The following is a 56,964-nucleotide window of genomic DNA, read 5'->3' as shown; positions in this document are numbered from 1 at the left end:
TTCCAGGCTTCGCCCAGATCGGCGCTCACCCCGAGGCCGCGGGCGTAGACCACGCCCAGATTGTACTGGCTGTCGCGATGGCCGAGCTCGGCGGCGGCACGGAACCAGCGCACTGCCCCTTCCCAGTCGGGCTTGCCGCCTGCGCCGGCGGTGCGGCCGTCGGACAAGAGCATGGCCAAGGCGTGCATGGCGCGGACGTTGCCCTGCTGCGCCGCCCATTCATAGAAGCGCCGGGCCTCGCCGATGTCGCGCCCGCCCGCCTCGTAGAGCACGCCGAGACGATGGGCCGCCGGCGCCGAGCCCTGCGCCATGGCGAAGGCGAGCCATTTGACGGCGCTGTCGAGCTCGCCGTCATCGGCGAAGCGGCCCGCCACCACGAAAGCGGCCGCCGGATCGCCGGCCCGCGCCGCGCTCTGCAAAGCGGGGGTGCCCATGGGGGCGGGAAGGTCGGTGCCCGAGACGCCGGTGACCGCCGGGGCGGCGAGGCGGCGCACGGCCGAGGTCACGCCGGAAATCAGCTCCGGGCCGTTGCGCCAGGCAAGGCCCACCGCAGTGCCGGCGAAGACGGTGGTGGCGCCGGCGATCAGCGCCACCATGGCCACGTGCCGGTGGCGGCGGAAGAAGTCGCCCCGCAGGATGCGGTGCTCCCGCTTGGAATCATGCCGCCGGGCTTCCGGCTTCTTGAGTTCCTGCCGCTTGGGAATCTTGCGCTCGCCCATGCGCGGGCGGGGGTCTGCTCCATCCGCGTGCTCGGCCTGCTCCCAGGGGGCCCGGCGCCCGGCGCGCGGCCAGGGCATCTCACCGACCCGCGGCGCCTCGCCCGGCCACGGCGTCTCGGTCGAAGCCGGTGGGGCCTCCGGCGAGGCCGGCGCAGGATGGGTCGGGGCCGCCGCCACGGGCTCGGGTTCCGGCTCGTGCATCTCGGGCGCGGCGGCGTGCGGCTGTTTTCCGGCGGCGCGCGGGGCATAGGCGCCGTTGGCGTCGCGATCCAGGGCGACGGCGATGTCGTTGAGCTCCAGCTCGAGGTCGTTCACGAGAATCTCGCTGGCCCGCCGCTCGATCTCGTCCTGCCGGGCCTCGAGCGCGGCGAGGCCGCGCTTCAGCCCGACCACCGCGACGCCATCCGGATCGGTCGAGACCTTCGCCGTGACGGCGCGGACCGCCTCGCTGGTGGCGCTGTGCGTCGTCTCGCGCACCTGACGCATCTCCTCGGCCATGCGCTGGATCGAGATCTCGATGGTATCGAGCCGGCCGAGCCGGGCATGGGCGTCGCGGAATTGCTCGGTCAGCGCGAGAAGATGGCGCTCCACCACGTCCGCCAGCGGCGCGATGGCGAGCTTGCCGGCTTCCTCGGCGGCGCTGATTCGCTGCAGTAGCAGATCGAGCCGCTGGGTCAGCTCCGCGCCGATGGCGGGCGAGAGGGCGACCACCTGCCGGCTCACCTGGTCCGAGACCTGGTCGAGGCGCCGGTGGACGGTCTCCAGAACGGCGAGAAGGGACAGCTTGAGGTCTTCGGCGGCCGCCGCGTCGCCGATCCGCGCCCGGGCCTGGAGGTTCTCCACCCGCTCCAGCAGGGCGACGGCGTTGCGCTCGAATCGGCTGGTGGCCTCGGCCAGGCGGCGGGCGGTGTCCTCGCCGGCGCGGGCGATGTCCTCGGCGCAGGTGGCGAGCCGCTCCGCCAGCTTGCTCAGTCCGCCGGGCACTGCGGCGGCGCTCACGGCGCGTCCCACGAGGTCCTTCAGCTCCGCCAGCTGACCGTGCAGGCGAGCCACTTCCACCGGGTCCACCGCCTTGGCGCCCATCAGGTCGATCTTGCGGGAGAGGGCGTCGAGGCCGGATTCCAGGGCCCGCACCCGTTCCGGGCGGGCGAGGGCGGCGACCCCGGCCTTCAGCTCGCCCAGCTCGCGCAGCAGGAGTTCCTCGCGGCCGTCGCGGCCTGCCGCGCCGGCTTCGCGAATGTCCTCTACCCGCCTGTTCAGCAGGCAGATGGCGCGATCCATCTCCACGATCGCCCGCCGCGGCGCGGTCTGGGCAAGGCGGGCGCGCAAGGCCTCCACCTCGCTCCGCAGCGCCTCGATCGTCGACGCCGGAACGTCCATCACATCCCAAACCGGCACGTCGGGCACGGTGTGGTCGTCCATGGACCGAATGCCCCGCGGCCGCATCGGGGTCACACGCGTCGCCGCACCTGTCTGGGCCGTGCGCACCATCCGCTCCATTCCGGCCTCCCCGTGGCGTGGATGGGTTTGGTGTCCCATTACCATGCCCGCACTCAGCTGATTCACTGAACAGAGAGTTTCCGAACTTGGTAAACGTCGCGTTAAAGTGCTGATTCCAGATGCCTCGTAACTGTTACTTTCCCCAACGGTAGCCCCCTGAACCTCGCGGCGAAGGCGGGAACGGCTTAGGCATGGGGTCATTGCGGCCCGCCGGGCATGACTCGGGCAGCGCCGCTCTCATCGACCACACACCGTTTGCCGTGTGCCCTCCGGGCCGCGGACTGCGAGGGGAAAACGGCACATGGACGCCAAGACGTTCGAAAATCCGACGTTCGGGAAGCCGCAGTTCGACCAGGGCTTCGGCTCCGCCATCGCGCGGCCGGTCCATGTCGCGTCCGAGCCGGTACGCGACGGGGCGCCCGTCTTTACCATCGGCGACCTCTCGCGCGAGTTCGCCATCACGCTGCGCGCGCTGCGGTTCTATGAGGACAAGGGCCTGCTCTCGCCGCGCCGCGACGGCATGACCCGGCTCTATTCGGAATCCGACCGCCGCCGCCTCGCGGTGATCCTCAAGGGCAAGCATCTCGGCTTCACCCTCGCCGAGATTCGGCTGCTCGTGGCGGCCCATGACGGCGAGGAGGGGAGCCTTTCGCTCACCCGCGACCGCTGCCTGTCGCAGCTCGCCCAGCTCGAACGCCAGCGCAGCGAGATCGATGCGGCGATCGAGGAGCTGAAGTCCATGGCGAACCAGCTCGCCGCCTGATCGCCCCGGAAGGTGCGCGACCGGACGTGAGACTGCGAGGAGGCGGCCCGGCTCGCCTCCTTTTTTATGCCCGGCGTCCGGGTACCGACATAGGCTCGCCCGGGCTCAGGCGCTCATCTTGGCGAGGAGCGCGTCGGACAGCTCGAAATTGGCGGTGACGCTCTGCACGTCGTCATTGTCCTCGAGGCTCTCCACGAGGCGCAGCAGCTTCTCGCCGGTTTCATCGTCCACAGCGATGGTGTTCTGCGGCCGCCAGACCAGCGCCGCCTTCTTCGGCTCGCCGAACTTCGCCTCCAGCACGTGCTGCACCTCGGCGAGATTTTCGGCCGCGCACACCACCTCGTGCCCATGCTCGGAGGAGGTCACGTCGTCGGCGCCGGCCTCGATGGCGGCTTCCATCATGGTATCGGCGTCCGCCTTCTCCGGCCCGTACTCGATGGCACCCACCCGGTCGAACATGAACGATACCGCGCCGGTCTCGGCGAGGTTGCCGCCGGACTTGGTGAAGTAGGAGCGCACCTCGGAAGCCGTGCGGTTGCGGTTGTCGGTCAGGGCTTCGACGATCACGGCGACACCGCCGGGGCCGTAGCCCTCGTAGCGGATCTCGTCGTAATTCTCACCGTCGGCGCCGGCCGCCTTCTTGATGGCGCGTTCGATATTGTCCTTGGGCATGTTTTCGGCGCGGGCCGCGAGGATGGCGGCGCGCAGGCGCGCGTTCATGTTGGGATCGGGCAGGCCCATCTTGGCCGAGACGGTGATCTCGCGCGCCAGCTTGGAGAACAGCTTGGAGCGCATCGCGTCCTGCCGGCCCTTGCGGTGCATGATGTTCTTGAATTGCGAATGCCCGGCCATGGCCGCCACCATTCCCTTTGAGCTTCGACCCCGCGCCCCGCTGATGCAGCGCCGCCCGGACCGATCCTGTTGACTGGAGCCGGCCTTATAGGTCCGAGCCGGGGAAAAGAGCAAGAAAGCGGGTGCAGCATGGCGTTCGCAGGCGCGCCAATTCCCCAGGGTCACTCCCAGAAGGCCGGTCGCGCCTCTTCCAGCCCGGCACCGAGGCGCACGGCGGCGACCCGCCGGGCGAGGCCGGTGCGGTCGTCGGTTTCCACCGCGACGCCCGAAAGCGTCGCCGGCCCCGCCGCCGGCTCGAAGCGGGCGGAGGCGAGCTTGCGGGTGAAGCGGCGCAGGGGCTCCTCCTTGTCCATGCCGATGACCCCGTCATAGGCGCCGCACATGCCGGCATCGGTCATGTAGGCGGTGCCACCGGCGAGGATGCGATAGTCGGCGGTCGGCACATGGGTGTGGGTCCCCACCACGAGGGTGGCGCGGCCGTCGCAATAGTGGCCGATGGCCTGCTTCTCGCTGGTGGTCTCGGCGTGCACGTCCACCACCACCGCATCCACCACATGGCCGAGCGCGGCCCCGTCCAGCGCCCGGTCCAGGGAGGCGAAGGGGTCGTCCAGCGGGTCCATGAACACGCGGCCCATCACGTTGAGCACCAGCACGCGGGCGCCGTTCTTCGCCTCGACGATGGCGGCGCCGCGCCCCGGCGTTCCGGGCGGATAGTTCATGGGCCGCACCAAAGCCGGGGCGCGCTCGATGAAGACGAGGGCCTCGCGCTGGTCGAAGGCGTGGTTGCCGAGGGTAATCGCGTCCGCGCCAGCGGCGAGCAGATCCTCATAGATGGCTTCGGTGATGCCGAACCCGCCGGCGGCATTCTCCCCGTTGACCACCACCAAATCGAGGGACCAGCGGGCGACGAGGCCGGGGAGGAGGGAGGTGACGCACTCCCGGCCGGGGCGGCCGACGACGTCGCCGAGAAAGAGGATACGCATCCGGACATCCGTTCGAGCTGCAAAACGGGGCATGCCCCGGCGGAGTGGACCCGGTCAGTGGGACTCAGTCTGACCGGAGCGCCCCCCGCGCGGTCGCGCGCAGGCGAGCGCCGCGCTTTCCGTTATCATCATGTCCACCGCCTCGTCATGGCTCTCGACGGGCACCGCCTCCACTTCCTGGCACGCGAAGGCGAAGCCAAGGGTAAGTATGGTATTATTTTGCCGCAAAAGATGCAGGGTGCGGTCGTAGAAGCCGGCGCCGTAGCCGATGCGGTAGCCGCGCCGGTCGAAGGCTGCGAGCGGTACCAGCACCACGTCCGGGATCACCTCGGGCGCCTCCGGCCCCGGTTCCGGGATGCCGTAGGCGCCGGCAGGGGTGAGGGACGCGGCCGCGTCCCAGAGGCGGAAGATGAGGGGGTGCCCGCGGCCGACGATCACCGGCAGGGCAAGGCGGGCTCCGGCCCGGCGCAGGGCGGTGGTCAGGGGAGCGGTGTCGATCTCGTCGCGGAAGGGGGCGAATGCCGCCACGGTGCGCCCGGCCACGGGTCCCAGCGCGGCGAGGGCATGGCCGGCGGCGACGCGGGAGGCCGCTTCGCGCACGCCAGCGCCCATGCCGGCACGGCGGCCCAGCGCCAAAGCGCGCAGGCGTTTCTTTTCGGCGGCAATGTCCATGGAAGGGCATAGAATGTGTGACGACGTGCGGAGCCACAGAAGTCGTCGGAGGTCGATCCCGGGAAACCTACAGCGTAGGTGGGCGCCATATGTCCAAGCCCGGAGGCAAGGTCAGGGACAGCTCCCTTAAGGATCGATAAGGCCCCGGGGAATTGTCTCCTAACGTGCCCCGCAGCCCCGCATCCCCAATGTAGGGACGATGCCCACCCGGCGCCAGCCCTTTCCTGTGGATGACTCCGGCTCCCTCAGCGGGCCTCCGCCTTGATCAGGTCGGCCGCCTTTTCGGCGATCATCATCACCGCCGCCGCCGTGTTGGCAGAGACGATGGTGGGCATCACCGAGGCGTCCACGACCCGGATGCCGTCGAGCCCGACCACGCGCAGCTTCGGATCCACCACCGCCTGTGGCCCGGTGCCCATGCTGCAGGTGCCCACGGGGTGGTAGATGGTCTGCCCGGTGCGGCGGGCGAATTCGAGCCAGTCGGCGTCGCTCTGCGTCTGCGGGCCGGGATTCATCTCGAACGCCCGGTAGGGGTCCATGGCCTTCTGGTCCACGATGCGGCGGGCGATCTTCATGCCCTCCACCAGACAATCCCGGTCCTCCGGCACGGCGAGGAAATTGGGGCGGATGGCCGGGGGCTCGAACGGGTCGGCCGACTTCACATGGATCGAGCCGATGGACTGCGGCCGGAGCTGGGCGACGCCGATGGTCATGCCCGGCAGATGGTCCAGCGCCCGGTCGGCAGCGTTGGCATAGCTCGCGTGCATGAAGAAATATTGCACGTCCGGACCCGCCAGCTCCGGCCGCGTCTTCACGAAGCCATGGGCGAGCCCGGTGCCCAGCGTGAGAATCCCCGTGCGTGTGAGGAAATACTGCGCCACGGCCTTGGCGAGGGCGAGGCCGCGCGTCTGCTCGTTGAGGGTGACGGGCTCCTTCACCCGCCAGTTCATGCGGGTGGCGAAGTGGTCGCGGTAATTGTTCCCCACCCCCGGCAAAGCGTGGACGAGGGGAATGCCGGCGGACTTCAGCGTCTGCGGATGGCCGATACCCGACAGCTCCAGAAGCTGCGGCGACTGCACCGCGCCGGCGGCCAGCAACACCTCGCCCCTGGCCGTCGCCAGGATGTCCTGCCCCCCCTTGCGGTAGGTGATGCCGGTCACGCGCCGGCCGTCGAGCGCGAGGCACAGGGCCTGGGCGTGCGTCACCACCTTGAGGTTGGGGCGCGACAAGGCCGGGCGCAGATAGCCGTCGACGACGGTCCAGCGGCGCCCGTTCTTCTGGTTCACCTGATAATAGCCGAAGCCTTCCTGATCCTTCCCGTTATAGTCGGGGTTGCGGGCGTAGCCCGCCTGCTCCGCCGCATCCAGGAACGCCTTCGACAATGCCGGGCGCTCGCCGACGCGGACGATGTTGATGGGACCGGAGGTGCCGCGCACCGAGGTGTCGGCGTCGGCGGCCTCGAAGGTCTCCAGCTTCCTGAAATAGGGCAATACGTCGTCCCACCCCCACCCGGTGGCGCCCATCTGGGCCCAGCCGTCGTAATCCTGGGACTGGCCGCGCACGAAGATCATGCCGTTGATGAGGGTGGAGCCGCCGAGCCCCTTGCCCCGCGGCACCACGATGGGCCGCTGATAGGTGCTTTCTTCCGGCTCGGTGTTGAACCGCCAGTTGAAGGCGCCGCCGGAGAGCAGCTTGGAGAAGCCGGCGGGAATGGGCACCCAGAAGCCCCTGTCCGTGCCGCCCGCCTCCAGCAGCAGCACCGTGCGGCGCGGATCCTCGCTGAGCCGGGCGGCGAGGATCGAGCCGGCGGTTCCGCCACCCACGACGATGTAGTCGAAACTGTCCATGGTCTTGTTCCTGCAAAGCATCCGGCCCCTGCGTCGCGGCCTCAGCCGGGCGCGGGCAGGACCTTTCCCGGGTTGAGGCGATTGTCGGGATCGAGCGCGTGCTTGAGCGCGAGGGCGAGGGCGATCTCGCCGGGCGCGCGCCGGCGCACCAGCTCGTCCACGCGATACTGGCCGATGCCGTGCTCGGCCGAGATGGAGCCGGAAAAGCGCGCCACCACATCGTGCACGAGGGCGTTGATGGCCGCCCCGTCATGGCCCGCGCCGAGGATGACGTTGTAGTGGATATTGCCGTCGCCGAGATGGCCGAAGGCATTCACCTTCGCCCCCGGCGCCCCCTGCGCGATGGCGATGTCGGCGGCGGCGAGGAAGGCGGGCACGTCGGCGATGGGCACGGAGACGTCGTGCTTCATGCTCTTGCCCTCCCGCGCCTCGCCGTCGGTGATGTGCTCGCGCAGGGCCCAGAGCTGGGCGGCCTGGGCCCCGGTCTCGGCGACGACGCCGTCCAGCGCCGTGCCGTTCTCCAGCGCCGCCGCCAGCGCCGTCTCCGCCGCCTCGCGCAGGCCCGACAGGCTGGCGCCGGCCTCCAACAGCACGAACCAGTCGCCCGCGGCGATGGGCGGGGTGAGGTCGAGGTGTCGCCGCAGCAGGTCGAAGGAATAGCCGCTCATCAGCTCGAAGGCGGAGAGGGTGTCGCCCAGTTCGTCCTGCGCCAGCGCCAGCAGGTCGAGCGCGGCCTTGGGGCTCGGCACGGAAAGCAGGGCCGTCACCGTGTGCCTCGGACGCGGCACGAGGCGCAGCACCGCGCCGGTGACGATGCCGAGCGTGCCTTCGGTGCCGATGAACAGCTGCTTGAGGTCGTAGCCCGCATTGTCCTTGCGCAGGCGGCGGTTGAGGTCGACCACCGTGCCGTCGGCCAGCACCACCTCCAGTCCCAGCACCAGCGCGCGGGCCATGCCGTAGCGCACCACGTTGACGCCGCCGGCATTGGTGGAGACGACGCCGCCCACCGTGGCGGAGCCTTCCGCCGCGAGGCTGATGGGCAGCAGGCGCCCCATGTCGGCGGCGGCGTCCTGCGCCACCTTGAGGATGCAGCCGGCATCGGCTGCGATCGTCAGCCCGACCGGGTCCACGTCGCGCACCTTGTTCATGCGCTGGAGCGACAGCACCACCTGCGCGCCCGAGGCGTCCGGCACCGCGCCGCCGGCTAGGCCGGTATTGCCGCCCTGCGGGACGATGGCGGCGCCGGCCGCGTGGCAGGCCTTCACGACCGCAACCACCTCGGCGGTGGAGGCGGGGCGGGCGATGCACAGCGGGCGGCCGGGAAAGAGGCGGCGCCAGTCGATGGCGTAGGCGGCCATGTCGGCCGCGTCGGTGACGAGGCCGGAGGGGCCGAGGATGGCGGCAAGGCGGGCGATGAGTTCGGCGGTCATGAGGTTGCCCTCGAACGATGGGAGGCGGGACAGGGACGGGCGAATCAACGCCCCGTCACAGATATCCGTACGCCGTCCAGCCGCCGTCCACCGCCACAACCTGCCCCGTCACCGCGCTCGCGGCGTCGGAGGCGAGGAAGACCGCCATGCGCGCCACCTCGTCCACCTCGATCAGCCGGCCCATGGGGGTGCGCTGCCTCAGGCGGTCGAGGTCCACCCGCCCGCGGGCGGCGAGGTCATCGAGGAGGGCGGTGCGCACATAGCCTGGCGCGATGGCGTTCACCCGTACCTTGTCGCGCGCCCATTCGCTCGACAGCGCCTTCGCCATCATGGAGACCGCGGCCTTGGAGGCGCAGTAGCCGATACGCTCGGGCGCGGCGACGATGCCGTACATGGAGGACATGAGCAGGAGAGAGCCGCCGCCCTGGGCGATCATGCGCCGCCCGGCCTCCTGCGCCGTCAGGAAGGTGCCGGTGAGGTTGATGGAGATGACGCGCTCCCACTCCTCCTCGGTCACCGAGAGGGTGGGCGCGTTCTGCGACACGCCGGCATTGGCAAGGCAGATGTCCACCGGCCCGAAGCGGGCCTCGGCGGCGTCGAAGGCGGCGACGATGTCGGCCTTCTTCGTTACCGAGCCCTTCACCGCGATGGCTTCGCCCAGCTCCTGCGCACGCGCCGCGGCGCCGGGATCGAGGTCGAGCAGGACGATGGATGCGCCTTCCGCCCGGAACGCCCGCGCCACCGCGAGGCCGAGGCCGGCGGCGCCGCCGGTGACGAGGGCGCAGCGGCCCGCGAGGGCTCCGGTCTTCTCGTCGCTCATCGGACCGCCTCCGGGAGGGCTCGCATGCCGAGGAAGTCGGCCATGAGGTCGAGCTGGCAGGCGAGCATGGGCTTGCCGGGATGGGTGCGGCAGCCCGCCGCCTTCGCCGCGGCGAGGATGGCGGTCTCCTCCGGCTGCATGATCACCTCGGCGACGATCTGCCCGGGGGACAGGCGGGAAGCGTCGAGGGGCAGGGGGTCCCCGTCCTTCAGGCCGAGGGAGGTGCCGTTGACCACGATGTCGTGGCCGGAGGGATCGCTGGTGCCGATCTCCACCGCCGCTGCCGGGTAGGCCTCCGCGAGGCGCTGGGCGAGGTCCTCCGCCTTGGCCCGGGTGCGGTTGGCGAGCGTGAGGCGGGACACGCCGCGCTCCACCAGCGCGAAAGCGATGGCGTTCGCCGCCCCACCGGCGCCGGCGAGATAGGCGCTCCTGCCCTTCGGATCGATGCCGGCGGCGACGAGGCCGCCGACGAAGCCCTTGCCGTCCAGCATCTCGCCCACCAGGCGCCCGTCCGCCTCGCGGCGCACGGTATTGACCGCTCCGATGCGCCGGGCGCTGTCGGAGACTTCGTCGCACAGGTCCACGATGGCGGTCTTGTGCGGCACGGTCACCACGAAGCCGCCGAGGCTCTTCATGCGCTTCAGGCCGGCGACCAGGGTGGGGAGATCCTCGGAGGAGACCTGGAAGGGAACCATCACCCCGTCGCGCCCCTCGCGCGCCATCAGCGCGTTGAGCATTTGCGGCGTCTTCACGTGATGGATGGGATCCGCGAGAATGCCGAAGACGCGGGTCAGGCCCGAGATCTCGCGGCCGGGGGGGAGGGCGTTCGAAACGTCGTTCATGGGGCGGGTCCGGATCGTTCAGATGCCGAGATAGGCGGTCTTGATGTGGGGATCGGCGAGCAGGCCGGCGCCGGTATTCTCGAGCGCGATCTGGCCGTTCTCGATCACATAGGCGCGGTCGGCGATCTTCAGGGCGTGGAACGCCTTCTGCTCCACCAGCAGCACCGTGGTGCCGCTCTTGCAGATGCGGTCGATGACATCGAACATCTGCTGCACGATGATGGGGGCGAGGCCCAGGGACGGCTCGTCCAGCATGAGCAGCTTGGGCTTTGCCATCAGTCCGCGGGCGATGGCCACCATCTGCTGCTCGCCGCCGGAGAGGGAGCCGGCGAGCTGGGTCAGGCGCTCGCGTACGCGGGGAAAGATGTCGAGCACCTCCTCGAAGCGCTCGGCCAGCCCCGCCCGGACCTTGGGGTGGTAGCCGCCCATCAGCACGTTGTCCTTCACGCTCATCACCGGGAAGAGCTGGCGCGCCTCCGGCACCATGATGAGGCCGGAACCGACGATCTCGTCCGGGCTCATGCGGTCGATGCGCGTACCGTCGAACTCGATGCTGCCGGCGGTGGGCTTCACCAGGCCGGAGATGGCGCGCAGCAGCGTGGTCTTGCCGGCGCCGTTGGAGCCGATGATGGTGACCACCTCGCCGCGACCCACGCGGAGGGAGATGTCCTGGAGGATGACGGTGCGGCCGTAGCCGGCGGTGACGTCACAGACCTTGAGCATGGACGAAATCCTCTCCGAGATAGGCCTCGATCACCCGGCGCTCGCGCACCACGGTGTCGGGCGCGCCTTCGGCGATCACCTTGCCAGAATCGATCACCACGATCCGGTCGGACAGGCTCATGATGGCCTGCATGTTGTGCTCGATGGCGATCACCGTGACGCCCGTGGCGCGGATGGCGCGGATGAGCTCCACCATCGTCTTCGTGTCCGACTGGCTCTGGCCCGCCATCACCTCGTCGAGCAGCAGGATGGTGGGCTCGGTGGCCAGCGTGCGGGCCACTTCGAGGCGTTTCAGGCCGCCGATGGGCAGCGTGCCCGCCTCCACGTCCTTGACGTCGTCGAGGCCGACGAGCCTTGCCACCCTGAGGGCGACGGCGCGGGCGTCATCCACGGAGCGGTGGCGCAGGAAGGCGCCGATCATGATGTTCTCCAGCACGGAGAGCTTGCCGAAGGGCTGCACGATCTGGAAGGTGCGGCCGATGCCGAGCCGGGCGAACGCGTCGGGGGCGCTGGGCCGGTGCCACTTTCCGTCCGGCCCGAGGATTTCGACGGTTCCGGCATTGGGGATGAGGAAGCCGGACAACTGGGCGAAGACGGTGGTCTTGCCGGCGCCGTTGGGGCCGATGACGCCGAGGATCTCGCCCCGCTTCAGGGTGAGGGAGACGTTGTCGGTGGCGGTGAGGCCGCCGAAGCGCTTCACCAGATTCTGCGCCTTCAGCACCTCTTCACCGGGGGTGCCGGTGATGGCCTTCACGGCGGGGGCCACCACCTCCTCGCGCCTGCGCCCGCCGCCGGGCAGCCTGTCGATGAGGCGCACCACGAAGGGACCGAACGTGCCGACGAGGCCGCCGGGCAGCGTCAGCGTGATGACCACCAGCACGGTGCCGTAGACGAAGCCGTGCAGGCCGTTGGCCGAGGCGCCGAGCCAGCCGCGGGCGAGTTCCGCCAGCGGCACCACGAGAACCGTCCCCAACAGCGGCCCAGCCACCGTCCCGAGGCCGCCGATCAGGGCAAACATGGCGATCTCGATGGCGGTGGCGAGAGAGAACAGCGTCGCGGGCTCCAGGAAGGTCATGTACATGGCGTGGAAGGTGCCCACCGTTGCGGTGAGCGCCGCCGAGATCGCCATGGCCCAGAGCTTGACGCCGTTGATGTTGATGCCCGCCGCCTGGGCGGCGCTGTCGCGCTCGCGCACGGCGGTGAGCGCGTAGCCGAGGCGGGAGTGGCGGATGGCATAGGACACCGCCAGCGACAGCAGCAACAGGCCGAAGGCGATGTAGAGATAGTTGATCTTGTCGCGGAAGATCATCCACGGCCAGCCGATCTGCAGCGGCACCACCAGGCCCGCCGAGCCGCCGGTGAGGCCGTTGAAGTGGATGGTGAGCAGGCGCACCACTTCCAGAAAGGCGATGGTGGCCAGCGAGAAGAACGGTCCGCGCAGGCGAAAGCAGGGATAGCCGATGCCGAAGCCGACCGCAGCCGCCAGCGCCGAGCCGACGATCATGCCGATCCACGGCGACAGGCCGAAATGCTGCAGCAGCAACGCCGCAGTATAGCCGCCGATGCCGTAGAACACGGTGTGGCCAAGGGACAGCTGCCCGGCATAGCCGCCGAGGATGTTCCACGCGGTGGCCAGCGCCCCGAACACGCAGATGGTGACGAAGACATGCACCATGAAGGTGGAGCCGGACCACGCCGGGATGATCACCAGCAGCGAGAGCGCGATCAGCGCGCAATAGACCCGCGGCTCGGTGAGGCGGGAGAGGAGGGAAAGCCGGCCCGTGGTGGCGGGGGTGGTCCGGGCATCCTCAAGCGAGGAGTCGTGAAGGCTCATCGGATCACTCCGTGCCGCGACCAAGGCCGAACAGGCCGGTCGGCTTGAAGATGAGGATCAGGAGGAAGAGCGCGAAATACACGACCTCTTTCAGGTCGGGCGCGATGTAGTAGCCGGAAAGACTGTCCACGAGGCCGATGATCATCGCACCGAAGAAGGCGCCGTACATGGAGCGCATGCCGCCCAGAACCACCACCACGAAGGCGGTGAGCACGAAATAGGTGCCGATGGTGGGCGTCACCGGATAGAGCGGCATGACCAGCGCGCTGGCAAGGCCCACGCAGGCCGCGCCCATGCCGAAGGCGATGACGTAGATCTTGTCCACCTTCACGCCCATCAGCAGCGCGGCGTTGCGGTTCTGCGCCGTGGCGCGGATGGCGCGGCCGAGCGCGGTGGACTGCATGAACAGGTGCAGGCCGGCCACCAGCGCGAGGGCGCAGACGAACATGACGATCTGCCCCTTCACCAGCGAGTAGCCGGCGACCATCACGGAGCCCTGCACCGTGGACGGGGGCACCGAATAAAGGTCGGCCCCGAACAGCAGCAGCGCGAGGTTCACGAGCGCGGTGGACAGGCCCACCGTGGCGAAGATCTGAATGTGCTCTTCGGCGCCAAGCAGCGGCTGGATGAGAAAGCGCTGGACCAGGGCCCCGAGGGCGAACAGCAGCAGCACGACCGGAATGGCGGACGCATAGGGATGCAGGCCGAACTTCGCGGCCAGGAGATAGGCCGCATACATGCCCACCATCAGGAACTCGCCATGGGCGAAGTTCACCACCCGGACGATGCCGAAGATGAGGGTGAGGCCGACGCTGATGATGGCATACATGCTGCCGAGCAGGATGCCGTTGAGCACCAGCTGAATAAGAACGTCCATCGCGCTTGGCTCCAGTGCGCAGGTGGTTTGAGGCGTGCCGTTCGGTTGGCAACCGGCAGGTTGTCGTTCTCTGTCTCGCGTGCGCGGAAACGGCGCGGAAAGGGCAGGACAAGGACCGCTCGTCATCCCCCGGCTTGTCCGGGGGATCCACCGTGCGCCCGGGCCGGTTTTCAGGCCTCATGCACCGCACGAGCGCCGGGGTGGATGCCCCGGACAAGCCGGGGCATGAGCGTTCCTGAGAAAGGCGCCGAGCCTTTCCCGCTCAGTTGGCGCCGATGCCGACCTTCATCTTGGCCACCGCGGCGGCCTCGGGGAACACGGTGACGAGGTTGCCGCCCTGCCACTGCATCAGGAAGGGGGTGGCTCGGGTGTTCTGGCCCTGCTCGGAGAACTTGGCGCCCCAGCCCGTGGCGGTCTGGCCGATCGGGATGTCCACCTTCATCACGGCGGCGCGGACCTTGTCGGCATCCGTGCTCTTGGCGGCCGCGATGGCGTCGAAGAACACCCGGGCGCCCATGTAGTTCGCCAGCGAGTGGCCGGAGCGCGGGTCGATGCCGTATTTCGCCTTGTACATCTTCACGAATTCTTCGATGCCGGGGGCGGCCTTGGGGTTCGTGTTGTACTGGGTGAAGTCCACGTCGAGGGCGCCTTCCATGTTCTCCGCGCCCACCGCCATCATGGTGTCGCGGGTGGAATAGCCGCCGCCGGCGCCCATCACCGCCTTGGGCTTGTAGCCCTGGTCCTTCATCTGGCGGAAGAACAGCACGGTGTCGTTCTGGTAGGAGGTCTGCAGCACCACGTCGGCGCCCGCCGACTTCAGGCGCAGGATGACCGGGGTGAGATCCACCGACTTGGCGGAATAGGGCAGCACCTCAACCACGTTGAGGCCCTTTTCCTTGGCGCGGGCCTTCTGGAAGCCGGAGACGGTCTGCCCGTAGAGGGAATCCTCGTGGATGATGCCGATCTTGAGGTCGCCGGGCTTGGCGCCGAGCGCCGGGGCGATGGCCTCGATCACCGAATCCACCATGCGGTTGGCGAAGTCGCGGGCCGTGGCATTGGTGCGGAACACGTATTTGAAGCCGCGCTCGGTGATGGGATCGGAAATGGCACCGAGCTCGAAATAGGGAATGTTCGCAAGCTCGGTCACCTGTGTCGCCGCCAGCGAGAGCGAGGAGGAATAGGTGCCGAAGATGGCCGAGACCTTGTCCACGGAGGTCAGGCGTCGGGCTTCGCCGACCGCCTGGTTCGGGTCCACCGCATCGCCCTTGATGAACTCGATCTTCTTGCCGTCGATGCCGCCGGCGGCGTTACGCTCCTCCACCGCCAGCTCGAAGCCGCGGAAGCTCTCGTCGCCGAGAAGGGCGAGGCCGCCGGAGAAGGGGTAGAGGGCGCCGAACTTGACGGTGCCCTGCGCCGCCGCGGGTCCCGCCAGGGGAGACGCGCCGATGAGCAATGCGGCAGCGAGCGCTGCCCGCGCGAAACCTTTCATTCTTTCCTCCCTCACCCGACACCGCGTTGGCGCCGGCGTTCATAACCCGTTGTCCAGGCAAGATTATTGTGTGCCCGTTCGGTCCGCCGCCGGCTTGGCCAGCCCACGAACGGGCGGGATAATGCAGGTAACCAAGTTGCCTGACAAGTGGGACTTATGTAGCCTTCCACGCATCAAATGTGCGCCGGCGGGACAGGGCATCGCAGAATGGGCGATGCTCGTCGTTCAACGCCGCGAGGGAGGATCAACGTGGCCGAAATTCCAAAGACGATGCGCCAGGTCCGTTTCCAGGGGGCCGGGGGCCCCGAGGTCGTGGCGGTCGAGACCGCCCCGGTGCCGGCGCCGGGTGCGGGGCAGGTTCTGGTGGAAGTGGCGGCCGCCGGCGTGAACCGGCCGGACTGCCTGCAGCGCGCCGGCAACTATCCCCCGCCGCCCGGCGCCACCGACGTGCCCGGCCTCGAGATCGCCGGCCGCGTGGTGGCGCTCGGCGCCGGGGTCGACACGCTGGCGATCGGCGACGAGGTCTGCGCCCTGGTGATTTCCGGGGGCTATGCCGAGTATTGCGTGGCCGAGGCGCCCCTCTGCCTGCCGATTCCCAATCCGTTGTCCCTGCTGGAAGCGGCCGGGCTGCCGGAGAATTACTACACCGTCTATGACAACGTCTTCACCCGGGGCCGGCTGAAGGCGGGGGAGACCATCCTCATCCATGGCGGATCGAGCGGCATCGGCTCCACCGCCATCCAGCTTGCCCATCACGCCGGGGCCCGTGTGATCGCCACCGCCGGCTCGCCGGAGAAATGCGACTTCTGCCTGAAGCTCGGCGCCGACGCCGCCATCGACTATCGCGCCAGTGATTTCGTCGAGGAAGTGAAGGCGCTCACGGGTGGCCGGGGCGTGGAGGAAATCCTCGACATGGTGGGCGGTCCCTACGTGGCGCGGAACCTCAAGGCGCTGGCGGTGGAGGGGCGGCTCGTGCAGATCGCCTTCCTCCAGCCGAGCGAGGTGACCATCGACCTCATGCCGGTGATGCTGAAGCGCCTGACCTTCACCGGCTCGACGCTGCGCGCGCGCCCGGTTGCGCTGAAGAAGGAGATCGCGGACGCCCTGCGGCGCGACGTGTGGCCGCTGCTGGACGCCGGGCTGGTGAAGCCCTTCATCCACGCCACCTTCCCGCTGGAGCAGGCGCGCGAAGCCCATGCGCTCATGGAATCGAGCGCGCATCTGGGCAAGATCATGCTGGAGACAGGACGGTGAGCGCCCCCCTTTCCCCCGTTGTTTTTGTCACCGGCGCCGGGCGTGGCATCGGCCGGGCCATGGCCGATGCCCATGCCGATGCCGGCGCAGCCGTCGCCTACGTGGACCATGACCCCCTCCTCGCCGAGGAGGCGGCCAACGCCGCGGCGTTGCGTGGCGTGAAGGCGGTGGGCCTCACCGCCGACGTCGCCGACTATGCCGCCGTGGAGGCCGCGGCCCGCGCTGCGGAGGCGGCGCTCGGCCCGGTCACCGTGCTCGTCAACAATGCCGGCATCTCGCCCAAAAGCGGGGCCGATGGCCGCCGCGCTGAGGCTCCCGACATGGATCCCGCCGAATGGCGGCGCGTCATCGACGTGAACCTCACCGGCGCCTTCAATTGCGTGCGGGCGCTCTCGCCGGGCATGAAGGCGATGGGGCGGGGGCGCATCATCAACATCTCGTCGGTGGCCGGGCGCACCTATTGCGACATCGTGGGCGTCCACTACGCCGCCTCCAAGGCCGCGCTCATCGGCTTCACCAAGCATCTGGCGGGGGAGCTCGGTCCCTACGGCATCACGGTCAACGCCATCGCGCCCGGCCGCATCGACACGCCCATGGTGCGCGGCACCGCCTTCGCCGCCAACGAGGCGGTGCGCCTCGTCACGCCCCTGCGCCGCCTCGGCCAGCCGGAGGACGTGGCGCAGGTGTGCTGCTTTCTTGCCTCCGATGCCGGCGCCTTCGTCACCGGCCAGGTGATCGACGTGGCCGGCGGGTGGCTGCTCACCTGACATTCAGGGGTTTCAGGATGTTCGACTTCAAGAACAGGACGCTGCTGCTCACCGGAGCGAACGGCGGCATCTCCCGCGCCATCGCGAAGACCTTCTTCGATCTTGGCGCCAATTGCGTGCTCACCGATCTCGACGAGGCGGGCATCCAGGCCTTCGCCGCAGAGCTCGATCCCTCCGGCGCGCGGGCGGTGGGGCTGAGGCAGGATGCGGCCAGCCCGGAGGACGCCGAGCGCGTCCTCGCCTTCACCGCGGAGCGCTTCGGCGCCCTCGACGTGCTGGTCACCTCCGCCGGCCTCTACCGGGAGAAAAAGGTGGCCGAGATGAGCGACGCCCACTGGCGCACGGGCATCGCGGTCAATCTCGACGGCGTGTTCTACACCTGCCGGGCAGCCATCCCGCATTTCGCCGACAATGCCGCCATCGTCAACGTCGCCTCCATGGCCGGGCATCGCGGCAGCGTCGGCCATGCGGACTATGCGGCGGCGAAGGGCGCGGTGCTCACCTTCTCCCGCACCCTCGCGAAGGAACTGGCGCCCAAGGTGCGGGTGAACGCCGTCTCCCCCGGCCTCATCGACACGCCCATGGTGCGGGGCCTGATGGACGCCAGCGGCGCGGCCCTCCTCGCCGACACGCCGCTGAAGCGCCTCGGTACCGCCGAGGAGGTGGCCCGGGTGGTGGCCTTCCTCGCCTCCGACTGGGCGAGCTTCGTGAACGGCGAGACGGTTCATGTGAACGGCGGGCTGTACATTGCGAGCTGAATGCACGCCTGATTCGACCCGGGCGCGGCCCAAGGCCTGGAGCTGAACATGGCTCAACACCGCGATATCCTCGGACGGGCGCCGTCCCTCGCCGACACCCTTGCCCAGCGGCTGCGGGAGGAGATCGCCTCGGGCCGGCTGCAGCCGGGGGCGCGCCTTCCCACCGAGCACAAGATATCGGAGACCTACGGCGTCAGCCGGCCGGTGGTGCGCGAGGCGGTGGGGCGGCTGAAGCATGACGGGCTGGTGACCTCTCGGCAGGGCGCCGGGGCCTTCGTGGCCGATGCGGGCGCTGCCTCCAGCTTCCGCATCGACATCGCCGACTTCAGCGACAAGGAGGAGATCAGCGCCATCGTCGAGCTCCTGATGGCGGTGGAGGCGACCGCCACCGCCCATGCGGCGGTGCGCCGCTCGGACGAGGAGCTCGGCCGCATCCGCGCCCAGCTCGAGGCCATGCAGCGGGCCATCGACCGGGGCGAGCCGGGGGTGGACGAGGACATGGCCTTCCACCGGGCCATCGCGGAATCCACCGGCAACCCCTTTTTCCGCGACCTGTCGCATTTCCTCGATCACCGGGTGCACCAGTTCATCCGCATGGCGCGGTCGAACACGGCGCGCCACGGCGGCCTGGCGCAGACGGTGCAGCGCGAGCACGAGGCGATCTACGCGGCCATCGAGAAGAAGGACGCCGGCGCCGCGCGTCTTGCCGCCGAGGAGCACCTGCGCAATGCCGCCGCCCGGCTCGCGCTCTACCTGAAGCCGTAAGGACGCCCCCCGGCGTGCAGCGGCGGCGGATCAGGGCACGGCGGCGAGCTGCTCGTATTGCGACAGCACCACCTTGCCGTCGGCATCGAGCCAGGCGCGGCCGAACTTCGATTTCACCAGGGTCTCCTGCTGCTGGTAGATGGTACCGCCCAGCGGCGGGGAGGCGTCCTTGCGGGCGCAGGAGACGGCGATCTCCACCTTTTGCCCGGCGGTGAAGGCGGTGCCCCGCTCCACCACCTTGACCGTGCCGCTCACGGTGCAGGTGCCGAACTCGCGCCGTGGCGCGTCCACTTTCTCCACCGCGATCACGATGACGCTCTTGGCGTCCGCGCGTGCATTTTCATAGACGTAAGGGGGCATGAGGGCGTGGGCGGGGAGCGCCAAGGCCCCGAGCAGAACGGGCGCCATCGCAAGCCGGGCGATCCGGCCGCCCATCGGCCACCATGTGATGCCGTTTCGCATCTGTCGTTTCCTCCTGCTCGTGCGGCCTGATTCTCCCGATCTTATAGCCAAGGATGGGGAGGGGCCGAGGCCCTCCTGCATCTTTCCGGTGCATATGATGGCGTCGCGCGCTGTGGTCGAGTGCGCCGTGCGCTGCGGCAATTCAGCGGCGAATGGGTCATGGAGCAAGGCGCATGCGGGCGACGGGATCGCCGGACGTCGCCGGGGGCGCCCCGGCCCGCAGGCCGGGACAGCCGGCTGCCGTCCCGCCGGCGCACCTTTGTCAGCCGAAAGATTCACTCTATATAGCCCCCATGCTCGACACCGCCCAATCCCAGGGCTCCGGCGCGGCCGACGTGCCAGACTTCGCCCGCCGGCGTACCTTCGCCATCATCTCCCATCCGGACGCCGGTAAGACGACGCTCACGGAAAAGCTGCTGCTTGCCTCCGGTGCCATCCGCATGGCCGGCCATGTGAAGGCGCGCGGCGAGCGCCGCCGCACCCGCTCCGACTGGATGGAGATCGAGCAGCAGCGCGGCATTTCCGTGACCTCCTCGGTCATGACCTTCGAGCGCGACGGCATCGTCTTCAACCTGCTGGACACGCCCGGCCACTCGGACTTCTCCGAGGATACCTACCGCACCCTGTCCGCCGTGGACGCGGCGGTGATGGTGATCGACGCCGCCAAGGGCATCGAGAGCCAGACCCGCAAGCTGTTCGAGGTCTGCCGGCTGCGCGACATCCCCATCTTCACTTTCGTCAACAAGGTGGATCGCGAGAGCCTCGACCCCATCGCCCTGATGGATGAGGTGTCCTCCACCCTCGCCCTCGACCTGACCCCGCTCACCTGGCCCATCGGCATGGGCGTGGACTTCCGCGGCCTCATCGACATCGCCAACAAGAAGGCCCTGCTCGCCACCGAGCGCGGCGGCCCGCTGGTGCGCGAGGTGCCGTTCGAGAGCCCGGAGGACCTCATCGACCTTGAGGGGGTCGAGGAGCGCATCATCAACGAGGCGGTGGAGAGCCTGACGCTGGCGCTGGGCGTGCTGCCGCCGTTCGACCTCGCCTCGTTCCGCGAGGGGCACCTCTCTCCCGTCTATTTCGGCAGCGCGCTGAAGGAGGCGGGCGTGGCCGAGCTGCTGTTCGGCCTCGGTTCGGTCGGGCCGAGCCCGCTGCCGCGCATGGCCAAGGGCCGCGTGGTGGAGCCGGCGGAGGACCTCGTCTCCGGCTTCGTCTTCAAGGTGCAGGCCAACATGGACCCGAACCACCGGGACCGCGTCGCCTTCGTGCGCCTGTGCTCGGGCCGCTTCAAGCGCGGCATGAAGCTCTACAACGCCCGCGAGAAGCGGCAGATGGCCATCGCCAACCCCATCTTCTTCTTCGCCCAGGAGCGCGAGACGGTGGACGAGGCGGTGGCCGGCGACATCATCGGCATTCCCAACCACGGCATGCTGCGGGTGGGCGACACCCTTTCCGAGGGCGAGACCATCCGCTTCGAGGGCCTGCCCGACTTCGCACCGGAAATCCTGCGGCGCGTGCTGCTCTCCGACCCCATGAAGGCCAAGCAGCTGCAGAAGGCGCTGCAGGACATGGCGGAGGAGGGGGTGGTGCAGGTGATCAAGCCCGTCTCCGACCCTTCTCCCATCGTCGGCGTGGTGGGCACGCTCCAGCTCGACGTGCTCGCGGCGCGGCTGGAGAAGGAATATGGCGTGCCGATCCGCTACGAGGCGGTGTCCTTCGTCACCGCCCGCTGGATCGTCGGCGAACGCGCTGAAGTGGACCGCTTCATGGAGCAGAACCGCTCGTCCACCGCCCGCGACCGCGACGAGGCGCCGGTCTATCTCGCCCGCAGCCAGTGGGTGCTGGACCGCGCCATCGAGGAATGGCCGAAGCTGAAATTCGTCGCCGTGAAGGAACGCGGCTGACCTCTCATCCCGCCTTGAATTCTAATGCCCGGTCGCGCGGGGGCGCGGCCGCTCCGGAGGACACCATGCCCGACGCCGCCCACCTTGCCGCCCTGTCCCGCATCATCGACGACGCCTTCGAGGCGCGCTCGGAGATCGGCTTTTCCACCACCGGCGCGGTGCGCGACGCGGTGAACGAGGCCCTGTCCCTGCTCGATGCCGGCACCGCGCGGGTCGCGCAGCCGGGCGCCGACGGCAGCTGGCAGGTGAACCAGTGGCTGAAGAAGGCGGTGCTGCTTTCCTTCCGCCTCAACGACATGGAAGCCATTCCCGGCGGCCCCGGCGGCGCCCACTGGTGGGACAAGGTGCCCTCCAAGTTCCTCTCCTGGGGTGAAAAGGAGTTCCGCGCCGCGGGCTTCCGCGCCGTGCCGGGGGCGATCGTGCGCCGTTCCGCCTACATTGCCCCCAACGTGGTGCTGATGCCCTCCTTCGTGAATCTGGGCGCCCACGTGGGCGAGGGCACCATGGTGGACACCTGGGTCACTGTCGGCTCCTGCGCGCAGATCGGCAAGAATGTGCACCTGTCCGGCGGCGTCGGCATCGGTGGCGTGCTGGAGCCGCTGCAGGCGGGCCCGGTGATCATCGAGGACGATTGCTTCATCGGCGCGCGTTCCGAAGTGGTGGAGGGGGTGGTGGTGCGCCGCGGCTGCGTGCTCTCCATGGGCGTTTTCATCAGCGCCTCCACCAAGATCGTGGATCGGCAGACCGGCGAAGTCTTCATCGGCGAGGTGCCGGCCTATTCGGTGGTGGTGCCCGGCGCGCTCCCCGGCAAGCCGCTTGCGGACGGCACGGCGGGCCCCTCGCTCTATTGCGCGGTGATCGTGAAGCGCGTGGACGAGCAGACGCGCTCGAAGACCTCCATCAACGACCTCCTGCGCGACTGACCCGAGCCCGGGCGACCGGATACGGGCGGGCTGTGTGCGGCGGAAAGAATCCGGCTTGCCAGACCGCAACGAGCCGTTATATTCCGCCGCCTCGCCCGGATGCGGCGCCCCAGTGGCGCCGTTCGTTTTCCGAACAGACTTTGGAGACGACCCGGCGGCTCCGGCTTCGCGGGCTCCATGCCGGCGAGCCGGGGGCAGGGTGGTTCAGCGCGCGGGCATTCAACCGGCCCGCACTGGCTTGTTCCATCCCGCGTGAGTTCTGCATGCGCCTGGGCGCGTGCGGCTGGAGAGGTGGCCGAGTGGTTGAAGGCGCACGCCTGGAACGCGTGTATACGGGAAACCGTATCGAGGGTTCGAATCCCTCTCTCTCCGCCAGCTTATCTTCCCAACATATTGATATCGCATCAGTTTGAGCCTGATGTGGCTGGGTAACCCCACCCCTGACCCCACCTCGTGCAATTCCTTCCGCTCGGTGGGAGTTCTCCGGCCGCCATGGGCAGCCTACGGCTCGCCTCGGCCTGCTCCCTACTGGCGATCCCTACCATCACTGTCTTTCTCTCTCTCCTTTGCCAGTTAATCCAGCTATCCAGAATCTGGAAATTCAACAGTTTTTCAGATAGATACAGCTGGATTGGTTCAATCCAGCAACGGGGCTGTGCGCCAGATAAAGCCCCAGCCCCGCCTTACTGAGCCGGGCGGGCTTCCCATCTTGGGAAATTTCCTTGATTTTCCCAAATTGGGAAGGCGTCATCCCCTGCCATGAGGATCATCGCCCGCAGCACCTTGGCCGCGTTCTGGGAGCGTCATCCCGAGATGCGGGCGCCGCTGGAGGACTGGGAGCAGGTGGCGAAGGCGGCCCGCTGGGCGTCCATTGCCGACGTGCTCGCTACCTTCTCCGAGGCGAAGGCGCTCAATCGCGAGCGGGTGCGGTTCGAAATCCATGGCGGCGACTATCGCCTGATCGTCGCCTTCAACTTCCGCATGGGCATCGCGTTCGTGAAGTTCATCGGCACCCATGCCGAGTCCCACCGGATCGATGCCCTGACCGTCTCGCTATTCTAGAAGGCCGATATGGAGATCAACCCCATCCACACCGAGGCCGACCATGCGGCGGCTCTTGCGGAGATCGAGCGCCTGCTCGATGCCGCTCCCGGCACGCCTGAGGCTGACAAGCTGGACATCCTCGCGACCCTCGTGGAGCGCTATGAGGAGCAGCGCTGGCCTGTTCCGGAAGGCGATCCGGTGGAGATCATCCGCTTCATGATGGAACAACGTGGGGAGGGGCAGGCCGGCCTCGCTCGCCTTTTCGGCTCCGCTTCGCGCGCGTCGGAGATCATCAACCGCAAGCGGGCGCTCACCATGGAGATGGTGCGGCAACTCCATCGTGAGTGGGGCATCCCGGCGGAGTTGCTGATCCGGCCATACGAGCTGGCGGTCTGAGCGGCCATCTCCTCTAGCTCGGCGAAGGCGCGGCGCGTGGGGCACAGGATGGCCAGCGAGCACACGGACTGATCCCGCAGGAGACGCTTGGGGACGGCTCAGGCCGTCCCCAGCCGGGAGTCAGAGGGAGCGGGCGTTCTGGAGATCGCGAGGGTGCGGAAATGGCGTGCGGCCGCGGTCTCCCACTGGGGCGCATGGGCGATGGCGAGCGACACGGGCGCCATGGCGTCCAGCTCCGGCAACCGGCGGAACCGTGTCTTGCCATCGCCGCTGCGGGTGACGATGGAGGGGACCAGCGCCACCCCCAGGCCGCTTTCCACCAAGCTGATGATGGTCTGAACCTGGATCGCCTCCTGCGCCACGTTCGGGGTGAAGCCCGCCTGCTGGCAGGCGAACATCACCACCGCATGCAGGCTCGGCACGGTGTTCGGCGAATAGGCGATGAAGGGCTCGCCCTCCAGGTCCCTCAGCCTGATGCCGGGGCGCTGCGCGAGGGGGTGGGAGACCGGTAGCGCGAGGACGAGGTGGTCGTTCTCAATGGGCGTGACATGCGCCCGGTTCGCCCGCGCCAGCGGCGTGCGGACGATGCCGAGGTCGATGGTGCCGCGCTCGATCTGCGACAGGATCTCGGTGGTGGTGGATTCCCTCAAAATGAGCTGCACCCGCGGAAAGGCCGCGCGATAGGCCGGGACGAGATCGGGCAGCACCGCATACGTGGCGGTGCCGACGAAGCCGATCGTCAACGTCCCCTCTTCGCCCGTGGCCGCTGTCCGGGCCGCCTGAAGCGCCTGATCCGCCTCGAACAGCGTGCGGCGGGCCCGATCGAGGAAGACGCGTCCGAACGCCGTCAGGTGCATCTCCCGTGTGGTGCGCTCGAACAGCTGCGTGCCCAGCCCCGCCTCCAGCTTGCGCAGGGAGATGGACAGCGGCGGCTGGGCCATGTTCAGCCGCTCGGCCGCCCGGCGGAAGTTCAGCGTTTCCGCCAGCATCACGAACTGGCGCAGCTGCTTCAGCTCCATTGATATTCACCCGATATATATATGTTTAATATCGATATTAGATTCGAACAAAATCCGTTGCTAGGGTCCCTCCAACGAATAACGGGAGGAGCCGAGGATGACAGGCGCAGGCATGCGGCTGCTGGATGGCATCCGCGTTCTGGACCTCAGCGCGGTCGTCATGGGTCCTTTCGCCGGACAGATGCTGGGGGATCTCGGCGCGGACGTCATCAAGATCGAGCCGCCCGAAGGAGATTCCACCCGTCGCACCGGACCTGCGACAGAAGCCGGCATGGCGGCGCTTTTCCTCGGGGTAAATCGGAACAAGCGCAGCGTCATGCTCGACCTGAAGCAGCCCGAGGCGCGCGCGGCGTTGTTCGCTCTCGTGGATACAGCAGACGTGTTCATGCACAGCATGCGGCCGCAGAAGCTCGATGCCCTCGGCATCTCGCCTCAGGCCCTGCTCGCACGCAATCCGCGCCTCGTCTATGCCGGGCTTCACGGCTTTTCCGAGGATGGCCCCTATGGCGGTCGACCCGCCTATGACGACACCATCCAGGGCATGGCGGGCCTTGCCGCGCTCGCCCAGCTTCAGGGTGGCGAGCCCCGGTATTTTCCCACCATCGCTGCCGACAAAACCAGCGGGCTCTTCGCGGTCAACGGCATCCTGGCGGCTTTGGTGCGACGGGAGCGTACCGGCGTGGGCGCGTTCGTGGAGGTGCCGATGTTCGAATCCATGGTCGCCTTCAACCTTGTCGAACACATGTACGGGCATCACTTCGATCCGCCCAAGGGCGCACTCGGCTATCCCCGCGTTCTGGCCGAATGGCGCCGTCCCTACCGCACCGCGGACGGCTACATCTGCTTGATGCCCTACACCGACCAGCACTGGCGGGCCTTCTTTGCGGAGGTGGGCGAGGCCGACCTCGCCACCGACCCGAGGTTCGCCGACATCGCAGCCCGGACGCGCAACATCGAGGCGCTTTACGAAGTGGCCGGAGGCCATATCGCCCGGCGCACGACGCAGGCCTGGCAAGACACCAGCGAGCGCCTGCAGATTCCCTCCGCGCCCATGGCGAGCCTCGATCAGGTGGTGGACGACGCGCACCTGCGCGCCACCGGCTTCTTCGTGGCGAAGGACGACCCTTCCATGGGGCGGCTAGTGTTCCCCGGCGTGCCGCTGAAGTTCGACGGCGAGCGCCCGGCCATCGCCGTTCCGCCGCGCCTCGGTGAGCACACCCGCGACGTCCTCGCGGAAGCGGGCCTCGACGCGAAGGCGATTGACGCGCTGGTGAAGAAGGACGCGACTCCCGAAGCCACGGAAAGGGCACAGGCGTGACCCTCAAGCCTCCCTCCGCCGGCAAGGGCCTGCCCACCCTCGGCCAGGGTGCGGTCTGGCAGGACCTGTCCGTGGGACAGAAGTTCCGCACCTTCCGCCGCACCATAACCGAGACCGATCTCGTCAACTTCATCTCGGTCACGGGCATGCTGGAGGCGATCTTCATCGATGCCACGTTCGAGGGCGCCGCCATGTCCGGCCGCCCCGTGCCCGGTGCGCTGACCTACACCCTCATCGAGGGCTTCATCCTCCAGACCATGATCCAGGGCACTGGCCTCGCCATGCTCGAACTGGAGCAGCGCATCCACGCCCCGGTGTGCGTGGGCGACACCATCTGGGCCACCGTCGAGGTCACGGCCGTCAGGCCGACGTCCAGAAGCGGGCGCGCCGTGGTCACGTCGCTCATCGAAGTCTTCAACCAGAGCGATCGCAATGTGATGACCTACACCGCCAAGCGCCTGCTCGCAGGCGCGCCACAGGCCTCGCAGTCCGGCGGGAGGAGCCAGGGATGATCGCCTTCGACACCGAATTCACCCTCACCATAGACGGATGTGGCGTTCCCGGCGCGGGCACATTCGATGTCCTGAACCCGGCCAACGAGACCGTTTTCGCGCAAGCGCCTGCGGCATCCCGCGCGCAGCTGGATGCGGCTGTCGCGGCTGCACGCCGGGCCTTTCCGGCATGGCGCGCGCGTCCCATGGCGGAGCGCCAGGACGCCCTGCGCCGCATGGGCGAGGCCATGCTCGATCATGTAGACGACCTCAAGCGCCTCCTGACCCGCGAGCACGGCAAGCCCCACGCCGACGCCGAGCGCGAGGTCCGCGGCGCCGCCCATTGGTGCGCCACCTATGCCGCCTTCGACCTGCCGGAGGTGGAGACCGTCAACACCCCGGACCGGCGCAGCGTCACGCGGCGCGTGCCCATTGGAGTGGTGGGCGCCATCGCGCCCTGGAACTTCCCCATCACCCTGTCCATCTGGAAGGTGGCAGCGGCCGTCCTCACCGGCAACACGGTGGTTCTCAAGCCGTCGCCCTTCACCCCGCTGACGACGCTCAAGATCGGCGAGCTGTTCAAGGACATCCTGCCCCCGGTGTGCTCAACGTGGTGAGCGGCACCGACGACCTCGGCCCGTGGATGACCGCGCATGAGGGCATAGACAAGATTGCCTTCACAGGTTCCACGCAGACAGGCCGCAAGATCATGGCGGGAGCCGCGCAGACGCTGAAGCGCGTGACCCTGGAACTGGGCGGCAACGATCCGGCCATTGTGCTGCCGGATGTGGACGTGGATGCGGTTGCCAAGGACCTGTTCTGGGCGGCCTTCGCCAATGCGTCGCAGATCTGCATCGCGGTGAAGCGCTTGTATATCCATGAAGACATCTACGCGCCGCTCTCCGCCGCCCTCGCGGACTACGCGGCCACCGTGAAGGTGGGTGACGGCGCCGAACAGGGCACGCAGATGGGGCCGATCCAGAACCGCCCGCAGTATGAGCGCGTGCGGCGGATGATCGAGGAGGCGCGGTCCGCCGGGCTGACCTTTCTCACCGGGGGGGCGGTGGACGACGCGCGTCCCGGCTACTTCATTCCCCCGACCCTGGTGGACAACCCGCCGGAGGACTCCCCGGTGGTGCAGGAGGAGGCCTTCGGCCCCCTGCTGCCGCTGCTGAAGTTCAGCGACATCGATGATGTCGTTCAGCGCGCCAATGACACCATCTACGGCCTCGGCGGCTCGGTGTGGTCGCGCGACCTGGACCTTGCCGCCTCCATCGCCGCCCGGCTCGACTGCGGCACCGTCTGGATCAACGAGACCCGGTTCCTTTCACCCCTGAGCGCGTTCGGCGGTCACAAGCAGTCCGGCATCGGCGTCGAGAACGGGCACGAGGGGCTGCTCGAATACACCAACACCCACACCACGGTGGTGAGGCTACGGCCCTAGGCTCGCCGCGCCGCCGCCATCGGCCTCCAGCGTTCCAGTGCCCGTCCGCGCGGAGAGCCTCCGCGTGCCGGGACAAGACGCGCGAACGGCGCCGTGGGCGCCACACCCAACAAGACGGCCGAGATCCGTCGCTGCAGGGAAGGATCACCAGCATGCGTATGAAGGACAAGTGCGGCATCGTCACCGCCGCCGCCTCCGGCATGGGCCGCGCGGGTACGCTGCTGCTGGCCCGCGAGGGGGCGAAGGTCTGCGTCGTCGACCGCGATGCGGCGGGCGCGCAGGCGGTGGTGGACGAGATCCGGGCCGCGGGCGGCACGGCGTTTGCCATCGGCGCGGATCTTCGGGACCTCGACATCGCCAGCGGACTCGTGGCGCGGGCGGTGGCTGAGTTCGGCGCCCTCGACTTTCTGTGGAACCACCTTGGCCATCCCGGTCCCGCCGCCGTCGAGGGGCTGGACTGGAACGACTTCGACCTTGCGCTGGATCTGAACATTCGATCGCAGCTCGCCTCCACCATCGCAGCTCTTCCCGAGCTGCGGGCGCGCGGCGGCGGCTCCATCCTGTTCACCGCATCCACCTCCGGTATGTCCGCCTCCACCTTCAGTCCCGTTTATTCCGGCATGAAGGCGGGCGTCATCGGGCTCGTGCGGGGCCTCGCCAAGCGCTATGCGCGCGAAGGCATCCGGGTCAATGCGGTATGCCCCGGGCCGTTCGATACCCCCATGGCGCGCGAGTTCGTGGATCGCAAGGACCAGACCGCCACGAAGGGCATGGACCGCGAGGAACTGGTCCAGAAGTTCGGCGCGAGCACCGCCATGGGCCGCGCCGGCCGACCGGAGGAGGTCGGCTACGCCGCCCTCTTCCTGCTGTCGGACGAGGCCTCCTTCATCACCGGCGCCTACCTGCCGGTGGACGGCGGCCTGCTCGCCTGACGCGTCACGAAAATCCGAAAACAAGCAACGAGGGAGGAAGCGATGAAGCTGAAGCATATCGCGGTGCTGGCCGGCCTGATGGGCCTTCCGGCAGGCGCCAGTGCCGCCGACGGCCCGGTGCGCATCGGCGTCCTCACGGACATGTCGAGCGCGCTCGCCGACACCCAGGGCATGGGGTCGGTCGAGGGCGCCCGCATGGCCATCGAGGATTTCGGCGGCAGCGTATTGGGCCGCAAGATCGAGCTGGTCCATGCCGACCACCAGAACAAGCCCGACATTGGTTCCGCCACCGTGCTCAAGTGGTTCGACAACGACGACGTGCGCCTGGTGGTCGATCTCGGCAATTCGGCGGTGGGGTTGGCGGTGCAGCGCATCGCCAAGGAGAAGGACCGTATCACCATCGCCACTGGCGCCGCAACTTCGGAGCTGACCGGAAAGGCCTGCTCCCCCAACAGCTTCCACTGGGGCTATGATAGCTACCAGTTCAGCAAGGCCGCTCCGGCGCAGATGGTTAAGTCGGGGCTCGACACCTGGTTCTTCATCACGGCCGACTACGCCTTCGGCTATGCGCTCGAGAACGACACAAGGCAGGTGGTGGAGGCCAACGGCGGCAAGGTGATCGGCTCCGTCCGTCACCCCATCAACACGCTCGACTTCAGCTCCTATTTGCTCCAGGCCCAGGCCTCCGGCGCGAAGGTGATCGCGGTGGCCAGCGCGGTGTCTGACCTGCAGAATGTGCTGAAGCAGGGCCAGGAGTTCCAGATCTTCGGTGCCAAGCAAACTCCGGCGGCGATGGCGCTGCTGCTGGTGGACGTTCACAGCGTGGGACTGAAGGCGACGCAGGGCACCGGCATCAGCACGGTCTTCTACTGGGACCAGGATGATGAAACCCGCGCCTTTGCCAAGCGCTTCAAGGAGCGCATGGGCCGCCCGCCGACCGAGGCGCAGGCCATGAACTACAGCGGCGTCGCCCATTATCTGAAGGCCGTGAAGGCGGCGGGCACAACCGAGACGCAGGCGGTGCTCGCGAAGATGCGGGAAATCCCCGTCAATGACCTCATGACCCAGAACGCCATGGCCCGGGCGGATGGGCGCCTGATGCGCGACGTGCGCCTCGCCAAGGTCAAGACACCGGCCGAATCCAAGGGGCCTTGGGACTATTTCGCCATCGGCGAGGTCATCCCCGCCGACCAGGCATTTCGCCCCACGGCCGATAGCGCATGCCCGCTGCTGAAGAAGTAAGGTGCGGCCGCCCCCGGCCTGACTGCCGGGGGCGGCACATGCGAGCAAAGGGAGATTTGGATGCCGAAGGGTTACATCGTCGGCCGCATCGACGTGATCGACGCGGAAAAATACGCGGCCTATGTCCCGCTCGCCACGGCGGCCATCAAGGCGCACGGGGGCGTGGTGCTTTCGCGCGGCGGGCGCTACGAGGGGCTTGAGGGCCCGGCACGGGCGCGCAACGTGCTCGTGGAATTCTCCTCTTTCGAGGCGGCGAAGGCCTACTACCACTCGCCAGAATACAAGATCGCCCGCGACGCGCGGGATGGCGCGGCGCATGTCGAAATTGTCGTAGTCGAAGGTATCTAACCAAGCGGCTGGAGATCGTATCAAATTTGAGGTGTCAACTATCATTGAGTCGCGCCGTGGAGCGCGTCCAAAGCGGGGCGTAATTCAAGTTTATGGACATCGGAAAAGTCCATGCCGCGTACTTGGCCTTGAACTCGTATAAGGTCGCCGAGGAGATGCCGTGCTTGCGGCAGACGTCAGCGGTCTTCGCCGCCGCCTCCTGCTCCTTCAGCATCCCAATGATCTGTTCCTCAGTGAACCGTGAGGCGCGCATCGTCCGTCTCCATGGTCGACGGACTCTACCTAAATCTGGAGGAGGATCAGGGTCTCAGGTCATGAGCCTTGGACCAGTCAGGTTCCAAGGCTCATCGCGACCGGGCACGCCGCCGCCGCGACACACGACTGCTTCCTTGCGAAGGGAAATCCGGCCGCAATAACGCGGCAGATGGTTTTTTGTACCTCGCTGCCGAACGGCGATGACCGGCAACAGGAAGGTCTGACCCGAAAGCGGAGTTCGGATAGTCCGCTTCCAAGCGTTGAGGAATCCCAGCCTAGCATTGTTGTGCGACCTCACCAGTGCCCAATGGAGCTCACATTGCCCGCTAGCGTTCCGACTCCACGGCTAAAGCTGGAGCGGGATTCCGGTGGACGAAATGTCTCACCGTTAGAATGTGACGGCGAAACGCACGCTGGCTTCCTGCGCGAGGTAGTTGTTGCCGAAATCGGCCTTGTACTCCGTGCGCAGCTCGTATCCCGTGGTGGAGAAGAGCTGCAACCCGGCCGTTACGTTGCCCAGCACCGAAGGGATGGTCGTGCGCGTGAAAAAGTCGGGAACCAGGCCCGGCGTTGCGCCGAGGCTGACGCCGATGTCCATCCCATCGTTCGCGAAGAACGAGGCGCCCGCCGACGCATACGGCCGCAGCCAGAACTCCGGCGTCAGATCGATGCGCCCACCGATCTCGAGCTGGGGGCTGATCGCGACGTTCCATTGATCGGCCGAGAAGAAATGCAGGCTCATGCCGCCGGCGCCCTGCTCCGTGTAGCCGGGCATGCCGGTGTAGAGGAAATCGACGTCGGCGAACGGCTTGAGATACCACCCTGCATTGACGAACTCGTAGCTGGCGCGCAGCCGGGCGGCGGCCGTCAGCACGTCCGATGTGCCCTGCGTGCGCCATAGGGCGGGACCCACGTCGAGCAGGCGGTCCGTGTCGAAGCTGCCGTAGCCGAAGTGGCCCGATGCGGCGAACAGCCAGGGTCCCACCTGATGCTTCAGCGAGACCGCGATGTCTCCGGCCACGCCGCTGGTGTCCGACAATCCGCTGACGTCGGAGAGCCACGACTGGGTGAGACCTGCTGTTACGCCAAGAAACCAGTCATCGGAGATTTCCTTTTGGGCGCCAAGACGGTAGGTCACGCCGTTCAGGCTGTAGCCACCGGCGTCTGCGCTGGACGTTTGGTGCACCCAGCTGCCGGTGATGCGCGCCCAGGCGCAGCTCGTCTCCTCCATCAGCGTGCCCGAGCCGGCGAAGATCGGGCAGCTCATGGCCATCTTCATGGATGTCATGGCTCCCAGCGTCTGGGCGGAGGCGACGCTGGCGGATTCCTCCGGGGTGATGCTGTCGATGGAGCGCGTGTAGTCCTGGACGGAGGAGGCATTGGCGAGCTGACCAAACAGCTTCGCGTCCGACATGTCGACGCTGCCGCTGTTCCATCTGCCCTGGAGGGCGGCCGTGGTGCGATCCTCGCTCTGGGTCATATCCACGCCCCCGGGCGCGGAGAAATCGGCATTGGGCGAGACGTAGACCATGTCGGCGTCGCGCACGACGGACCAGGAAATGGGGCTGTATGTGCCGCTCTGCGCGACAGCCGTCACGGAACCGCCCTTCCCCAGCTCGATCACGCCGAAGCGGCCGGGCTTGAGCGCATTCACCACGTGCACGTCGATGCTGCCTTCCACCGTCGCGGACCCGGTGAGCTTGAGCAGGTCACTTTGCTGGCCCGAGGCGGAGCTCTCCACGTCCACCATCAGGCTGCCGGTGGCGGACTGAACATAGCCGCCCGTGACGGTAGCCGTGGCGAAGCTGTTGGTGCCACCGATGTTGAAGGCACCATCGTTCTGAATGGTCCCCGCCAGGCCTGCGCTGACGATGCCGCGGGTTGAGCTGACATAGGTTCCGCCCAGCTCGTTGATGAAGCTGTTCACCTCGCCCGTGCCGCCGAGCGCGAGGTCCACGTCGCCGATGAGAGTGCCGAAATTGCGCAGCGTGTCCCGGCCCCAGGTCGATTCCACCGCGATGCCCGAAAGCGCGCTGACGGTGGAACCCGGCCGGAACTCGATGTGGTTGCCATCGCCGCCGTCGATGAAGAGAGCGGCACCGGTGCCGCTGCCGCCGGTCAGCGTTCCATCCATGAGGACGCGGATGCTCTTGCCGGTGCCGAGGACCACCCGGCCGGAACCGCCTTGTGCGCCGCTCTGGGCGTAGATGCCCATGGCTCCGTCGCCCGTGGCCGTCACGCTGCCCTTTAGAGCGATCTCGATCAGCCCGCCCCCCTGCCTATCGGGGGTCCGCCCATCGGTGGTCCCGATGGCGGACGGCAGCACGATGCCCTCCTCGGTGGCGATGGCCCCGCCGCCGCCACCGATCGCCTGCGCGAACACGCCATGCGCGTTCTTGCCTGTCGTGGAGATGGTCACGGAGCTGGAGGGATCGGCCATCTTGATGAGGACGCCGCCGCTGACGCCGGTGGAAGGATCTTTCTGCGCGAGGAGCTTGTCGTAGGTGGCAGCTGTCGTGTCGAGCGCGCCCGTATAGCCGCCGCCGCCACCGATGGACTGGGCGAAGATGCCAACAGCGCCCTTGCCGGTGGTGGTGATGCTGCCGGTGCCGAGTTCAATGGCCACGAGCCCGCCATTGCCGGAGCTGTTCGCCGAGCCGCCGAGCCGGCCGGTGACGGCCATCGTGCCGATGCTTGAGCCGCCGCCATCGGAAATCAGGCCGCCGCCACCCCCGATGGACTGGGCGATGATGCCGAAAGCGCCATTGCCCGTCGTGGAGATGGTGTTGGACTGCTTGACAGTAACGGTGCCGGCATCACCGAAGGCGCCGCCGGTGGCGCCAAGCTGAAGCGAGAGCTTCTGCACGGTGGCGGTTTCGGCCTTCTTCGCGGCTTCCGCCTCCTTGATGAGCGCGTCGACGTCGACCCCGTACTGCCTGAGGGTCGCCTTCTCGCTGGCGGTGAGCGACTTCAGCTCCAGCACCGTGTAGGGGTCGGCGATGTCGAGCACCAGCACGCCGCCGCCGCCGCCGATGGATTGCGCGATCACGCCGTGCGCTTCGGCACCACCCGTGATGATGGCGCCGGCATTGGTCACAGTGACCTCGCCGCCCGTGCCCCGGGCCCCGGCGCTGCCCCCTGAGATGAGGGAGGGCGTCGACAGCAGGGCAGACGAATAGTCCATGCCGAGCGTGGATTTGCCGCCGCCGCCGCCGACGGACTGGGCCAGGATGCCGAAGGACGAGTCGCCTGCCGTCTGGATCCGGCCCGTAGCGGTGTTCGTCACCGTCACGGTTCCGCCGTTGCCGGCTGCCCCGCCGCTCGCACCATTGGCCATCTTGATGGAGTTGGCGACCGACGCGCCGCTCATCGAGGCGGCGCCGCCATCGCCGCCGCCGCCGCCGATGGACTGCGCGTAGATGGCCGCGGCCACCTGCCCGTAGGTGTCGATCCCACCCTCGTTTTGGACCGTGACCGCCTTGCCGTTGCCGCCGCTGCCACCGCTTCCGCCGATGGTGACATTGCCGGTGACCTTGATCGGGATGTCTGCCTTGATCCCGTATTTGGCGGAAAACTTCGGCAGCACCTTCATTGCGAGGGCCTTCAGGCCGTTCTTCGCCAGCGACGCACCGAGCTTGGTGATCGTGGTTTCGCCGGCGCCGGCGGCGCCGGATCCTCCGGAGCCGCCGCCGCCGCCGATGGACTGGGCCTGGATGCCGTGGGCGCCATCGCCATAGGTGGTGATCGCCGCCGTCGAAGACAGGTTCTTCACCGTCACGTCGCCGCCGTCGCTTGCGCCGCCGCCCTTTGCGCCGACGCTCACATTGACCTGCACGGTGTTGGCGCCTTGTGTGGTGCCCGCCCCGCCGACACCGCCGCCGCCGCCGATGGACTGGGCGAGGATGCCGCGGGCTTCCACCCCGCGCGTCGTGACGGTCGCGGTGTTGACGACCTCGACCAATCCCCCGTTCGAGCCGCCGCCGCCGGCGCCGCCGACGCCGACGTCCACCACGGCCTTGATCTGAACCTTGTTGCCTCCGGGGTTTCCGTCCTTCGGCTTGTCCTTGCCGATACCGATGCCTGACGACGATGCGGCCACCGTGCCGGCACCGCCGTTGCCGCCGCCGCCGCCCACGCTCAGGGCATGGATGCCGTGCGCGCCGTATCCCTCCGTCTCGATGGTGCCGGCGTTCTTGACCTTGGCCGTTCCGCCGGTGTTCCCGCCGCCGCCCTTGCCGCCCACGGCGACGTTCACGCCCACGTTTCCGGTCGCGCCGGAAACAGCTCCGGCCGCGTAGGCGCTGCCGCCCGCACCACCGCCGCCGCCGATGCTGTAAGCGGCGATTCCGATGGCCTGATCGCCCTTGGTGCTCACGTCGCCGGAGCTGTCGATCTTGACCTCGCCACCCTTGCCGCCGTCTCCGCCGGTGCCACCCAGGCTGACGGTAGTTGAGATGTCGACGAGCGCAGAGCCGCTTGCTTTGGTGCGGGCATCGGATATGCCGCCGTCCCCGCCGCCGCCGCCGACGCTTAGGCCCAGAATGCCGAACGCGTCCGCCCCGGTCGTTGTCACGGTGCCGGAGGTGTTGACCGTGACGGTCCCTCCGTTGCCGCCCTTGCCTCCGGAGCCGCCCAACGCCACGCCGACAGCGATATTGGGAACACTCTTGTGGACCGCTTGCGAATACGCGAGCGCGTAGGAGGCCCCCCCATCGCCGCCCCCGCCGCCGATGCTCATCGCCTCGATGCCGTGAGACCGTTCGCCGGCAGTCGAGACGGCGGCGTTGCCGCTCACCTTCACCGTTCCGCCATTGCCGCCGCCGCCGCCGGTTCCGCCGAGGGCTGTAGCCGAAGACACGACCGCGCTCGCGGTGGCCGCCACCGCGGCGCCGCCGGAACCGCCGCCGCCACCCACGGACTGGGCGAGGATGCCGGCGGCATTGTCGCCGGTCGTGAACACGCCGCCAGCGACCCCCTGGTAGCCCAAGTTGTTGATCACTTCGACCGTGCCACCATCCCCGCCGCCGCCGGAGGCGCCACCGCGCGAGACACTGAAGGCAGCACCCAGCACGAGGGCGCTGCCGCCGCCACCGCCGCCGCCACCGATGCTCTGCGCGAGCACGCCGGTGGCCTCCTTGCCTCCGGTCCGGACCGTTCCCTCGTTCGTGACGGTCACGTCGCCACCGGTGCCACCGGTGCCGCCATTGCCGCCGGTGCCAAGCCACATGGCGAAGCTCTCGCCACCATCGCCGCCACCGATGACAATCGTCCCGTCGCCGGGCTGGAAGGCCTGGAGCGCCCGCCCGCCGCCGATGCTCTGCGCCACGACACCATTAGCGTTGGCGCCGGACGTCGAGACTTCGGAGCGGATTTCCACCCCGACCTTGCCGCCGTTGCCGCCATTGCCGCCATTGCCGCCGGAGGCGATACCGTTACCGCCTTTGCCGCCGGCGCCACCGACCGACTGGGCCACGATGCCGTAGCTGTTGGCCCCGCTCGTCTTTACCGCGCCGCTCTGAACGGCCTCGATCTGGCCGCCATTGCCACCGTCGCCAGCCCGCGTGCCCCGCCCGGAAACCGCAGCCTGGCCGCCCGTTCCGCCCGCGCCGCCGATGCTCTGCAGCAGGATAGCGGGCGCGTCGTCCGCGCGCGTCGTGACCTTGCCGCCGCCATTATAGATGATGGATCGCCGGTCCTCGTTGTTCGCATAAGCGTGGCCCGCGGACGCGCCGCGTGTATCGTAGCCGTTGCCGGAGCTGGAGCCGTCGCCGCCCACGCTTTCCACCACGATCCCCGGCGCGTGCCAGCCCCAGGTTTCGATGTCCGCTCCGCGCTTTATGGTCACGGTGACAAGGCCGGTGGCGCCGCCGTGGCCGTAGCCCATGGATTCGAGCGCGTCGTCGTCCAACAGGCCGTAATCGCCACCGGCGCCGCCCCTCGAACTGACGGAGAGCCCGGCGATGTAGTTGCCCTCGGTCACGAAGCCGGTCGACGTGGAGAACGTGACGGCTCCCCCGTCGCCGCCGCGCCCGGCGGAGGCATAGAGCTCGTTGTTGGGCGAGCCGACGTAAAGGTTGCCGTTCCCGCCTTTGCCACCCTTCGAGTAGATGGAGACCAGGGCAGTGGGATTGGCCTTGTCCCCCTGCTTGTTGGAAAGGCCAATCTTGGCATTGTTCTCGACAGTGACCTTGCCGCCGGCGCCACCGCCGAAGGCCTGATAATCACGCTTGAGCCCGGCGCCACCGTGCCCGCCTTCCGAGCCCACGACCAGTGCCGGCGCGATGGACTGCATCCAGATGATCTGGGTGGGATCGACCGCGCGGATCGTCCCGTTTGTGACGACGTTCAGTTCTTTGCCATCTGCGCCCTGCGTCGCCTGATAGTAGTCTTTAAAGATCCAGCCGGTGCTGTAGGCATCCTGCCCATGGATTGGAGACGGGTTGACAAACAAGCTGTTGCGCGTGCCGCCGTAGGTCTGGGCAAGCGTCGGGCTGGTGGCTACAGCGAACGCCAGCACGCTCGCGCTTGCACAAAGCTCCAGCCGCCGCTCCGCAAGACTACGCGCCCACGCCTGGCGCCCCATCCCCTTCGCCATCAGTCCCCCCGATTTAATGGACCTGTTTAAGTCGGCTGCAAGCTTACCCTCGGGAATGAGTGGTATCATGACGCGGCAGTCAGGGGGAAGGCGGACTTGTATCGGCGGGAGGATTTTTTGACGATCAGCGGTCGACCGGCGATTGTCGGAACAGAACGAACCCACTGAACCAAGCGATTGCGCAGGCTCTGAAGTTGCTTCGCAGGACAAGAGCACTCGCCAAGCTCCCCCGGCGGTCAATCCCGGTCTTCCGGGTACTTTTCCAGCATGGCGTGGGCCAGTCCTTGCAGACTACCCCGCGGAGGGAAGCAGCCGGTCCATCCCATGAGCGGACCTTAACGATGACCGCTTTTGGGATATCCCCAACCCTCGGCCGGTTGCCGATCTGGGTCATGTGGACTTAGCCTCACCGCAGATGCTTGCTCCTGGCAGGGCGAAGGCGAAAGTTGGCAGGACAGTAACGGACAGCTGTTTTTGTCCATCTCCGGGGAACACTTCCTAGGGTGTAGGATCAGTTGCCTGCTGCGCACGCTGAAAGCTTTCGATCACGGCAGCATAGTTCGGAGCGACAAGTCCATACAGCTGAGCTAGGCTGGCGGCTTCCGGTCGCGCCCAGGTTCTGTGGAGTTCCGACAGGAGGGCATTGGTTGAGGTGGGCTTCACACCACCTTGAACGAAGCGGGCCAGGGAGGTGCGCGAGGCCATCTCGCTGGGGTCGCCCGAGGCATCCACCACCGCGTAGACCTCATATCCGGCGACCTTCGCGTCGAGCGCTGGGAACATCACGCAGACGCTGGTCCAGACGCCGGCCATGACGAGCGTCCTGCGGCCCGTGGCCTCGACCTGCGTGACGAAGTCATGATTGTCCCAGGCGTTCACCTCGCCCTTGCGCGGAATGTAGATGGCATGGGGGCCAGTTGGTGAATCTCCGGCATCAGCGGCCCATTGGTGCCGGCAGGCTCCGACGCGGTCGTGATCACCGGAATATCGAGAAGCGTGCAGAGCCTCGCGATCATCTCCACATTGCGCCGCAGGTCCGCGACCGGAATATCCTTCACCGTCTGGAACAGGCCGGACTGGTGATCGAGGAGAAGGACGAGCGTATCGGAAGGATCCATCAGCGCGGCACCCCCGCCGCTCGGCAGGACGCTGGTCTTCTTGGGCGGTGCTGTCATTTCTGGCCTCCGGGTTTGACGCGCCGATGCTCTGGACTGAAATCGACCCTGCGGTTAGTGCCGCTCACAGAACGCGCATCGCCTGACTGACGGCTAGGCCCGCGGCCCGGGCCTCAGGCGTGCGGCTCCTCCTTGCGGGCCGCGGCCGCATTGGCCTCAAAGCGCAGCCTTTCGTTCTCGCGCCGCAGGGCGGCCATTTCGTCCCGCACCGATGCCAGCGCCGTCTCCAGCTCGGCCTGGGTGAAGCGCGGCGTGATGTGCTGCGGGCAGTTCCAGTCGAAGGCCACGACGGCGATGAGGACGACGCGCTCGATGCGCGCTGCATAGCCCGGCACCGCCAGCCGTTCCTGCAAGGCCGGGTCGTCCGCCGCATCGACGATGCGCGCGCGTCCGAATATCTTCAGGCGCTGGCGATGCGCATAGTCCATCAGGAACACGGATACGCGGTCGTTGGCCTCGACATTGCCGGTCGTGATGTATTGTCGATTGCCGCGGAAATCCGCGAAGCCGAGTGTCTGCGCATCGATCACGCGAAGGAAACCGGCCGGCCCGCCGCGAAACTGCACGTAGGGCCAGCCGGTCTGCGAGACGCTGGCGAGATAGAACCCGTCGCGGGCGGCGATGAAGGCCTGTTCGGCGGGGCCGAGCGGGTCGTAGCGCCCGGTCGGATCCGGCGAATGGCGCGCACGCGCCCATTGGGCGGCGCTGCCATAATGCTCCCGCGCGGCCCTGACGGAGGGGGTCGAGGCAATCTCGATATATTTTTCGTGCATGGCGCCGCCCTTGCCTTGATCGCCGCCCGTGCGCGGGGGTCAGGACTGCAAGGCCCAGTCCGTCACCTGCCAGCGCATCTGGCCGCGGTCCAGGACGACGCGGCCGAGCCCGGGAAAGGGCATGTGGGTCGCGGCGATCAATGCGCCTTCGGAGGCTGCGAGGGGAAAGAAGCGATCCCGCATGGCCTGGGCCGCCGCGCGGTCCTGCTCGAACACGAAGCCCACGTCGGTCGCCTGCGGGTGCACCACGGGGAAGAGCATGTCGGACACCATGATGAGGCTCTGCCCGGCATCGGCGATCCGGACGCCGATATGGCCGGGGGTATGACCGGTCAGGTCGATGATCGAGACCCCCGGCGCCACCTCGCGCTCGCCGTCGATCGCCTGGAGCCGGGGATAGAGCTTCACCACCTCGGACGCCATCCGGAAGCTGTTCTGAAGGTAATCCGGCGCCCCGGCCCGCTTCGCCGGATCGGTCCAGTGCCTGATGTCCCGCCGGTCGATGTAGAGTTCAGCATTGGGATAGTTGTTCTGCCCGCCGACCACCAGTCCGCCCATGTGGTCCTCGTGCATGTGGGTCACGATGACGGCGTCGATCTGGTCGCGGCGCAGCCCGATGGCTGCGAGCGCCTGCGGCAGCGCGCCGGTCTGCCCGATGGAGCCGGCCGGGCCGGTATCGAGCAGGATCCGGCGCGCGCCATCCTCGATCAGATACTGGTTGAAGACGAAGCGGACGCCGCTCGGCCGCGCGACGAACTGCGACACGGCAGCCTGCTCGACCTGGGCGGCCGTCCGGCCGGGGAAAAAGGTGTAGGGCATGTCCGCATACCCGTCCGTGAGCGCCGTCACGGTGAAGCGGCCGACCCTGATCTGCGCCAGCGGAGTCACCCGGGCCGCGACGGGACTGGGGGCAGGACCGGCCGCCGGGGCTTCCGCAGCACTGTGGCCGGTGGTGAGGATCTGGAGAGCGCTGCCCCCGACAAGACCCAGAGGAAGGCCGAACGCGAGGGCGCGGCGGGAAAGGTTGGCCATGGCAGCATCCGTATGGTGATCGACGGGCGGGGAGGCCATCTGGACTCTCCATCGGTCTCCGAACGACGTTAGGATATCTAACGCCCACGCAGTAACCGGGCCATTCCGGGAGCTATCCTCTCAAAATTCGGAAGGTACGATGGACCGCTTCGATGCTATGACCGTGCTGCTGGCCGTCGTCGAGGCAGGCAGCCTCTCGGGCGGCGCCCGGCACCTGCGGGCGCCGCTGGCGACGGTGAGCCGGAAGGTTTCCGAACTCGAGCATCACCTGGGAACCCCGCTGTTCGTGCGCAGTCGCGGGGGACTGCGGCTGACTGAAACCGGCCGCGCTTTCGTGGCGGCGGCCCGTCGCATCGTCGGCCAATTGGAGGAGGCTGAGCGGGAAGCGGCCGGCGAATTCAGCACCCCGCGCGGCACGCTGCATGTCACCGCGCCCATTGCCTTCGGGGAGCGCCATCTCTTGCCCGTCGCACTCGAATTTCTTGCGCAATATCCCGACATCTGTCTGCGCCTCATGCTGGCCGACAGGCAGATCAGTCTCGTGGACGAGCACGTCGACGTTGCCCTGCGCATCGGACACCTGACGGACAGCACCCTCATTGCCACCCGCGTCGGCAGCGTCAGCCGGGTGATCTGCGCCAGCCCCGCCTATCTCGCAGGACACGGCACGCCGTCTCGGCCGGAGGATCTCGCCTCCCATGACGGGATCAGCTTCCAGGGCTTCGCCGCCGCGCCCGAATGGCGCTACCGGCGCGACAGTGCCGCCTTCACCGTCGAGCCGCGCCCGAGATTGTCCGTGAACACGACAGAGGCCGCCATTCAGGCGGCGTGTGCCGGTCTCGGGGTCATCCGCGTCCTGTCCTATCAAGTGGCGGACGAGATTAAGTCCGGCCAGTTGCAGATCCTCCTCCCGGAGTTTGCGCCGGAGCCGCTTCCGGTGAGCCTCATCTATCCGCAGGCCGAGGTGCTGCCTCTGAAGGTTCGCAGCTTCCTGGACTGGACCGCCCCGCGCTTGCGCGCCCGCATGGCCCTCCTGGACTCGGAGGGATCGTGAGATGTCCCGAAAATCCGAGCCTTGCCCCGGGGCGATCGGGATCACCAGCGGCGCTTGAAACAGGTGATAAGCCGAGATGAAAACCTCATAAGCTCGATGTGCTCAATGTTTGATGCAGAAGCGCGCTTTATTTGATCTTGTTTGAATATTTAATTCTATCTAACGATTGCGAACTGAATTGAGGACAATAAAAATGCGATCGTTTCCAAAATTCAAAGTCGCCGCGATGCATGCGAGTCCCGTCTTCCTCAACACACAGAAGACGGTCGAGAAGGCATGCGCGCTGATCGAGGAAGCGGCGAACAACGGCGCAAACATCGTTGTCTTTCCAGAGGCTTTCATTCCCTGCTTCCCGATCTGGCACTCGCTGCGGGCGCCGGGGCTCAATCACGATTACTTCCGGCGCCTCGCGGCCGCCGCCGTCCACGTTCCCGGTCCCGAAACCAAGCGGCTGGCCGAAGTCGCCAAGCGGCGCGACGTAATCATCTCGATGGGCATCAACGAAGGCACGCCCGCCAGCCTCGGGTGCCTGTGGAACACCAACATCCTGATCGGGAATGACGGGCGCCTGCTCAACCATCACCGCAAGATCGTGCCCACCTACATGGAGAAGCTGACCTGGGCCAATGGCGACGGCGCGGGGCTGCGCGTCGTGGACAGCCCGCTCGGCCGCATCGGCGCCCTGATCTGCGCCGAGAACTGCAATCCGCTCGCCCGGCATGCGCTGATGGCGCAGGGCGAACAGCTTCACATCGCCACCTATCCGTCGAGCTGGCTGAACGGCGGCAACATGAGCCTTGCCGAGGGCGTGCGCATCCGCACCGAGGCCCATTGCACCGAGGCGAAGGTGTTCACGGTCGCCGCCTCCATGTTCCTCACGGAAACCGCGAAGGACATCATCTCGGAGGGCGATCGCGAGGTTCGCGGGCGGCTGGATGCGTCCGAGCGCAATCCAACCATGGTGATGGGGCCGAGCGGCGAGCTGAAGGCCCCCGTCCTGCGCGACGAGGAGGGCATCCTCTATGCCGACATCGATATCGAGGACTGCATCATCCAGAAGCAATTCCACGATCTGGCCGGCTACATGAACCGGTTCGACATCTTCAACCTGACCGTCAACCGGTCCACCAACGATCCGGTCACGTTCACGCCCATCCGTGGCCGGCGCGAGTTCCTGGACATGGATCTTACGGAAGATGTCGTGCCGGCGTGGTCGCGCATGGCGCAAGCCGCCGGCTGAGGCCGGCGCATTCCCGGCCACCGTGTGAGATCGGCGCCCGCCAGGACAGGCGGCGGCGCAACCCCTAGAGGAATCGATGCAGGCCGCCCTGTTGAAAGGCATCTTTGTCGGCGAGCCGGCTCCGCTCGGAGCGGGCGGCACCCTGAGCGCCTTCGTCAAGCGCCCTGTCGAAGGGCCGGTGGACGTGGGCGCGGGCGGGCTCGCCGGCGACCGGCAAGCCGATCTGCGCGTCCACGGCGGGCCGGACATGGCGGTCTACGCCTATCCGTTCGGGCATTACGACCAGTGGAGGTCCGAGTTTCCCGAGCATGCCGCGCTCTGGGGCATGGGAAGCATGGGCGAAAACCTCTCCATGGAGGGATGGGATGAAGCCGGGGTGTGCGTCGGCGACGCCGTCCGGCTCGGCGCGGTGCTGCTGCAGGTCACGCGGCCACGCAAGCCCTGCTTCAAGCTCGCGCTGCGCTTCGATGACCTGCGCCTGCCGCGCAGGCTGACGCAATCCGGGCGCTGCGGCTGGTATTTCCGCGTGCTGGAAGGCGGCCGCATCGCTTCCGGAGCATTGGCGGAATTGGTCGAGCGGCCGAATCCGGCCTGGCCGATCCGGCGCCTCAACGACCTTTCGGCGAACCCGGGTGCCGACGCCGATGCGCTGGCGGAACTCGCCGCGGTGCCGGAGCTTGCGGAGAACTGGCGCGCCCAGGTGAATGCCGCCCTCGCCACGCTGCGGACCGGTGGCCGCAGCCGCGGGTTCCGCGATTTCCGCATCGCCGCGACACAGGATGAGAGCCGATCCATCCGCTCGTTTCTGCTCGAGCCTGCAGACGGCGGCGGCCTCCCGCCCGTGCTGCCGGGCCAGCATATTGTCGTGCGTGGCGAAGGTTCGGAGCGATCCCGCGCTTACTCGGTGTCCGAGCTGCCGGCCGGCCACCTGCGCATCAGCGTGAAGCGAGAGCCGGGCGGCTTTTCCGAGTGGCTTCACCTCAATGCCAGGGCAGGCGACCGCCTTCGCGTGCTCGGTCCGCGCGGAAGCTTCGTGTGGAGGGGAGACTCAGCCGCGCCCCTCGTTCTTATCTCGGCCGGCGTCGGCATCACGCCGATGATGGCGATGCTGCAGGCGGCGACGACCAACAACGGCTCGCGCTGCGTGCCCGAGAGCATCACCTTCATCCACGGGGCGCGCAGGTCGGCGGATCACGCCTTTGCGGACCAGACGCGGGAGATCGCCCGCAATCATCCATCGGTTCGGCGCCATGTTCGGTTCAGCGCTCCGGGGAGCGAGGATGTTCTGGGGCGCACCCACGACAGCGTGGGCCGGATCGACGAGCCGCTGCTTGCGGATCTGCTGCGCGGTCTGGTGGACGCCCGCATCTACATTTGCGGCCCCGCGTCCTTCATTCTGGACGTGACGCGCTGGGTCGGCGAGCTGGGGCTTCCCGGCGCCGAAATCTTCACGGAGGCCTTCGGCGCGCCGCGGGGGGCATCGGGCGCCGACGCATCCCCGATGAAGCCCGAGCCGCCATCCGAGGCGCAAATCCATTTCGACGCAAGCGGCGGCTCCGCCGTCTGGCGCCCCGGGATGAGCCTGCTGGACGTGGCCGAAGCCGGCGGCGTGGCGATCGAGTCCGAATGCCGCTCCGGGGTCTGCGGCCGGTGCGCCACGCGCATCGTCTCGGGCCGGACCGGATATCAGGTCGCGCCCTTCGCCGAGACGACGCCGGGCGAAGTGCTGCTGTGCTGCGCCGTCCCCCTGGACCGCGACGTTCACACGGACCTCTGACGCAATCGAAAGAGCCGGGAGCGGCACGTCTCCCGCGCGTACCACGAGAGGATGACGGGATGACTGAGATGAACCGGCGCCTGTTCAGCGGAATGATGCTGGCGCTCATGACACCCGGCCTGGCACGGGCGCAGGACGCGGCGACCTTGCGCATCGCCCACGACACCCCGATCGCGTGGCTCCCCTTCTACGTGGCCTACGAGAAGAAGCTCTGGCAGGCGCGGGGCATCAATCCGGTCGTGGTGCCGTCGCCGCACGGCACGGCCACGCTGATCGCGGTGGCAGCGGGGGGGGCGATTGCGGCGTCTCTACCGACCTGTCGATGGCCATCGGTGCATTCAACAAGAGCCCGGCCAAGATCCTCGCCTCGTTCAACAGGGTCGAGAACATGGAGCTGGCCGCCGTGAAGGCCATCAAGTCGCCTGGAGACTTGAAGGGAAAGAAGATCGCCATTGTACAGGCCAATCCCTCGCATTACTACTTCTCGTTGCTGCTGAAGAAGCATGGCCTCAAGCCTTCGGACCTCTCCATCGTGCGCCTCGGCCCGCCGGAGATGATCTCGGCGCTGAACGGCGGCGCCATTGACGGCTTCGTCTGGCAGGAGCCGTTCCTGACCCAGGCCGTCCGGCTTCCGGGAGAGCGCTTCCACCGCCTCGCCGAACCGGGCCTCAACGCGATCCATGCATCGCTGATCGCTGGCAACACGGCCATCGCGAAGCAACGCCCCGTCCTCGTCAACGCACTGCGTGCGCTCGGCGAAGCGTGCGACTACATCAAGGCCAATCCCGCGGACGCGATCAGCATCGGCGCCAGATATTCCCAGATGGATCCGCAGATCGCCGCCGACGCCATCACCCGCATGCAGATCGGCCTGACCAACGACGTCCCGACCATGAAGCGCCTCATGACGGAGGAGGCGAAATGGGCCATGGCCGAAGGCATCGTGCGTCCCGACGCGACCATGCCTGACTATGAGGACTATCTGGACGCCACCCTGCTGGCGGATGCGAGGGGCTCATGACCGCGCATCGACCGGTGCCGGGCCGAGCGGACGGCAGTGCCAGCTTCATCCAGATTGACTCTATCTCATTCTCCTTCGATCCCGCTCATCTCGCATTGCGTAGTGTCAAGTTGAGCATCCCGAAGGGCCAGTTCGTCTGCCTGCTCGGGCCGAGTGGATGCGGAAAGACGACCCTTCTCAACCTGATCGCCGGCTTCCTATCGCCGTCTGACGGATACATCTTCGTGAACGGACAGGTCATCGACGGGCCGGGGCCCGACCGGGGCATGGTGTTTCAAGACTATTCGCTGTTTCCCTGGCTCACCATCCAGGGAAACATCGAGTTCGGGCCATCGATCGCGGGGCTTCCCGCCAAGGAGCGGCGGGAACGCGCGGGCCACTATCTCGACATGGTCAATCTCGGCCATATCGCCGACCGCTACCCCAACGAGCTTTCGGGCGGCATGAAGCAGCGCGTCGCGATCGCCCGGGCGCTGGCCGCGGGTCCGAAGGTGTTGTTGATGGACGAGCCCTTCGCCGCCCTCGACGCCATGACGCGGAACCACCTGCAGGGCGAGCTCATCCGCATCCACGAACTGGAGCAGCCGACCATCCTGTTCGTGACCCACAACATAGACGAAGCCATCCGGCTGGCCGATCGCGTACTGGTTATGTCGCCCAATCCCGGGCGGGTCGTGCGCGACGTCCTGATCGATCTGGAGAAGCCGCGTGTCCGTACTTCCCTCGAATTCGCCCGCCTTTACGATGCTTTCGAGGCTGACATCGGCCATGCGGCTTCCTAGAAGCGATGTCAGGCTGGCGGGCGGGAGCGGGACCGCCCGTCGGCTTGCCGTCAGCGCGCTGGGCATCTTCTCGTTCTTCCTCCTCTGGCATCTTGCGGCGGCGAGCGGCCTTGTCGATCGCATAATGCTGCCTTCTCCGCTCGAGGTGTTTCACTCCGCAGCCGCGATCTACGAGACAGGTGAACTGGCGCAGCACATCCAGGCCAGCATCCTGAGGATGGCGCTCGGATACGCCGTGGGCTCCGCGCTCGGCATCGCGCTCGGAGTAATCCTCGGCAGAATTGCCTTCATGGAGTGGTTCGTCGGCCCGGTTCTGCAGATGGCGCGGGCTATTCCGCCGCTCGCCCTTGTTCCCTTGATCATCTTTTGGTTCGGCATCAACGAGGGGGCAAAAGTGTTCCTCATCGCCTGGGCCACGTTCTTCCCGGTGTGGATCAACACCCTGCTCGGCGTGAAGGGGGTGAATCCGCTGTTCGTCCGCGCCGGGCAGAGCCTCGGCGCCAAGCGGGGAACGCTGCTGCTGCGGGTCGTTATTCCCGCCGCCCTCGCGCCAATCTTCTCCGGCCTGCGGGTGGCATTGTCCATCTCCTTTACCGTCCTCGTCGCTGCCGAGCTCGCCGGCGCCATCGCGGGCCTTGGCTATTTCATCCAGAATTCGGCGCTGTCCTTCCGCGTGGACAACATTTTCGTTGGCATCGTGGTGCTTGCCATTCTCGGTTTCATCGCCGATACGCTCTTCATGGCGCTGCTGTACTGGCTGTTTCCGTGGTATCGCGCGCAGCAGAGCGGGAAATAGAGTAAGACCGACAGGTCTCCTGAATTTCGCCGGGTGTTCGCGGCGAAATGCTGCAAGGATCTTGAACAGCTCGATAGGCGCCCGGAGAAGATATTGCAGATCAACCAATTTCGCTATTTGGTCGCCTTGGCCAAGGAGCGGCATTTCGGTCGCGCCGCTGCATCTCTGGGGATCAGCCAGTCTGCGCTGTCCCAGGCGCTCCGGCAGTTCGAACGGCATTTCGGGGTGCCGATCGTCCAGCGTCACCAGGGGGGATTCCATGGCTTCACCCGGGAAGGCGAGGCCGTCCTCGCTCTCGCGCGTCAGTTCATCGCCGATCACGACAGGCTGCTGAACACCAATTGGGAGGATCCCGATGCGCACCTGACGGGCACGCTCCGCATTGCCCTGTCGCCGGTCGCGATGACGATCACGTCGCTGCTCACTGCACCATTTGCGGCGAAGTATCCCGGCGTCAAGCTTTCGGTCCTTTGCAAAACGATGCCGGAAATCGAACGGGGATTGAAGGAGTTCGAGTACGACATCGGAGTTACTTACCTGGACGGGCTGACGCTCGGCGGGCTTCGCCCTTACGCATTGTATGAAGAAGCCTATTATTTGCTCGTTCCCAGGGACCACCCCCTGAGCGCACGAAAGTCGATCGACTGGAAGGAAGTCGGGATGCTGCCCTTGTGTCTGCTCAGCCCGCATTTGCATAACCGGATCATCATCGATCGCATCCTCGAGAGCGTCGGAATCGTGCCCCAGGCCGTCATTGAAACAAACTGCAGCCTCGGCCTGTTTGCCCATATGCGAACGGGCAACTGGCTGACCGTCGTGCCCCACTCATATTTCTATCTGCTGGGGGACTGGGTCTCCATTCGGTCAATTCCCATTGTTAATCCCTCGGAGACCGCCACGATTGGTATCGTAATCCACGAACGCGAGCCCCTGATGCCGGCGGTGCGTGCTTTCGTAGAGATCGCCCAGCAGACGGGTGTCGGCAAGCAATTGGATCGGTATCGGGCCTAGCTCGGCAAGCTACGACCGTCCGCTTCGCGTCGTGTTCGAATGTTCGGAGTTGGCGGATGGCCTCAGACACCTCCATCCCGCCGAAATGGGCCTTCCTCTTGTAGATGCTCGCGTCACTGACCCCGTGCTTGCGGCACAGGTCGAAGACCGGCACCCCGGCCTCGTGCTCCTTCAGGATCCCGATGATCTGCTCTTCCGTGAACAGGCTGCGCCTCATGTCCTGGTCCTCCCGATGGGCCAGAACAGACTTCAAACTGGATCAGCCAGGAGGGGCAACGTCACCGGTGTTGATCTATTCCTTGCGGGGTCGTCCCCGCTCGATGGTGGCCCATGCCCTCCACACCTCGAACAGGTCTACGGGTCGGTGGCAGCCTCGCTGGGCGATCGTTCTCGCGCCGCCGCCACTCATCACGTTCGAGGGCCCGGCGTCCACGAGCAGCTACAAGAGCCCGAAACGAACACACTTGGCCCGCGACTGTGCGAGCTGACGAACAAGGATCCCACCTTCAGTTGCGCAAGGGCACGCCACTGGCCAGCATGTGCGCGATACGCGCCCGTGTGGCGGTTGTTCGTGCGAGATCCCTAAGGGCCTCCCGTTCGAGCCGCATGAGAAGGTCCTCACTTGCGGGCTGCTCGGCTGCGTCCGCCGTAAGCACGGTGGCAAGGTGACCCGCAATCACTTCGTCGGTTTCGGTCAGGTCGCCCGCGAGGCGGCCCTCGCGCGCCATTTCCAGCAGCCGTGACCTGCTGGCGGCACCACCCAAGGCCAGGGTGCGTGGACCCGGTGCGGCATATCCCGTATTGGCCAACCCAAGAGCCCGTTCCTTGGCTTTACCGAGCAGCCTCTCGCGCTGGGGCACGATCGGGTCCGCGGCACGCAAGATGAGCAGGTCACGCGCGTCCTCCGCCGAGGTCGAGATGCCTCCCGACATGAGACTCTCGAACGCGCCCTCGACAATCCGGAATGGCTCATCGTCGGAGCCCTGCCTGTCGGCATGGCGCAGCAGCAGTTGCGTGCAGCCGCCCCACCCCGGCAGGAGGCCGACCCTGGTCTCTGGAAGTCCGGCCTTCAGTTCGGCATGAGCGACGATCGCATCGCAGTGCAAGAGAATTTCGCAGCCGCCTCCGAGCGCGAAGCCAAAAGCCGCGCCCACCACGGGGATCGGACTGCGCCGGATGGTGCTGAACGCGGTCTGCCCGCGCGCAATGAAGGCCTCGAACCCAGCGAGGTCGCTCGCTTCGATGGCGCCAAGCAGGACACGAAGATTGCCACCCGCAGAAAACGTCCTTGGATCCTCGTTGCCGATCACCAAGGCCCGAAAGGTCCTCGGGCCAATTTCCAGCGCCTGCTCGAGCGCGTCGAGGACACTGTCGTCGAAGGCGTTCATCTTCGTGTGAATCTCGAAGCATCCTACGCCATCCCCGAAATCCCAGAGCGATGCGCCGTCGGTCGCGACCACCGGCGCTCCCGACCGCTTCACCGCGGCGAGGGAGAGCAGAGCCTCCTGAGCCTCCAGTGGGCACGCCAGCACGCTGCGCGCCTTCATCAGGATCTTGGCGCGACCCGACTGGACGGCTGTGCCGTCCTGATTGACCAGATCAAACTGGAAATCGACCACGCCACGGTCGGGCTTGCGGGTGGCCCGCTTGCCGAGCACGCTGATGCGGGCGCCGATGGTATCCGACGGCCGCACCGGAGCCGCGAAGGTCCACTCCAGCGCGAGAAGCCCGAGGACGGTCCCGTCGAACAGCCCCGCCCGGGCGCCGAAGCCGAAGGCCATGCCGATCAGCATGGGGCCATGGGCGATGCGTCCGCCGAAATCGCTCTCCGCCGCGAACACGTCGTCGGTGTGCAACGGGTTGAAGTCAGAGGTGAGGCCGGCAAAGGCGAAGATGTCGGCGTCGACGATGGTCCGCCGCGGCGTCTCTATGATCTCGCCGGTTTCGAAATCCTCGTAGTGGCGCCCCATGACCTACCTCGCAGCATGCAGGGGCGTCCGCTTCTTGCGGCCGCGCATGTCGAACACATCCGGACTGTCGAAGGGCGGCACGCCATCGGGGAAGATCTGGTGCTTCTGGATCTTCTGGGTTCCGGTGGTGGGCAGCCGGTCGAGGAAATAGATCCAGCCCGGCGCCTTGTAGTAGGCGAGCTCGCCGCAGCAATAGGCGAACAGCTCTTCCGCCATGGCCGGGCGATCGGTCTCGTTCTTCAGGACGATGCAGGCAAAGACCTCTTCTTCCCGGATCGGATCGGGCGCGGCGAGGACCGCCACCTGCGCGACCCCCGGATGGGCCAAGAGAACTGCCTCAATCTCCGCAGCGGCGATGTTCTCCCCGGAACGACGGATGATGTTCTTCTTCCGATCCACGAAATAAAGCCCGCCGGCCGCATCCTGCCGCACCACGTCGCCGGTATGGAACCAGCCGTTGCGCCAGGCCTCCGCGGTGGCCTCATCGCTCTTCAGATAGCCGGAGAAGAAGCCACGACGCGGCGTCTGCGCCGAATGGCGGACCACAAGCTCGCCCGGCACGCCCGTCGGCACCTCCTCGTCGCGGTCATCGACCACGCGCACGTCGATGCCGGGCACCGGATGGCCGAAGCACCGGGTGCCGGCGGGGCGTCCCTCCTCATTGTCGAGCAGGACGCGCACCATCTCCGTCATGCCCCAGACCTCGACAAGTGGGAAGCCGAAGCGCGCCTCGAACGCCGCATGCAGCGGTGGCTCTACGCCGGCGCCCAGCCCGAATCGCACCGAATGGCTACGGTCCTGCGGGCTCTCCGGTCGCGCCAGCAGCATGGGAACCACCACGCCCAGATAGTGCACGATGGTGGCGCGGGTCTCGCGCACCTCGGTCCACCAGCGATCGGGGTGGAAGCGGTCCGACTGGATCTGGCAGCCGCCCGTCAGCATGGCGCAGAAGAAGGAGAGGACGGACGAGTTCACATGGTAGAGCGGCAGGGGGTTGTAGATGCGCTCGCCGTCGGGCGAGACGCGCGCCAACTGCCCGCGCGTCGCATACCAGGCGCCGGCCTCCAGCTCGTAGCCGTGGGAAAGGATGCATCCCTTGGGGCGGCCGGTGGTGCCGGACGTATAGAGGATGCTCGCCGCGCTTGCGCCGGTGACCGGGTCCGCGCGGCGCGGTCGGGCCGGCGCCGGCAGAAGCTCCAGCGCGTCGAACGGAACGACCGGAGGCTTCGCCGTCGCGACGGCGAGACCGGCATCGAGCTGCTCCCGACGCTCCGGCGCCACGATGGCAAGGTCGACCTCCGCATGATCGATCAGGTAGGCGAGCTCATTGGGCCGATAGTCCGGATTGACCGGCACGCAGCAGATGCCGAGGCCGGCAAGCGCCAGCTTGTGCAGCAGGTGCTCCGGGCGATTGTCGAGCAGCATGGCGACGCGGTGCCCATGCCCGAACCCCGCCCTGCCATAGGCTTCGCGCAGGGCGCCGACCGCGCGCGCGGCGTCGGCATAGCTGATCTCGTAGCCGTCACGGTGGTAGGGGCGGTGCGCCCCGCGCGGCACCGCCAGGAACGGGCGCTCCGCAAAGGTGCGCGCCGCGGCCTCGAATGCCGCCCCGATGGTCGACGTGTCGCTGACTTCGATCATGCGACGCCTCCTCCTTCCTGCTGCCCGCTTCTCAAGCCAATGGCCGGGCGGAACCTATTGATGAGGTTTATTCATTTATTGCAGTCGATGGCCGGGAAAGTCCAGAGCCTCCATCAAAAAAGTTTGATCTGATCCATAGCTGGGCATCCAAACAAGGCGGTTATTGGCATAATCCGCTCGCCAATTCAGCTCGCCGTGCACGTTGACGCAATAATGAATTTAATTCATTTTCTCTCTATAAGAGGCCGGCCCCATCGGGAGCCAGCCATCGTACGGGAGGAAGGCTTGAAGACAATCCATGCAGCGGCCGTCGCGGCGGCGCTCTTGCTCACGCCCAACGATATGGCGGCAGCCCAGGACAAAGCAGCGCAGGACAAGACGGTCAGGATCGGCGTCCTGACCGACCTGTCGAGCCTCTATTCCGACATCACGGGTGCGGGCTCCATTCTCGCTGCCGAGATGGCGGTGGAGCTGTCCGGCCTGCGGCAGAAGGGCTGGAAGATCGAGATCGTCTCCAGCGACCACCAGAACAAGGCGGACGTCGGCTCCAACATCGCCCGGCAGTGGTACGACACCGGGGGCGTCGACGTGATCGTCGACGTGCCCAACTCGGCCGTGGCTCTGGCGGTGAGCAACCTGACCCGGGACAAGAACCGCGTCTTCCTCAATGCCGGCGCAGCCACCTCCGACCTCACCGACCGCAGTTGCACTCCCAATACCGTCCACTGGTCGTTCGACACCTACATGCTGGCGCACGGCACCGGCTCCGGCATGACGAAGGCCGGCGGCGACACCTGGTTCTTCATCGCTGCGGACTACGCCTTCGGCGCCTCGCTCGAGCGCGACACCTCGGCGGTGGTGACGGCGCTGGGCGGGAAGGTGCTGGGCAGCGTGCGTCACCCGCCGAACCTGCAGGACTATTCTTCTTTGATGCTCGCCGCCCAAGCGTCGAAGGCGAAGGTGATCGGCCTTGCCAACGGCGGCGGCGACACCATCAACTCGGTGAAGCAGGCGAAGGAGTTCGGCATCGTCCAGGGCGGCCAGAAGCTCTCGCCGCTCTTGATGTTCATCACCGACGTGCACGCCCTCGGCCTTCCCATCGCGCAGGGCCTCACCTTCACCGAATCCTTCTACTGGGACCTGAACGACGGCGCCCGCCAGTTCTCCAAGGCGTTCGCCTCACGTGGCCGCAATAAGGCCATGCCGACCATGGCCCAGGCGGGCGTCGCCTCCTCCCTCATCCACTATCTCAAGGCACTGGACGCCATGGGCGCAAATAGCCATGACGGCGCTGCCATCGTCGCGAAGATGAAGGAGATGCCGACCGACGATCCGCTATTCGGAGCGGGACGGGTGCGGGCGGACGGCCGCAAGATCCACCCGGCCTATCTGTTCGAGGTGAAGACGCCAGCCGAATCCAAGGGCCCGTGGGACTATTACAAGCTCGTCGCCACCATTCCCGCGGAAGAGGCCTTTCTCGACATCGCCAAGAGCAAGTGCCCTCTGGTGGCGAAGTAGGCCGCACATTCCGACCCCGCCCGCCCCACCGCCCGGCGGCAGGGCGTAGCTACAGCAGGCACCTCAGCGGGCGGGATCGTCCACCAGCCGCTCCAGCCGCTCCGCGGCCTTCTCGAGCCGCTCCGCGGCCTTCTCGAGCCGGTCGGGCCTGTCCTCCGCGGGGATGGCCATGGCGCGATAGACCATGTTGGTAAGGTCGTCGGCGAGGGCGACGGGATCGAAGTCGCCTTCGTTGCGCAGGAAGGCCCAGGTGCGGTGCTCGACACCGCCGAAGATAAGGTCCCGCACCAGTCCGGCCGAAACGTCCGGGCGAAGCTCTCCGGCCGCGACGGCGGCGCGCACGATGTCCACGATGCGGTGGGTGTAGGCCTGGTTCAGCTGGAAGACGCGGGTGGCGCGATAGGTCGGCTCCGAGCGCAGCTTCTGGAACACCAGTCGGCTGAGGCCCGGCTCGCGGCGGATCGAATAGAGATGCTGCAGCACCACGAAGCGGATCTGGTTCCAGGTGCCGCGCACGGCGGAAAACTGGGCACTGTCCTCCTCCAGCATCTCCTCGTACCAGCTCTCCACCACCTTCACCAGAAGGTCGCGCTTGTTGGTGAAGAAGCGATAGATGCTTCCCTCCACCACCCCCGCCCGCTCGGCGATCTCGGAGATCAGGGCATCGTCGTAGCCGCGCTCGGTGAAGACCTGCCGCGCCGCTAGCATGATGTCGGAAATCCGCTTCTCGGCGGGCAGCCGGTTCGCATGGCGTCGCGTGCGCGTCTTCTCTGGCGCTCCTGCCTTGCCCATCCCGTGTCCTTCCAAGCCCTCCGGCGCACCGACGCCGGCGGGGCAATCAAGAAGCATTCATAAGTATGCCCGGCGGAAAGGCAATTCGCGGCGCATCCGTCAGTCATAGCGGCGCTCGTCCACCACCCGCCGCCCGTCGCCGGCGAGTGTCCCCGGAGGCAGCAGCCGGACACCGCCGCCAAGGCGCGTGACGGCGCGCAGCGTCTCGGCGAGGCGCGCATCGAAGCCCTCAGGCGCGCACTCCACCTCGGCCTCCAGCGTCAGCACATCCCGCTCGCTGGCGCGCGATATCACAAGGCGGGCCCGCGCGACCTCCGGGTGCAGACGCAGCAGCTCCGCGACCTGGGACGGATGCACGAACATGCCCTTCACCTTCACTGCATCGTCCGCCCGGCCGAGCCAGCCCCGGATGCGCACGGCGGTGCGGCCGCAGGGGCTCGTGCCCGGCTTCACCGCCGAGAGATCACCCGTGGCGAAGCGCAGGAGCGGATAGAGGGGGTCGGGCCGGGTGACGACAAGCTCGCCGACCTCGCCTTCAGGCACCGGCGCGCCGGTGGCGGGATCGAGGATCTCCACGAGGAAGCCCTCGTTCACCACGAAGCCGTCATGCGCATCCGTCTCGTAGGCGACGATGCCGAGCTCGGCGGTGCCGTAGAGCTCGAACACCTCGATGCCGCGCGCCCGGAAAGCCGCGCGCAGCGTCGCCGGGACCGCGGCCCCCGCCACTGCGGCGCGCAGAATCGGAAAGGCGATGTCGGCCGCATCCGCCGCGCCGGCGAGGATGTTGAGATGGTCCGCCGTGCCCACATAGGCCTCAGGCCGGTAGCGGGCCAGCACCTGCAGCACCTGCTCGGTGCCCGACGCTCCGGCCGGAATAACGGCGCAGCGGAGGGCGCGCGCCGCCTCGTCCATCATGAGCCCGCCGGGCGTCAGGTGATAGTTGAAGGTATTGAGCACGATCTGGCCGGCGCGGAAGCCGGCCGCGTGCAATGCACGCGCCGCATTCGAGCCATCCGGCGCCGGCAGCTGCGGCTCGCAGATGGGTCCCGGCGACAGGAACAGCCGCGAAAAGCCCCTGACTGGGCCCGCCACGAGACCGCCGAAGGGCGGCCGCTCCGCCTGCAGCCGCGGCAGATCGGATTTCCGCAAGATCGGCAGCGCCTCCAAGGCCGCGCGATCGAACGGGAGATCCCGCCGGACCGACGCCCCCGCAACCGCGCCGATGAGCGCCAGGAGCCGCGCCTCGCGCGCGTCCGGCGCATCCCGATCCCCCGCGTCGTAAAAGCCGTTCATCACCACCTCACCTCCCTTGCATCCCGCGCGCCGCATTCGCTCATGCGGCATGTCGTTATGAAGACAATTCATTTTTCAGCATAGGGATTCAAGTCGGCTTATTTGCGTGATTTTTAGCACATATGCGCAGCCATGAGACGAAATTCATGCGCTATTGACAGCATATAATGAAGTCTGTTCAATACGGCAAAACGACGGACACAAAGTCCGCCCGCAGCCGCCTCGCCGGGGTGGAGCGGGTCATGGGGAGGATCGGCATTGACGTACGCCAGCGCGCAGCCCTTGCGCCCTGCGCCGCCGCTGTCGCGTGGCCGCGCCGGAAGTTCCGACATCGCCCTGTCCTGCCGCGGCATCGAGCGGTCCTTCGGCGGGCTGAAGGCGCTGAAGGGCGTGGACCTGAAGGTGCGCCGGAGCGAGATCTTCGGCCTCGTCGGGCCGAACGGCTCCGGCAAGACCACCATGGTGAACGTGATGACCGGCTTCTACCCGCCCAATGCCGGGCAGGTGGAGCTGTTCGGCCGGGACATCACCCGCATGGCGCCGCACAAGGTGGCTCGCTGCGGGGTGGCGCGGACCTTCCAGAACCTCGCCTTGTTCAAGGGCATGAGCGTTCTCGACAACATCCTGCTCGGCCGGCACGTGCACATGCGCCCGAGCGCGCTCGGCAGTCTCTTCTACTGGGTCTGGGCCGAACGGGAGGAGCTGGCCCATCGCCGGATCGTGGAAGAGATCATCGACTTCATGCAGCTCCAGGACATCCGCAACGAGCCCGTGGAGGTCATCCCGATGGGCCTGCAGAAGCGCGTGGAGCTGGCGCGGGCCCTCGTCGCCGAACCGCGCTTCCTCATCCTGGACGAGCCCATGGCGGGCATGAACCAGGAGGAGAAGGAGTACATCGCGCGCTTCATCCTCGACGCCCGGGACGAGCGCGACGTCACCATCTTCATCATCGAGCACCACATGGACGTGGTGACCGCCATCTGCGACCAGGTGGTCGTGCTCTGCTACGGCGAGGTCATCGCGGAAGGCGAGCCCGTCGCGGCCATAACCGAGCCGCGGGTGGTGAAGGCCTATCTCGGCGAGCGGGCGGCGGCGCGCCATGCCGGAGGCGTGTCATGACCGCCGCTGCCGACCACACCGCCGTCGACTGGCCGAGAACGGCCGACGGACACCCCGCCACCCTGGTCGGCGCGCTCGCGCGCAACGCGGCCGAGACGCCCAAGCGGATCGGCTTCCGCGAGCGCGACTTCGGCGTCTGGCAGGAATGGTCCTGGGCGCGCGCGCTCGACGACATCCTCGCGATCGCGGCCGGCCTCGAGCACCTCGGCCTCGGCGCGGGAGAGGCCCTCACCGTGGTGGGCGACAACCGGGTGCGGCTCTACTTCGCCATGATCGCGGCGAACATGCTGCGCGCCTTTCCCTCCCCGGTTTTCCCCGACGTGCCCGCGGAGGAGTTCCCGATCTACATGCGCTTCGGCACTCCGCGCATCGCGCTCGCCGAGGACCAGGAGCAGGTGGACAAGCTCCTCGAGGTGCGCCAGCGCACCGGGCGGCCGGAAATCATCATCTATGACGACCGGCGCGGCATCTCCGCCTATGCGCAGGACGGCATCGTCTCCCTCGACGAGGCGATCCGGCGCGGGCGCGAGCGCTTGGAGCGCCAGCCGGAGCTGCGGGCGGGGCTCATCGGCCGCGCGGGAGCGGACGACATCACCGTCCTCCTCTATTCCTCCGGCACGACCGGCACGCCCAAGGGCATTCCGCTGAGGCACCGCAACATCGTGTCCGGCATCGCCAATGCGGAGGCGGGCGGATACTTCC

General features: G+C 67.5%; 48 protein-coding genes, 1 tRNA gene, 1 other RNA gene and 3 pseudogenes (2 of these 53 cut by a window edge). 28 read left to right on the top strand and 25 right to left on the bottom strand.

The annotated features are described in order from the left end of the window. On the bottom strand, positions 1–2,141 hold the 5' portion of the coding sequence (locus EZH22_RS32330; protein ID WP_203194297.1) for a tetratricopeptide repeat protein. 385 nt of this gene lie to the left of the window's left edge; the window shows 2,141 of its 2,526 coding nt (coding positions 1–2,141); its start codon is at positions 2,139–2,141; its stop codon lies off the left edge, out of view. Between the two features lie 379 nt (positions 2,142–2,520). Here EZH22_RS32330 and EZH22_RS02940 point away from each other — a divergent pair, with 379 nt between their 5' ends. After that, positions 2,521–2,982: a MerR family transcriptional regulator gene (locus EZH22_RS02940; RefSeq protein ID WP_203194296.1), complete on the top strand. Its 462-nt coding sequence runs from the start codon at positions 2,521–2,523 to the stop codon at positions 2,980–2,982. A gap of 105 nt (positions 2,983–3,087) precedes the next feature. Here the strand turns inward: EZH22_RS02940 and EZH22_RS02935 are convergent, their stop codons facing one another. The 12 genes from EZH22_RS02935 to EZH22_RS02880 form a co-directional block, all read right to left on the bottom strand. Beyond that, positions 3,088–3,834: a YebC/PmpR family DNA-binding transcriptional regulator gene (locus EZH22_RS02935; RefSeq protein ID WP_203194295.1), complete on the bottom strand. Its 747-nt coding sequence runs from the start codon at positions 3,832–3,834 to the stop codon at positions 3,088–3,090. A 161-nt stretch (positions 3,835–3,995) separates the two neighbouring features. Beyond that, the gene (locus EZH22_RS02930) at positions 3,996–4,817 is read right to left on the bottom strand and encodes a TIGR00282 family metallophosphoesterase (RefSeq protein WP_203194294.1); all 822 of its coding nucleotides are present in this window, start codon (positions 4,815–4,817) and stop codon (positions 3,996–3,998) included. 54 nt (positions 4,818–4,871) lie between these two features. Further along, the gene (locus tag EZH22_RS02925) at positions 4,872–5,489 is read right to left on the bottom strand and encodes a 5-formyltetrahydrofolate cyclo-ligase (RefSeq protein ID WP_203194293.1); all 618 of its coding nucleotides are present in this window, start codon (positions 5,487–5,489) and stop codon (positions 4,872–4,874) included. Between the two features lie 26 nt (positions 5,490–5,515). Next, positions 5,516–5,670: non-coding RNA, 6S RNA (gene ssrS / locus EZH22_RS02920), on the bottom strand. 64 nt (positions 5,671–5,734) lie between these two features. Then, positions 5,735–7,336 (bottom strand): GMC family oxidoreductase, encoded by a 1,602-nt coding sequence (locus EZH22_RS02915; RefSeq protein ID WP_203194292.1) that lies wholly within the window; start codon positions 7,334–7,336, stop codon positions 5,735–5,737. A gap of 41 nt (positions 7,337–7,377) precedes the next feature. After that, positions 7,378–8,766 (bottom strand): FAD-binding oxidoreductase, encoded by a 1,389-nt coding sequence (locus tag EZH22_RS02910; protein ID WP_203194291.1) that lies wholly within the window; start codon positions 8,764–8,766, stop codon positions 7,378–7,380. A gap of 55 nt (positions 8,767–8,821) precedes the next feature. Continuing rightward, on the bottom strand, positions 8,822–9,586 hold the full coding sequence (locus EZH22_RS02905) for an SDR family NAD(P)-dependent oxidoreductase (protein WP_203194290.1): 765 nt from the start codon (positions 9,584–9,586) through the stop codon (positions 8,822–8,824). Continuing rightward, positions 9,583–10,428 (bottom strand): shikimate dehydrogenase family protein, encoded by an 846-nt coding sequence (locus EZH22_RS02900; RefSeq protein WP_203194289.1) that lies wholly within the window; start codon positions 10,426–10,428, stop codon positions 9,583–9,585. The genes EZH22_RS02905 and EZH22_RS02900 overlap by 4 nt, the downstream gene beginning before the upstream one ends. 18 nt (positions 10,429–10,446) lie before the next feature. Continuing rightward, complete coding sequence (locus tag EZH22_RS02895; RefSeq protein ID WP_203194288.1) at positions 10,447–11,151, bottom strand: ABC transporter ATP-binding protein; 705 nt, start codon at positions 11,149–11,151, stop codon at positions 10,447–10,449. Then, positions 11,135–12,985: a branched-chain amino acid ABC transporter ATP-binding protein/permease gene (locus EZH22_RS02890; protein WP_203194287.1), complete on the bottom strand. Its 1,851-nt coding sequence runs from the start codon at positions 12,983–12,985 to the stop codon at positions 11,135–11,137. The genes EZH22_RS02895 and EZH22_RS02890 overlap by 17 nt, the downstream gene beginning before the upstream one ends. Positions 12,986–12,989: 4 nt before the next feature. After that, a complete protein-coding gene (locus EZH22_RS02885; protein WP_203194286.1) occupies positions 12,990–13,862 on the bottom strand; it encodes a branched-chain amino acid ABC transporter permease in 873 nt (290 codons plus the stop codon). Positions 13,863–14,124: 262 nt separating this feature from the next. Next, a complete protein-coding gene (locus EZH22_RS02880; protein WP_203194285.1) occupies positions 14,125–15,351 on the bottom strand; it encodes an ABC transporter substrate-binding protein in 1,227 nt (408 codons plus the stop codon). A 270-nt stretch (positions 15,352–15,621) separates the two neighbouring features. On the opposite strand from EZH22_RS02880, the gene EZH22_RS02875 reads away from it, so the two are divergent. From EZH22_RS02875 to EZH22_RS02860, 4 genes are read left to right on the top strand one after another with little or no spacing between them, the layout of a single operon-like run. Then, complete coding sequence (locus tag EZH22_RS02875; RefSeq protein ID WP_203196353.1) at positions 15,622–16,605, top strand: NAD(P)H-quinone oxidoreductase; 984 nt, start codon at positions 15,622–15,624, stop codon at positions 16,603–16,605. Continuing rightward, on the top strand, positions 16,602–17,372 hold the full coding sequence (locus tag EZH22_RS02870) for an SDR family oxidoreductase (protein ID WP_203194284.1): 771 nt from the start codon (positions 16,602–16,604) through the stop codon (positions 17,370–17,372). The genes EZH22_RS02875 and EZH22_RS02870 overlap by 4 nt, the downstream gene beginning before the upstream one ends. A gap of 17 nt (positions 17,373–17,389) precedes the next feature. Next, positions 17,390–18,130 (top strand): SDR family NAD(P)-dependent oxidoreductase, encoded by a 741-nt coding sequence (locus EZH22_RS02865; RefSeq protein ID WP_203194283.1) that lies wholly within the window; start codon positions 17,390–17,392, stop codon positions 18,128–18,130. A 48-nt stretch (positions 18,131–18,178) separates the two neighbouring features. Then, positions 18,179–18,895, top strand: a complete 717-nt coding sequence (locus EZH22_RS02860; protein WP_203194282.1) for a FadR/GntR family transcriptional regulator — start codon at positions 18,179–18,181, stop codon at positions 18,893–18,895. A 30-nt stretch (positions 18,896–18,925) separates the two neighbouring features. Here EZH22_RS02860 and EZH22_RS02855 read toward each other — a convergent pair whose 3' ends face one another. After that, complete coding sequence (locus EZH22_RS02855) at positions 18,926–19,357, bottom strand: hypothetical protein (protein ID WP_203194281.1); 432 nt, start codon at positions 19,355–19,357, stop codon at positions 18,926–18,928. A 293-nt stretch (positions 19,358–19,650) separates the two neighbouring features. Between EZH22_RS02855 and EZH22_RS02850 the strand changes: the two genes are divergently transcribed. The 5 genes from EZH22_RS02850 to EZH22_RS02830 all read left to right on the top strand — a co-directional run bounded on the left by EZH22_RS02850 (position 19,651) and on the right by EZH22_RS02830 (position 23,624). Then, positions 19,651–21,261 carry a peptide chain release factor 3 gene (locus EZH22_RS02850; protein ID WP_203194280.1) on the top strand — a complete coding sequence of 537 codons (1,611 nt, stop codon included), beginning with the start codon at positions 19,651–19,653 and terminating at the stop codon, positions 21,259–21,261. A 65-nt stretch (positions 21,262–21,326) separates the two neighbouring features. After that, positions 21,327–22,184 (top strand): 2,3,4,5-tetrahydropyridine-2,6-dicarboxylate N-succinyltransferase, encoded by an 858-nt coding sequence (dapD, locus tag EZH22_RS02845; protein ID WP_203194279.1) that lies wholly within the window; start codon positions 21,327–21,329, stop codon positions 22,182–22,184. 285 nt (positions 22,185–22,469) lie between these two features. Further along, a tRNA-Ser gene (locus tag EZH22_RS02840) sits at positions 22,470–22,559 on the top strand. Positions 22,560–22,943: 384 nt separating this feature from the next. Then, positions 22,944–23,246: a type II toxin-antitoxin system HigB family toxin gene (locus EZH22_RS02835; protein ID WP_203194278.1), complete on the top strand. Its 303-nt coding sequence runs from the start codon at positions 22,944–22,946 to the stop codon at positions 23,244–23,246. A gap of 9 nt (positions 23,247–23,255) precedes the next feature. Continuing rightward, positions 23,256–23,624, top strand: coding sequence for a helix-turn-helix domain-containing protein (locus EZH22_RS02830; RefSeq protein ID WP_203194277.1), 369 nt, complete (start codon positions 23,256–23,258; stop codon positions 23,622–23,624). 98 nt (positions 23,625–23,722) lie between these two features. On the opposite strand, the gene EZH22_RS02825 is transcribed toward EZH22_RS02830, so the two are convergent. Further along, on the bottom strand, positions 23,723–24,643 hold the full coding sequence (locus EZH22_RS02825) for a LysR family transcriptional regulator (protein WP_203194276.1): 921 nt from the start codon (positions 24,641–24,643) through the stop codon (positions 23,723–23,725). A gap of 97 nt (positions 24,644–24,740) precedes the next feature. Between EZH22_RS02825 and EZH22_RS02820 the strand changes: the two genes are divergently transcribed. From EZH22_RS02820 to EZH22_RS02795, 7 genes are all read left to right on the top strand, one after another. Next, positions 24,741–25,961 (top strand): CaiB/BaiF CoA transferase family protein, encoded by a 1,221-nt coding sequence (locus EZH22_RS02820; RefSeq protein ID WP_231711277.1) that lies wholly within the window; start codon positions 24,741–24,743, stop codon positions 25,959–25,961. Next, entirely contained in the window at positions 25,958–26,473 is a 516-nt protein-coding gene (locus EZH22_RS02815; RefSeq protein WP_203194275.1) for a MaoC family dehydratase, read from the top strand. Before EZH22_RS02820 ends, EZH22_RS02815 begins: the two co-directional genes overlap by 4 nt. Further along, positions 26,470–27,069: an aldehyde dehydrogenase family protein gene (locus tag EZH22_RS32780; RefSeq protein WP_408647660.1), complete on the top strand. Its 600-nt coding sequence runs from the start codon at positions 26,470–26,472 to the stop codon at positions 27,067–27,069. The genes EZH22_RS02815 and EZH22_RS32780 overlap by 4 nt, the downstream gene beginning before the upstream one ends. Beyond that, positions 27,054–27,896 carry an aldehyde dehydrogenase family protein gene (locus EZH22_RS32775; RefSeq protein ID WP_408647659.1) on the top strand — a complete coding sequence of 281 codons (843 nt, stop codon included), beginning with the start codon at positions 27,054–27,056 and terminating at the stop codon, positions 27,894–27,896. Before EZH22_RS32780 ends, EZH22_RS32775 begins: the two co-directional genes overlap by 16 nt. Before the next feature lie 152 nt (positions 27,897–28,048). Beyond that, positions 28,049–28,828: an SDR family NAD(P)-dependent oxidoreductase gene (locus tag EZH22_RS02805; protein WP_203194274.1), complete on the top strand. Its 780-nt coding sequence runs from the start codon at positions 28,049–28,051 to the stop codon at positions 28,826–28,828. A 42-nt stretch (positions 28,829–28,870) separates the two neighbouring features. Then, positions 28,871–30,070, top strand: a complete 1,200-nt coding sequence (locus EZH22_RS02800; protein WP_203194273.1) for an ABC transporter substrate-binding protein — start codon at positions 28,871–28,873, stop codon at positions 30,068–30,070. Positions 30,071–30,130: 60 nt separating this feature from the next. Beyond that, the gene (locus tag EZH22_RS02795; RefSeq protein WP_203194272.1) at positions 30,131–30,418 is read left to right on the top strand and encodes a DUF1330 domain-containing protein; all 288 of its coding nucleotides are present in this window, start codon (positions 30,131–30,133) and stop codon (positions 30,416–30,418) included. A gap of 118 nt (positions 30,419–30,536) precedes the next feature. Here the strand turns inward: EZH22_RS02795 and EZH22_RS02790 are convergent. From EZH22_RS02790 to EZH22_RS02770, 5 genes and pseudogenes are all read right to left on the bottom strand, one after another. Further along, positions 30,537–30,671 (bottom strand): annotated as a pseudogene (locus tag EZH22_RS02790) (transposase); the annotation flags it as partial. Between the two features lie 390 nt (positions 30,672–31,061). Next, positions 31,062–37,268 (bottom strand): autotransporter outer membrane beta-barrel domain-containing protein, encoded by a 6,207-nt coding sequence (locus EZH22_RS02785; protein ID WP_203194271.1) that lies wholly within the window; start codon positions 37,266–37,268, stop codon positions 31,062–31,064. Between the two features lie 498 nt (positions 37,269–37,766). Beyond that, positions 37,767–38,443 (bottom strand): annotated as a pseudogene (locus tag EZH22_RS02780) (isochorismatase family protein). Positions 38,444–38,556: 113 nt separating this feature from the next. Continuing rightward, a complete protein-coding gene (locus EZH22_RS02775; protein WP_203194270.1) occupies positions 38,557–39,216 on the bottom strand; it encodes a pyridoxamine 5'-phosphate oxidase family protein in 660 nt (219 codons plus the stop codon). 39 nt (positions 39,217–39,255) lie between these two features. Next, positions 39,256–40,248, bottom strand: a complete 993-nt coding sequence (locus tag EZH22_RS02770; protein WP_203196351.1) for an MBL fold metallo-hydrolase — start codon at positions 40,246–40,248, stop codon at positions 39,256–39,258. 139 nt (positions 40,249–40,387) lie between these two features. Between EZH22_RS02770 and EZH22_RS02765 the strand changes: the two genes are divergently transcribed. The 8 genes from EZH22_RS02765 (at position 40,388) to EZH22_RS02730 (ending at position 47,929) form a co-directional block, all read left to right on the top strand. Continuing rightward, positions 40,388–41,302: a LysR family transcriptional regulator gene (locus EZH22_RS02765; protein WP_203194269.1), complete on the top strand. Its 915-nt coding sequence runs from the start codon at positions 40,388–40,390 to the stop codon at positions 41,300–41,302. A 226-nt stretch (positions 41,303–41,528) separates the two neighbouring features. After that, positions 41,529–42,542, top strand: coding sequence for a carbon-nitrogen hydrolase family protein (locus EZH22_RS02760; RefSeq protein WP_231711276.1), 1,014 nt, complete (start codon positions 41,529–41,531; stop codon positions 42,540–42,542). A 76-nt stretch (positions 42,543–42,618) separates the two neighbouring features. Further along, a complete protein-coding gene (locus EZH22_RS02755) occupies positions 42,619–44,319 on the top strand; it encodes an MOSC and FAD-binding oxidoreductase domain-containing protein (protein WP_203194267.1) in 1,701 nt (566 codons plus the stop codon). Between the two features lie 59 nt (positions 44,320–44,378). Further along, a complete protein-coding gene (locus tag EZH22_RS02750; protein ID WP_203194266.1) occupies positions 44,379–44,726 on the top strand; it encodes a substrate-binding domain-containing protein in 348 nt (115 codons plus the stop codon). Further along, positions 44,642–45,340: an ABC transporter substrate-binding protein gene (locus tag EZH22_RS02745; protein ID WP_203194265.1), complete on the top strand. Its 699-nt coding sequence runs from the start codon at positions 44,642–44,644 to the stop codon at positions 45,338–45,340. The genes EZH22_RS02750 and EZH22_RS02745 overlap by 85 nt, the downstream gene beginning before the upstream one ends. Then, positions 45,337–46,122: an ABC transporter ATP-binding protein gene (locus EZH22_RS02740; RefSeq protein WP_203194264.1), complete on the top strand. Its 786-nt coding sequence runs from the start codon at positions 45,337–45,339 to the stop codon at positions 46,120–46,122. The genes EZH22_RS02745 and EZH22_RS02740 overlap by 4 nt, the downstream gene beginning before the upstream one ends. Continuing rightward, positions 46,049–46,918, top strand: a complete 870-nt coding sequence (locus tag EZH22_RS02735) for an ABC transporter permease (protein WP_231711275.1) — start codon at positions 46,049–46,051, stop codon at positions 46,916–46,918. The genes EZH22_RS02740 and EZH22_RS02735 overlap by 74 nt, the downstream gene beginning before the upstream one ends. A 33-nt stretch (positions 46,919–46,951) precedes the next feature. Continuing rightward, the gene (locus EZH22_RS02730; protein ID WP_231711274.1) at positions 46,952–47,929 is read left to right on the top strand and encodes a LysR family transcriptional regulator; all 978 of its coding nucleotides are present in this window, start codon (positions 46,952–46,954) and stop codon (positions 47,927–47,929) included. A 28-nt stretch (positions 47,930–47,957) separates the two neighbouring features. On the opposite strand, the pseudogene EZH22_RS02725 reads toward EZH22_RS02730, so the two are convergent. From EZH22_RS02725 to EZH22_RS02715, 3 genes and pseudogenes are all read right to left on the bottom strand, one after another. After that, positions 47,958–48,146: pseudogene (locus EZH22_RS02725) on the bottom strand (transposase); the annotation flags it as partial. 289 nt (positions 48,147–48,435) lie between these two features. Then, positions 48,436–49,899, bottom strand: a complete 1,464-nt coding sequence (locus tag EZH22_RS02720; RefSeq protein ID WP_203194263.1) for a MaoC/PaaZ C-terminal domain-containing protein — start codon at positions 49,897–49,899, stop codon at positions 48,436–48,438. Positions 49,900–49,902: 3 nt separating this feature from the next. Next, positions 49,903–51,540, bottom strand: coding sequence for an AMP-binding protein (locus EZH22_RS02715; protein WP_203194262.1), 1,638 nt, complete (start codon positions 51,538–51,540; stop codon positions 49,903–49,905). Positions 51,541–51,882: 342 nt separating this feature from the next. Between EZH22_RS02715 and EZH22_RS02710 the strand changes: the two genes are divergently transcribed. Next, positions 51,883–53,058, top strand: coding sequence for an ABC transporter substrate-binding protein (locus EZH22_RS02710; RefSeq protein ID WP_203196348.1), 1,176 nt, complete (start codon positions 51,883–51,885; stop codon positions 53,056–53,058). Positions 53,059–53,121: 63 nt separating this feature from the next. On the opposite strand, the gene EZH22_RS02705 is transcribed toward EZH22_RS02710, so the two are convergent. After that, positions 53,122–53,850, bottom strand: coding sequence for a TetR/AcrR family transcriptional regulator (locus tag EZH22_RS02705; RefSeq protein WP_203194261.1), 729 nt, complete (start codon positions 53,848–53,850; stop codon positions 53,122–53,124). 99 nt (positions 53,851–53,949) lie between these two features. Beyond that, a complete protein-coding gene (locus tag EZH22_RS02700; RefSeq protein ID WP_203194260.1) occupies positions 53,950–55,143 on the bottom strand; it encodes a phenylacetate--CoA ligase family protein in 1,194 nt (397 codons plus the stop codon). 258 nt (positions 55,144–55,401) lie between these two features. Between EZH22_RS02700 and EZH22_RS02695 the strand changes: the two genes are divergently transcribed. Beyond that, complete coding sequence (locus tag EZH22_RS02695) at positions 55,402–56,262, top strand: ABC transporter ATP-binding protein (protein WP_231711273.1); 861 nt, start codon at positions 55,402–55,404, stop codon at positions 56,260–56,262. Continuing rightward, a protein-coding gene (locus EZH22_RS02690; RefSeq protein WP_203194259.1) for an AMP-binding protein crosses the window boundary here: on the top strand, positions 56,259–56,964 show its 5' end (the start). It continues 1,235 nt past the right edge of the window; the window shows 706 of its 1,941 coding nt (coding positions 1–706); its start codon is at positions 56,259–56,261; its stop codon lies beyond the right edge, outside the window. The genes EZH22_RS02695 and EZH22_RS02690 overlap by 4 nt, the downstream gene beginning before the upstream one ends.

The sequence above is a fragment of the Xanthobacter dioxanivorans genome (assembly GCF_016807805.1).
In the GTDB taxonomy this organism is placed as follows: Bacteria; Pseudomonadota; Alphaproteobacteria; order Rhizobiales; family Xanthobacteraceae; genus Xanthobacter; species Xanthobacter dioxanivorans.
The sequence above is the reverse complement of the archived record's forward strand: the minus strand, read 5'-3'. Positions and strand labels throughout refer to the sequence as shown.

Bases quoted from the DNA above. Each gene is read 5' to 3' on its own strand.
- EZH22_RS02940 (WP_203194296.1), top strand. From the start codon at position 2,521: ATGGACGCCAAGACGTTCGAAAATCCGACGTTCGGGAAGCCGCAGTTC.
- EZH22_RS02935 (WP_203194295.1), bottom strand. From the start codon at position 3,834: ATGGCCGGGCATTCGCAATTCAAGAACATCATGCACCGCAAGGGCCGG.
- EZH22_RS02930 (WP_203194294.1), bottom strand. From the start codon at position 4,817: ATGCGTATCCTCTTTCTCGGCGACGTCGTCGGCCGCCCCGGCCGGGAG.
- EZH22_RS02925 (WP_203194293.1), bottom strand. From the start codon at position 5,489: ATGGACATTGCCGCCGAAAAGAAACGCCTGCGCGCTTTGGCGCTGGGC.
- EZH22_RS02915 (WP_203194292.1), bottom strand. From the start codon at position 7,336: ATGGACAGTTTCGACTACATCGTCGTGGGTGGCGGAACCGCCGGCTCG.
- EZH22_RS02910 (WP_203194291.1), bottom strand. From the start codon at position 8,766: ATGACCGCCGAACTCATCGCCCGCCTTGCCGCCATCCTCGGCCCCTCC.
- EZH22_RS02905 (WP_203194290.1), bottom strand. From the start codon at position 9,586: ATGAGCGACGAGAAGACCGGAGCCCTCGCGGGCCGCTGCGCCCTCGTC.
- EZH22_RS02900 (WP_203194289.1), bottom strand. From the start codon at position 10,428: ATGAACGACGTTTCGAACGCCCTCCCCCCCGGCCGCGAGATCTCGGGC.
- EZH22_RS02895 (WP_203194288.1), bottom strand. From the start codon at position 11,151: ATGCTCAAGGTCTGTGACGTCACCGCCGGCTACGGCCGCACCGTCATC.
- EZH22_RS02890 (WP_203194287.1), bottom strand. From the start codon at position 12,985: ATGAGCCTTCACGACTCCTCGCTTGAGGATGCCCGGACCACCCCCGCC.
- EZH22_RS02885 (WP_203194286.1), bottom strand. From the start codon at position 13,862: ATGGACGTTCTTATTCAGCTGGTGCTCAACGGCATCCTGCTCGGCAGC.
- EZH22_RS02880 (WP_203194285.1), bottom strand. From the start codon at position 15,351: ATGAAAGGTTTCGCGCGGGCAGCGCTCGCTGCCGCATTGCTCATCGGC.
- EZH22_RS02875 (WP_203196353.1), top strand. From the start codon at position 15,622: ATGCGCCAGGTCCGTTTCCAGGGGGCCGGGGGCCCCGAGGTCGTGGCG.
- EZH22_RS02865 (WP_203194283.1), top strand. From the start codon at position 17,390: ATGTTCGACTTCAAGAACAGGACGCTGCTGCTCACCGGAGCGAACGGC.
- EZH22_RS02860 (WP_203194282.1), top strand. From the start codon at position 18,179: ATGGCTCAACACCGCGATATCCTCGGACGGGCGCCGTCCCTCGCCGAC.
- EZH22_RS02855 (WP_203194281.1), bottom strand. From the start codon at position 19,357: ATGCGAAACGGCATCACATGGTGGCCGATGGGCGGCCGGATCGCCCGG.
- EZH22_RS02850 (WP_203194280.1), top strand. From the start codon at position 19,651: ATGCTCGACACCGCCCAATCCCAGGGCTCCGGCGCGGCCGACGTGCCA.
- dapD (WP_203194279.1), top strand. From the start codon at position 21,327: ATGCCCGACGCCGCCCACCTTGCCGCCCTGTCCCGCATCATCGACGAC.
- EZH22_RS02835 (WP_203194278.1), top strand. From the start codon at position 22,944: ATGAGGATCATCGCCCGCAGCACCTTGGCCGCGTTCTGGGAGCGTCAT.
- EZH22_RS02830 (WP_203194277.1), top strand. From the start codon at position 23,256: ATGGAGATCAACCCCATCCACACCGAGGCCGACCATGCGGCGGCTCTT.
- EZH22_RS02825 (WP_203194276.1), bottom strand. From the start codon at position 24,643: ATGGAGCTGAAGCAGCTGCGCCAGTTCGTGATGCTGGCGGAAACGCTG.
- EZH22_RS02820 (WP_231711277.1), top strand. From the start codon at position 24,741: ATGACAGGCGCAGGCATGCGGCTGCTGGATGGCATCCGCGTTCTGGAC.
- EZH22_RS32780 (WP_408647660.1), top strand. From the start codon at position 26,470: ATGATCGCCTTCGACACCGAATTCACCCTCACCATAGACGGATGTGGC.
- EZH22_RS02805 (WP_203194274.1), top strand. From the start codon at position 28,049: ATGCGTATGAAGGACAAGTGCGGCATCGTCACCGCCGCCGCCTCCGGC.
- EZH22_RS02800 (WP_203194273.1), top strand. From the start codon at position 28,871: ATGAAGCTGAAGCATATCGCGGTGCTGGCCGGCCTGATGGGCCTTCCG.
- EZH22_RS02795 (WP_203194272.1), top strand. From the start codon at position 30,131: ATGCCGAAGGGTTACATCGTCGGCCGCATCGACGTGATCGACGCGGAA.
- EZH22_RS02785 (WP_203194271.1), bottom strand. From the start codon at position 37,268: ATGGCGAAGGGGATGGGGCGCCAGGCGTGGGCGCGTAGTCTTGCGGAG.
- EZH22_RS02775 (WP_203194270.1), bottom strand. From the start codon at position 39,216: ATGCACGAAAAATATATCGAGATTGCCTCGACCCCCTCCGTCAGGGCC.
- EZH22_RS02770 (WP_203196351.1), bottom strand. From the start codon at position 40,248: ATGGCCAACCTTTCCCGCCGCGCCCTCGCGTTCGGCCTTCCTCTGGGT.
- EZH22_RS02765 (WP_203194269.1), top strand. From the start codon at position 40,388: ATGGACCGCTTCGATGCTATGACCGTGCTGCTGGCCGTCGTCGAGGCA.
- EZH22_RS02760 (WP_231711276.1), top strand. From the start codon at position 41,529: ATGCATGCGAGTCCCGTCTTCCTCAACACACAGAAGACGGTCGAGAAG.
- EZH22_RS02755 (WP_203194267.1), top strand. From the start codon at position 42,619: ATGCAGGCCGCCCTGTTGAAAGGCATCTTTGTCGGCGAGCCGGCTCCG.
- EZH22_RS02750 (WP_203194266.1), top strand. From the start codon at position 44,379: ATGACTGAGATGAACCGGCGCCTGTTCAGCGGAATGATGCTGGCGCTC.
- EZH22_RS02745 (WP_203194265.1), top strand. From the start codon at position 44,642: ATGGCCATCGGTGCATTCAACAAGAGCCCGGCCAAGATCCTCGCCTCG.
- EZH22_RS02740 (WP_203194264.1), top strand. From the start codon at position 45,337: ATGACCGCGCATCGACCGGTGCCGGGCCGAGCGGACGGCAGTGCCAGC.
- EZH22_RS02720 (WP_203194263.1), bottom strand. From the start codon at position 49,899: ATGGGGCGCCACTACGAGGATTTCGAAACCGGCGAGATCATAGAGACG.
- EZH22_RS02715 (WP_203194262.1), bottom strand. From the start codon at position 51,540: ATGATCGAAGTCAGCGACACGTCGACCATCGGGGCGGCATTCGAGGCC.
- EZH22_RS02710 (WP_203196348.1), top strand. From the start codon at position 51,883: ATGGCGGCAGCCCAGGACAAAGCAGCGCAGGACAAGACGGTCAGGATC.
- EZH22_RS02705 (WP_203194261.1), bottom strand. From the start codon at position 53,850: ATGGGCAAGGCAGGAGCGCCAGAGAAGACGCGCACGCGACGCCATGCG.
- EZH22_RS02700 (WP_203194260.1), bottom strand. From the start codon at position 55,143: ATGAACGGCTTTTACGACGCGGGGGATCGGGATGCGCCGGACGCGCGC.